We start from the raw sequence: 52,063 nt of genomic DNA on the forward strand, positions 1-52,063 counted from the left end.
TGAGCAGACGATGCCGCCCATGCCGGCGGCGCGCGCCTGTTCGGCCCGGCGCAGCACCAGCGTGTGCGGATCGTATTCATAGCCGGCATCGATCACGTCCTGCTCGTCCATCGAGGTGAGCACGGTGACGCCGAGCAGGCAGAGGTCGGAGCCTTTTGCAGCCTCGACAGCCGCCTTCATCGCCTTCGGATAGGCGTGCAGGGTCAGCATCGACATGCCCATCTTGGCGATGTTCTCGACGCCCTTGGCCACCGTGTTGTCGATGTCGAGCAGCTTCATGTCGAGGAAGACGTTCTTGCCGCTTTTGGCCAGGTCGCGCGCGAATTCCAGGCCGCCGGCAAAGACCAACTGGTAGCCGATCTTGTAGAAGGAGACATCGTTGCCGAGCGTCGACACGATCTTCTCGGCATCCGCAATCGTCGGAAGGTCGAGGCCTACGATCAGTCTGTCGCGCGCGGTTTCGGTCATCGTCTAAATCCCCTGCCAGTGTTCCATCGGGGTCCAGTCGCATGCAACAGTCCGATCCGCAAGGCGGAAAGCGAAGACATTGCCGCCGCCACCACCCTTCTGGTCGGCTGCGCGCGAGATTGGCGCGCCGGTAAGGCGGCATTTCAGAAGTGTGCCGACGCCGCCATGGCCGACGAAGGCAATCGGGATTTTCGGATCGTGATCGCCGAGGATCCGAAAGACCGCGTTCGAGATGCGGCTCTGGGCATCGATCGCGCGCTCCCAGCCCTTGAAGCTTTCGGTGGGATTGGCGAAGAACCAGTCGGCCGCCTTCTCGAATTCCGGCGGCGGCAGGAAGCCGGTGGCCGATCGATCGTTCTCGCCCATGTCGTGGTGGACCTCGACCGTCACGCCGGCCGCATCGGCCAAAAGTTGTGCCGTCTCGATCGCCTTGGTTTCGTCGCTCGAAACGATCCGTCCGAGCGAACGCACCCAGGGCAATCGGGCGGTGATGACCGCGCGTTCGCGGCCAACAGTGGAAAGTCCCCATTGCGGGACGGGCACGTCCGGATCGATCTGGACCTGCGGATGGGTGACGTAGACGCCGAACATCCCGTCAGTGCGCCCGGCGATAGACCCAGAGCTGCGCCGGCGGAATGTTGCGCACGACGAAGTCGAGATGCTGGATGCTGTAGCGGTCCGGCATGGCAACGACGGGCGACAAAGGCCCATAGGAAATCTGCACGACCGGCCGGCCGACCGGAATGCGCGACAGCAGATCGTCGATCAGTTCGACGCGGCGATGCATCGGGAAGTTCAGAAGCGGCACGGCAGAGACGACGCTGTCGAAGGTCTGGCCGTTGAGTTCGCCGAGCGTGTGTTCCAGATCGAAGGCGTCGCCGTTGATGAAGTTGACGCCGTTGAAGTTGGTCTTGAGCTGATTGTAGAAATCGGTCGAATACTCGATCGACACGAGATTGGACGGCTCAAGGCCACGTTCCAGGATCGCCTTGGTGATGACGCCGGTGCCGGGGCCGAGCTCAAGAACCGGAAGGCCTGAGGCCGGATTGATGACGCTCGCCATTCGGCGCGCTGTGACGGAGGAGGTCGGCAGGATCGCGCCGACGGCCTTGGCATTGCTCATCCATCCTTTGAAAAAGCGAATCTCTTCGTCGAACTTCCGTCCGAGCCGTTCCTTCACCTTCACGCGCAAATTCATTGAACCCCTCAAAACCGCTGTCCTCTCCTCGCACAGGCCGTCCGCGCAAAATTCCTCGCCCGGTGATTCGGGCCGGCCGCGGCGGCGGTGATCATAATGTGTCCCCATCTGCGGCAAAAACAAGTCTGTCTGCGCCTGAAAGCGTTCGCTTATCAACAGTCCGCAGATGCCGCGGCCAACAAAAAACCCGTCACGCGCGGGCGTGACGGGTTGGCATTTCGCGCCGCGTCAGGCCCGGCTACACGCGCATCGGCATGAGCACATAGAGCGCATCTTCAGCGGCCAGATCACGGACGAGCGTCGGCGAGCCCGGGTCTGCCAGCATGAAGATCGCATCGGTGCCTGTCAGCTGCGAAGTAATGTCGAGCAGGTACTTCGCGTTGAAGCCGATTTCGAGCGGATCGTGGTCGTAGCCGACGGGCAGTTCTTCCGTAGCACTGCCGGAATCGGGATTGTTGACCGTCAGCGTCATCTGGCCTTCGTTCAGCGCCAACTTGACGGCGCGGCCGCGCTCCGACGAGATCGTCGATACGCGATCGACCGCCTGAGCGAAGGACTGGCAATCGACGCGCAGTTCCTTGTCGTTGTTGGCCGGGATGACGCGCTGGTAGTCGGGGAAAGTGCCGTCGATCAGCTTCGAGGTCATGACGATCGAGCCGATCGTCAGGCGGATCTTGGCGTCCGAGACTTCGACAGTGACGACGAGTTCCGGGTTGTCGAGCAGCTTCTGCAATTCGCTGACGGTCTTGCGCGGGATGATGATGCCCGGCATGCCTTCGGAGCCGGATGGCGCCTCGACGTCGGCGCGCGCCAGGCGATGGCCGTCGGTTGCGACGGCGCGCAGTTTCAGCTCACCCTTGCTTTCGACCGTGTGTACGAAGATGCCGTTGAGGTAGTAGCGGGTTTCCTCAGTCGAGATCGCGAACTGGGTGCGATCGATCAACATCTTGAGGTCAGTCGCCTTGAGGCGGAACGAATGCGAGAAGCTGCCGGCGGTCAGATCCGGGAAGTCGGATTGCGGCAGGCACTGCAGCGAGAACTTGGAACGGCCCGAGGCGACGGTCATCGCCGTGCCCTCGGCGTTGGTGGCGAGCAGCACTTCCGAACCGTCGGGCAGCTTGCGCACGATGTCGTAGAGCAGGTGCGCTGGCACGGTGGTCGCGCCCGCCTGCTCCACCTGCGCCGGGGTCGCCTCGGTGATTTCGAGGTCGAGGTCGGTCGCCTTCATTTCGAGGCTGGCGCCGTCGGAACGCAGGAGCACGTTCGAGAGGATCGGGATCGTGTTTCGCCGCTCCACCACGCGGTGCACGTGGTTCAGCGATTTCAGGAGGTTGGATCGCTCGAGAGTAATGCGCATGGGATGCCGCTTTCAACCATTGCCCGGCGGGCGAAACGTCCGCCTGAGCGTCAACTGCGAGTGCCCCGGCCGACCGACCGGATAGATGTGGACCGGCAAAATGGCAGAAAGAGCGCCCGGAAAGCAAGGGGTTTGAGGGCTTCTGTCCCCAGATGCGGCACGTGGGCCCGTCGTCTTGCCCTTGCTCTGCCATGGTGGCTCACTCATAAAGACCGGACAGACACATCGGTAAGCACGATCAGGACGTTACAGGTGGAAAAGCAAAAGACAGCGGAACCGGCCGGCGGACAGAGGGAGCGCAGCTACCGGCTGCACAATGTGAGCGTTCCGGCCCGCCCCCTTGATGCCGCGCTCTATCTGGTGGCAACCCCGATCGGCAATCTCGGCGATATCACGCTGCGCGCGCTGGAAACATTGGCCGGCGCCGATGTGCTTGCCTGTGAGGACACGCGGGTCACCCGTGTTCTGCTTGATCGCTACGGCATCACCAATCGGCCCTACGCCTACCACGAGCACAATGCCGACGAGGCCGGTCCGCGGCTGCTGGCAGCGCTCGCCGAAGGGCGTTCGGTGGCACTAGTCTCTGATGCCGGCACGCCACTGGTCTCCGACCCCGGCTACCGCCTGGGGCAGCTTGCGATCGAGGCCGGACATCGCGTCGTGCCGATTCCCGGCGCCTCGGCGCCGCTTGCAGCCCTCGTCGGGTCCGGCCTGCCGAACGATGCTTTCCTCTTTGCCGGTTTCCTGCCGACCAAGGACAAGGCCAAACGCGATCGCCTCAGGGAACTCGCCACCGTGCCGGCAACCATCCTGTTCTTCGAATCGCCGCACCGGATCGCTGCGACGGTTGCGGCGGCGGCCGACGTTTTGGGGGAGGGCAGGCGGGCGTCCGTCTGCCGCGAATTGACCAAGACCTTCGAGGAATTTCGCCGCGGCACGCTCGGCGAGCTTGCAGCTCATTATGAACAGGCGGGGCCGGTCAAGGGCGAGATCGTGCTCGTCATAGGCCCTCCCGATGCCGCGCCCGAACCGGAAGCGGCCGACGTCGACGCGCTGCTGCAAAGCCTGGTCGCCGACATGCCGACCGGCAAGGCGGCAACCGAAGCCGCCCGCCAGACGGGCCTGCCGCGCAAGGAACTCTATGACCGGCTGCTGCAGTTGAAGGAGCGCCATGACGACTGATGGTGGCGACAAGCGGAAGCTGAAGGCGCTGAGGCGAGGGCATCTCGCCGAATACCGTGCCGCGCTTTGCCTTCTGCTCAAGGGCTACCGCATCGTCGCCATGCGCCATCGCACCAAGCTTGGCGAGATCGACATCATCGCAAGGCGCGGCGATCTCATCGCCTGCGTCGAGGTCAAGGCCCGTCGCTCGGCCGAAGACGGCGTCTTCGCCGTGACGGCGACAGCGCAGAGGCGTATCCGTGCCGCGAGCGATCTCTGGCTGGCGAAACAGCCGGATTTCAGCAGGCTTTCCGTGCGCTACGACATCGTCACCGTGACCCCTTGGGGCTGGCCGCGGCACCTGCCGGATGCGTTCTGAATCGGCGCATAATGAAGGAAAATGATTGCGTTGTTCCGCGGGTGCTCCTCGTTGGAACATATTCTCGAATTTGTAATCGTTCCGACATAAAAGCGTTACGGGCCTGTCATTGAAGGTCACTAGTCCACTGCCATCCGCAACCCGGTGGAGAGGATTAGTCATGTTCAAGAAGTTTACGCTCGCAGCCCTTACCCTTGCATTTTCCGCGACCTCGTCGCTTGCCGCGACCAACATTACCTGGTGGCACGGCATGGCCGGCCGCAATGGCGAAGTCATCAATGAAGTTTCCAAGAAGTTCAATGAAGCCCAGAGCGCCTGCGCGCTGACCCCGGTTTCCAAGGGCACCTACGAGGAAGCGCTCGCTTCCGGTATCGCCGCTTTCCGCTCGGGTGAACAGCCGAACATCCTGCAGGTCTTCGACGCCGGTGCCGCCACGATCATCAACGCCAAGGGCGCGGTCATCCCGGCCGAAGACCTGATCATCAAGGCTGGTCACAACTTCGACCGCAACGCCTTCATCGATGGCGTGCGCTACTTCTACGCCGACAGCGAAGGCAAGTTCGTCGGCATGCCGTTCAATTCCTCCGCGCCGATCATGTACATCAACGACGAGGCCCTGAAGAAGGCCGGCGTCGAAGCGCCGAAGACCTGGGAAGAGTTCGAGGCCGTCGCCCCGAAGCTGAAGGAAGCCGGTTACATCCCGCTCGTCCAGTCGCAGCTCACCTGGCAGTTCACGGAGAACTTCTTCTCCCGCAACAACATCCAGTTCGCCACCAACAACAACGGTTACGACGCCGTCGTCGACACTGAGCTGAAGGTCACCGACCCGAACCTCGTCATGATGTTCGACAAGCTGAAGGCCTGGAAGGATGAAGGCTACTTCGCCTTCTACGGCGCCGGTTGGAACGACAACCAGAAGGTCTTCGAAGAAGGCAAGGCTGCGTTCTGGATCGGTTCGTCGGGTTCGTTCGGCGGCCTGCAGAAGACGGCGCAGATGCCGTTCTCGGCAACCTTCCTGCCCTATTGGGGCTCGATCAAGGGCGCCGGCACCAACTCCTTCATCGGCGGCGCGGCACTCTTTGCCATGTCCGGCAAGACGGATGAAGAAAACAAGTGCGTTGCCGACTTCTTCCAGTTCCTGACCTCGCCTGAGATCCAGTACTTCTACCACAAGGCCACCGGCTATGTGGCCATCACCAAGGCAGCCTACGAGCTTGCCCAGAAGGATGGTTACTACAAGGAAAAGCCGGTTGCCGAAGTCGGCATCAAGCAGCTGATGCTGCCGGCCGGCGACTGGTCGAAGGGCTACCGCCTCGGCTTCTACCCGCAGATCCGTGAAATCATGGAACGCGAATACGGCCGCATCTTCTCGGGCGAAACAACCGTCAAGGACGCGTTCGACACGATCGAGAAGGAAGGCAACGAGCTGCTCGCCCGTTTCGCCAAGACGGCCGGCTGAGCTCGATGTCGACCGCGACAGATCTCCTCCCCGCAGCGCGGGGAGGGACCGGAACAAAGACCGGGGGGCGTCGCTTCGGCGCCTTCCGGATTTTCGGTGGCCAGTCGAATAGCGGAGGCGAAAGCGCTGCAAAGCGCGTGCAGTTCTCCTCGCCGTTCCTGCCATACCTCTTCCTCGCGCCGCAGCTCGCGATCATCTTCATCTTCTTCTACTGGCCGTCGGTTCAGGCGATCCAGTCGTCGTTCTATCTTGAAGACCCCTTCGGTTTCGGCTCGACCTTCGTCGGGATGACCAATTATGCCGACGTGCTGAAATCAGGCGAATATCTCGGCATTGCCCGTTTCACCGCCGTTTTCACGGCGCTGGTCACCTTCTTTGCGCTGTCGATCGGGCTGCTGCTCGCCGTCAAGGCCGATGGCGTCATCCGCGGCAACGCCGCCTATAAGACGCTGCTGATCTGGGTCTATGCCATTGCCCCGCCGGTCGCAGGCCTCATCGGCATGATGTTCTTCGACCAGCATATCGGCCCGATCGTCGAGCTTGCGCGCTGGTTCGGCTGGGACATCAAGGTTGGTCTGAACTACTTCGACACCGCCTTTTCCATGGTGGTCGTCTCGGTCTGGAAACAGATCCCCTACAATTTCATCTTCTTCCTCTCAGGGCTCCAGGGCATTCCGGTCTCGGTGCGGGAAGCTGCGGCGATCGACTGCCGCTCCGGCTTCCGCCGTTTCTGGACGGTGATCCTGCCGCTGCTCGCGCCGACCGCCTTCTTCCTTCTGATCATTAACGTCACCTATGCGCTGTTCGACACTTTCGGGGTCATCGACGTGATGGTGAAGGACAAGGCTGCCAACAACCCGATCACCCTTGTCTACAAGGTCTCCATGGACGGTTTCCGCGGCAACGATCTCGGCGGCTCCTCGGCCCAGTCAGTGATCCTGATGCTGATCGTCTTCGTGCTCACCATCTTCCAGTTCCGCTTCATCGAGCGGCGCGTGCATTACAACTGAGGTGGGGCCGATGTATCGCACCAAGATTTTCGACCACATCGTCCTGCTCTTCGGCGTCTTCATCATGGTGGCGCCCGTCGTCGTCGCCTTCATGACCTCGACGCACGAGGCGGCCGACATTCACCGCAACGGTCTCAGCCTCAGCTGGGGCGGCCATTTCGTCGAGACCTACCAGACGGTACTGACGCGCGAGGGCGGCTTCACCGGCAAGATCACCGGCTTCAACATGATGCTGAACTCAATGATCCTCGGCCTGGGTTTCGCCGTCGGCAAGATCGTGCTGTCGATGCTGGCGGCCTATGCGCTCGTCTATTTCCGCTTTCCGCTCGCGACCTTCTTCTTCTGGGTGATCTTCACCACCCTGCTTCTGCCACTCGAAGTGCGCATCCTTCCTTCCTATGAAGTGATGAACACGCTGAAGCTGACCAACACCTATACCGGCCTGATCGTGCCGCTTCTCGCCTCGGCGACGGGCACCTTCTACTTCCGGCAGTTCTTCAAGTCGGTGCCGGACGAGTTGCTGGAGGCCGCGCGCATCGACGGCGCCGGCCCCTTCAAGTTCTTCATCGACGTACTGGTGCCGCTCTCGCGCACGATGATGGCGGCGATCTTCATCATCATGTTCGTCTACGGTTGGAACCAGTATCTCTGGCCCACCCTGATGACCACCGACGAAGGCTTCTTCACCCTGGTGCGCGGCATCAAGCAGATCCTGCTCGTCTGGGTCGGCTCGAACATCCCCGACTATAACGAGGCCTTTGCGCTGGCGATTCTCGCCATGCTGCCGCCGGTCATGATCGTCGTGATCTTCCAGCGCTGGTTCATCAAGGGCCTGACGGAAAGCGACAAGTAAACGGGGTCGTGGCGGGACAAAAGTCCCGCCCGCTCCTGAAACGACATCAATCTTACGGAGGCAGCCATGGCGGCCATTACCATCGCCGAGGTCTCGAAGATCTATCACGGCAATGTCGAGGCGGTGAAATCCGTCTCGATCGATATCGAGGACGGCGAATTTATCGTGCTGGTCGGCCCGTCCGGCTGCGGCAAGTCCACGCTTCTGCGCATGGTCGCGGGGCTGGAGACGATTTCGAAGGGCACGGTGACGATCGGCTCACGCGTGATCAACGAGGTCGATCCGGCCGAGCGCGACATCGCCATGGTCTTCCAGAACTACGCGCTCTATCCGCACATGACCGTCTACGAAAACCTCGCTTACGGCCTGAAGAACCGCAAGACGCCGAAGGCCGAGATCGACGCCCGTGTCGCCGAAGCCGCTCGCATGCTGGAGATCGAGCCCTATCTTACCCGCAAGCCCCGTGCGCTCTCGGGCGGCCAGCGCCAGCGCGTCGCCATGGGCCGCGCCATCGTGCGCAAGCCGGCGGCCTTCCTCTTCGACGAGCCGCTCTCCAATCTCGACGCCAAGCTGCGCGTCTCCATGCGCGGCGAGATCAAACGCCTGCAGAAGCGCCTCGGTACGACCTCGCTCTACGTCACCCACGACCAGCTCGAGGCGATGACCCTTGCCGACCGTCTGGTGGTGCTGAATGGCGGTCGCATCGAACAGATCGGCCGTCCGCTCGACGTCTATCACCGCCCGGCCTCAACCTTCGTCGCCAGCTTCATCGGCTCGCCGGCGATGAACCTGATCAAGGGTGAGATCGAAGGCGGCAACCTGCAGATCGGTCTCTACAGGATCGCGCTTGGCGACCGTGCGCCGGTCGAAGGCCCGGTCACGGTTGGGCTTCGCGCCGAAGATCTCAAGCTCGCCGGCGTCGGCGAGGACGCCATGCTGTTCCAGGTCGACTATGTCGAGGAACTGGGCGCGCAGCGGCTCGTGCACGGCACCATCGAGAGCCAGGCGCTCACCATCGCGCTGTCTCCGGAGACGCCACTTTCGGGTGATCTTGCAGTGACGATCGCCGTCGACCGTCTGCACTTCTTCTCGACCGAGACCGGCAAGCGGCTGGAGCGCGGCACGTCGTTTGCCAATGAAGCGCCGGTTGCAGCGCCACGCCTGGAGACCGCATCGTGATCTCCAAGACCGTCGAGCAGCTTGCCGTTCCTTCGCTTGAAACCCGCGCCAGCTTTGCCGAGATCGTGCGCACCATTGCCGCCCATGACGCAGCCATGGCCGCACGGCCGGAGATGAACAGCGTGGAGGTCGGCGGCACACCGGCCTCCGATACGCCGCTCGCCTTCCCGTTCACCGTTGCTGCCTGGAACCTGGAGCGCTGCCTGTTTCCGGCCGAAAGCGCCGCCCATCTCGCCGCGACAAACGCGCCGGTCGTCCTTCTTTCAGAGATGGACAACGGCATGGCCCGCACCGGCCAGCGTCACCCGACCGCCGAAGTCGCCGAAACACTCGGCATGCACTATGCGTATGGCATCGAGTTCATCGAGATGGGGCTCGGCTCCGATACGGAGCGCGAATTCTGCGAGGACGAATTCAACGCCAAGGGGTTCCATGGCAATGCGGTGATGGCTGCGGTGCCGTTCTCCCGGCCCTTCATGTTGCGCCTATGGGGCGAACGCCTCTGGTTCACCGATGGCGAGCAGCCGCGCCTTGGCGAGCGCTGTGCGATCGGCGCCGTCATCGAGACGGAAGCCGGACCCTTCGTCGCCGTCTCCACCCATCTCGAGAGTGCGACGACTGCCGTCTACCGAGAGCGCCAGGTCAAGGAATTGATCGATGCACTCGACGAGACTTTCCCCGGCCTGCCGGTGATGATCGGTGGCGATCTCAACACCGGCAACCATGCCGGCGGCGATTTCGAGGCCGAAGGGCTGTTTGCCATGAGCGCCATCAGGGGCTTTACCCGCCATGGTGGGCCGCTCGACGTGATGACCACGCGGCCGAGCCTGATCACCCGCTGGCCAGAGCGGGCGATGAAGCTCGACTGGTTCCTGTCGCGCGGGCTGAAGATCGGCGAGACCACGATCATTCCTTCGCTTGACGAAACCGGCCGGCCGCTTTCGGATCACGATCTCATCACCTGCGTGATCGAAGGCTTCGAATAGGCTCGCCTCTCCTTGCCTAAGGCCCGCCCGCATTCTACATGTCGAGGGCTTTGCCAGTGCGGCAGAGGGCAGCGGTTTTCCCGTCCTCATTCGCTCCGGCGGTTTGAAATCGATCACGGCTATCCGTGATCCATGAGGGAATGGGTAGATGGCGAAAATCGTCAATGTCGGGGTCCAGATGGACCATGTGTCGGGCATCAACATTGCGGGTGACTCCACCTTCGCCATGAGCCTCGAGGCACAGTCGCGCGGCTATCGCCTCTTCCACTATACGCCGGAAAAGCTGTCGCTGCGCGACGGCAAGGTCTATGCGAGCGTGCAGCCGATGACGCTGCGCGACGTCAAGGGCGACCACTTCACGCTTGGCGAAGCCGAGCGCGTGGATCTTTCGACCATGGACGTCATCCTGCTGCGCCAGGATCCGCCCTTCGACATGGCCTACATTACCTCGACGCACCTTTTGGAACGCCTGCATCCGAAGACGCTCGTCGTCAATGATCCCGCCTGGGTGCGCAATTCGCCGGAGAAGATCTTCGTCACCGAATTCGCCGACCTGATGCCGAAGACGCTGATCACCCGCGACCCCGCTGAGATCGCCAGCTTCCGCCAGGAAATGGGCGACATCATCCTGAAGCCGCTCTACGGCAACGGCGGCGCCGGCGTGTTCCACTCGACCCGCGATGACCGCAACATGTCCTCTCTGCTCGAAATGTTCGGCCAGATGTTCCGCGAGCCCTTCATCGCCCAGGAATACCTGCCGGCGGTGCGCAAGGGCGACAAGCGCATCCTGCTCGTCGACGGCGAGCCGGTCGGCGCCATCAACCGCGTTCCGGCAGACCACGACGCCCGCTCCAACATGCATGCTGGCGGCCGGCCTGAGCCGACCGAACTGACGGCGCGTGAGAAGGAAATCTGCACCCGCATCGCGCCGGCGCTGAAGGAGCGCGGCTTCCTCTTCGTCGGCATCGACGTTATCGGCGACTACATGACCGAGATCAACGTGACATCGCCGACCGGCATCCGCGAAGTGAAGAAGTTCGGCGGCGCCGATGTCGCGAGCCTGCTCTGGGATGCGATCGAGCGCAAGCGCCTGATCAAGATCTCGGCCTAGGATCCATCTCGGGTCGATGGCGCTTGCCGCGGGCCTCCGCCTGCGGCCGTTTGCCGAAACGTCCCAGGTACAGGCCCGCGTCTCCTCAAATGTTCCGTTATTGTTCTTGTTTTTGTGCGCGATCCGTGCAAGGCTTCTGCCTGCAACCCTGGGCGGTTGTGGCGCCCGATAACTGGGCTGCCTGGGCGAGGGGGCAAGCATGGTCGCGCGCGTCAGCACGGTCGCATTTCAGGGTATCGAGGGTCTGCCTGTCGATGTGCAGGTGATGGTCGCGCCGGGCAAGGTCGGCATGCAGATCGTCGGCCTGCCGGACAAGGCCGTCGCCGAAAGCCGCGAGCGGGTGCAGGCCGCCCTTCATGCTTCAGGTCTGGCGCTGCCGGCCAAGCGCGTGACCGTCAATCTTGCGCCCGCTGACCTTCCCAAGGAAGGCAGCCACTTCGACCTGGCGATCGCACTCGGCCTGATGGCAGCCCTCGGCGCCATTCCCGGCGATGCGTTGGCGCCTTATGTGGTGATCGGTGAGCTCAATCTCGATGGCACCATTGCTGCCGTTGCCGGCGCGCTTCCCGCCGCGATCGGTGCCAATGCGCTCGGCAAGGGGCTGATCTGCCCGGCCGAAAGCGGACCCGAGGCGGCCTGGGCCGGGGCCGAGATCGACATTCTGGCGCCCCGCAGCCTGATCGCAATCGCCAACCATTTCCGCGGTACGCAGGTGCTTTCGCGACCCGAGGCCGCGATCCGCTCAGGCGCATCTAACCTGCCCGATCTCGCCGATATCAAGGGTCAGGAAAGCGCCAAGCGGGCGCTCGAAGTGGCGGCCGCCGGCAACCACAATCTGCTGATGGTCGGCCCGCCCGGCTCGGGCAAGTCGATGCTCGCTGCCCGCCTGCCGTCGATCCTGCCGCCGCTCAACCCGGCCGAGCTCCTCGAAGTGTCGATGATCCATTCGATCGCCGGGCAGCTTCCAGGCGGCAAGCTCTCGGACCGACGGCCGTTCCGCACGCCGCATCATTCCGCGACGATGGCCGCCATGGTCGGTGGCGGCTTGCGCGCCAAGCCTGGCGAAGCCTCGCTTGCGCACAACGGCGTACTGTTCCTCGACGAGTTTCCGGAATTCTCGCCGCAGGTGCTCGACGCGCTGCGCCAGCCGCTTGAAACCGCCGAATGCATCATCGCCCGCGCCAACCACCGCGTCAGCTATCCCGCCGCGATCCAGCTTGTCGCGGCCATGAACCCCTGCCGCTGCGGCATGGCCGGCGAACCCGGCCGCAGCTGCGCCCGTGGACCGCGCTGCATGTCCGACTATCAGGCGCGCATTTCTGGTCCGCTGATGGACCGCATCGATATCCGCATCGACGTGCCGGCCGTCAGCGCCGCCGATCTCCTGAAGCCGGCCGCAGCCGAAAGCAGTGAGGTCGTTGCCCGTCGCGTCGCCCGTGCCCGGGCGCTGCAGATCGATCGTTTCGCCGCCCTCGGACATCCAGAGCTGACAAGCAATGCCCGCGCGTCGACCTCGATGATCGAGAAGATCGCAGCACCCGATGCGGCCGGCCTGCAGCTTCTCCGGGACGCCGCCGAAAAGATGAAATTCTCCGCCCGCGGCTATCACCGGGTGCTGAAGGTGGCGCGCACTCTTGCGGACCTCGATGGTGCGTCGACGGTCGGCCGAATCCATCTCGCCGAGGCGATTTCCTATCGGATCGCCGGGGAACGCTTGCCCGTCGCCGCATAGCGGCGTGCCTGGAAAGAAAAGGGCGCCTCGTGGGCGCCCTTTCCGATCAGAAGTTATCCCAGCCTGATCAGCCGCCCAGGCCATCGAACAGCACCGTCGAGAGGTAGCGTTCGGCAAAGGAAGGGATGATGACGACGATGGTCTTGCCGGCATTTTCCTCGCGCTGGCCGACCTCGATTGCCGCGGTTAGAGCTGCACCGGCGGAGATGCCGACCGGCACGCCTTCGAGCTTGGCGACAAGGCGGGCGGCCTCGATCGCTTCCGCGCTGTTGACCGTGACGATCTCGTCATAGACCGTGGTGTCGAGGATCGCCGGCGCAAAGCCTGCGCCGATGCCCTGGATCTTGTGCGGCCCGGGATTGCCACCGGACAGAACCGGAGATTCCTCCGGCTCGACGGCGATTACCTTGATCGAAGGCTTGCGCGCCTTCAGCACCTGGCCGGCGCCGGTAATCGTGCCGCCGGTGCCGATGCCGGAGACGAAAATGTCGACAGCGCCGTCCGTGTCGTTCCAGATTTCTTCGGCCGTCGTCTTGCGGTGAATTTCCGGGTTGGCCGGGTTTTCGAACTGCTGTGGGATGATGGCGTCCGGCAGTGTCTCGACCAGTTCCTGCGCCTTGGCGATCGCGCCCTTCATGCCCTTGGCGCCCTCGGTCAGCACCAGCTCGGCGCCGAGCAGCGCCAGCATCTTGCGCCGCTCGACCGACATGGTCTCTGGCATCGTCAGGATCAGCTTGTAGCCCTTGGCGGCCGCGACGAAGGCGAGCGCGATGCCGGTATTGCCGGAGGTCGGCTCCACCAGCGTCGTGCGGCCGGGCGTAATCTTGCCCTGCGCTTCCAGGCTCTCGATCATCGCCACACCGATACGGTCCTTGACCGAGGCGATCGGGTTGAAGAATTCGAGCTTGGCGAGCAGGTTCGCCTTGACGCCCTTTTCCTTGGCAAGCTTGTCCAGCCGCACGATGGGCGTGTCGCCGATCGTTTCCGTGATCGAGGAGTAGACGCGGCCGCGGCCGGGCTTGCGTGTGTCGGACATGGGTTTCTCCCTTGGGCGTAAATTGTCGAGCTATGAGAATAGGAACAATGATCGCGCAATTCCAGAACGACAAACACCGCGCAGCGATCCGCCGAAGGAAAAACCACTGGCGAAGTCGTTGTTCGGGAAAAGTTTTTTCAGCTGGCGCGAACGGCGATATAGGCCGCCGTGCCGGCAAGCACGCTGGCCGCAACCCGGTTCAGCGCTTTCAGGGCCTTCGGTTGCTTGAGCAGCAGACGCGCACGCGAGGCGAGCACCATATAGGGTACGAGAACGCTCAAGAGCACCAGAAAGGTGGCTGTCAGGAGCAGGCCGTAGTCGCCGGGTCCGATCGCCCGAATGTCGATCAGCGTCGGCACGAGCGCCACGTAAAACAGCATCGTCTTCGGATTGCCGAGCGTGATCAGCAGGCCGGACAGAAAGGACATGGCCGCACTCGTCGACGGCTTCGCCTTGATGTCCTCCGGCAGCAGCCCTGCGCTCCACAGCTTCCACGCGATGTAGCCGAGGTAGAGGACGCCGGCAAACTTCACCACCAGGAAGGCTGTGGTGAAGGTCTGGGCAATCAGCGCCAGCCCGAGGATGACCGCGGTTAGATAGATCATGTCGCCGAGCGCGATGCCGAGGCCCATGAAGAAGGTCTCGCGGAAACCGGAGCCGAGCGCGCGCGCAACCAGCGCCGTCACGCCGGGGCCTGGAATGGCCGCGGCGATGAAGAGCGCGCCGCTATAGGCGATGAGGGCCGCGAGCGTCATGGAACGTCCTTCCGAAGATGATGCCGATTTCTACCTCAAGCGACTGAAAAAGGAAATCACCGAACTGCGACCGGCGGGCGTCCGCTGAAGAAATTGACCGGGTGACAAGTCTGGCGTTGTCCGCTGGTGCGAAATGCGTAGAGCTTGGCGAAAACGAGCGAAAGGCGCCTCTCCATGCCCGAGTTGAAGGATATGATCGGCTTTGCCCTCCTGGCCCTTGGCATGGTGCTGACGCCAGGCCCGAACATGATCTACTTGATCTCGCGCTCGATCAGCCAGGGGCCGGGCGCCGGCTTGATTTCGCTCGGCGGCGTGGCGCTCGGCTTCGTCGTCTATATGGTCTCGGCGGCATTCGGTATCACAGCGCTGCTTCTGGCCGTGCCCCTCGCCTATGATGCGCTTCGCATCGCCGGTGCAGCCTACCTTCTCTATCTCGCCTGGCAGGCGGTCAGGCCCGGTGGACGCTCGCCCTTTCAGGTCAAGAACCTGCCGAAGGATGGGCCGAAGAAGCTGTTCGTCATGGGCTTCCTGACCAGCCTGCTCAATCCCAAGGTAGCGGTGCTCTATCTCTCGTTGCTGCCGCAGTTCATCCGGCCGGAGCTCGGCAACGTGCTCGGCCAGTCGCTGGTCTTCGGCTCGATCCAGATCGCGACCAGCGTCACCGTCAACGCCATGATCGCGCTCGCCGCCAGCGGCATCGCCGCTTTTCTTGCCGGGCGGCCGTTGTTCATGGTGGTGCAGCGCTGGGCGATGGGGACGGCGCTCTTCGGCTTCGCGCTGAGCATGGCTTCGGAAGCGCGGCGCTAACGCGCGCTTGCCGACGCCGCCCTCAACTCCGGAGCTGGCTTACTCGAAAACCGGCCGCATGAAGCTGCGCTCGTAGCTGAGGATGCAGCGCGTCTTCTCGGCATAGGCGAAGGCGTCCTGGCATTCCGGATCCGCGGCCATTTCCCGGCGGTAGTTTTCATAGTGGGCAAGGGTCGGAAAGCTGAAGAGCGCCAGGGCGATGTTGTTCGCCCCTTCATGCGGCAGGAAGTAGCCGTGATGCGTGCCGCCCAGCCGATTGACGAGCGGGATCCAGAGCTTGGCGTAATGTTCGAACTCGGCCGCCTTGTAAGGGTCGATAATGTATTTCAGGTAGCAGGTGATCATGCAGTTCTCCCTTCGCGTTCCCGCTTCTTGATAGAAGAGGGAAGGCGAAGTTTCCAGCCGAGAGTCATGCCGGCGGCGGCAACGAGGATCGCGACGGAGCCGGCGATCTGGATCGGCTGCAACTGGTGCCCGAAGGCGAGGCGGTCCACCACAATGGCGGCAATCGGATAGATGAAGGAAAGCGCCCCGGTCATGTGCGTCGGCAGCCGCTGGATCGCGCCGTAGAGCATCACATACATCAGCCCGGTGTGGATGACGCCGAGGGTCAGGACGATCGACCATTGCGTTGCACCTGACGGGGCGGGTGCGGCAAGCGCCATCGGTGCCAGCATCACGGTGCCGGTGATCACCTGGATCAGCGCAATCAGATGCGGCGGCGTGCCCTTGAGCAGCTTGGTCGCAATCGCCGCGATCGCGTAGAAGAAGGCAGCGCCGATCGAAAGGGCCACGCCGATCAGATAATCTTCAGGCGCGAAGCCTTGGCCAGGCTTGGCCGAAATGATCGCGAGCATGCCGGCAAACGACACCAGGAGCCAGAAGATCTTGGTGACGGTGATCTTTTCGCCGAGGAACACGGCGCCGAGGCCCAAGAGCATGAAGGGCTGGGTGTTGTAGACCATCGTCGCGATCGAGATCGATGCGTGGGAATAGGCGGCGAAAAGCAGCAGCCAGTTGACCACGATCGCGATGCCGCCGATGACCGAAAGCAGCAGCATCCGTCGGCTGAAGTGGCGACGGTCGAGAAGTCCGAGCGCCCAGGCAATGGCAACGAGCGTTATGGCCCCGAAGACGCAGCGCCAGAACACCACGCTCGTCACCGGCTGCCCCGACATCAGCACGAACCAGCCGATGGTGCCGGATATCAGCATCGCTGCCGTCATCTCGATGCTGCCGCGTTTGAGCTCGGTATTCATGATTTCTGCTCCTATTGGTGATCGCAGAATAGCCGGTGCTCATGGCCTTTCCCATAGATTAACGAAGGCAATTGTGCTAGGTTGCCTAATTATCGAAGTTCTGTTTGTTGTTGTGACTTATGGTGTCGTGATGCTGGACGAGATTGACCGACGAATCCTCGACATACTGGCCGCCAATGCCCGGGTGTCGCTGAAGGAGCTCGCGCAGGAGGCTGGGCTCTCCTCGCCGAGCGCTGCGGATAGGCTCCGCAAGCTGGAAGAGCGCGGTGTCCTCGACGGTTTCACCATCGCCCTCAACCCCGCCAAAGTCGGCTACCCGCTGCAGGCGGTCATCCGCGTGCGGCCGATGCCGGGCATGCTGCACATCGTCGAGAGGCTGATCCAGGAAACGCCGGAATTCGTCGAATGCGACAAGGTTACAGGCGACGACTGCTTCATCGCCAAGCTCTACGTGCGTGACATGGCGCAGCTCGACACGATCCTCGACCGGATCGCCGAGAAGGCGCAGACCAACACCTCGATTGTCAAGTCGACACCGGTCAAGCGCCGCCTGCCGCCTTTGATTTAAAGCAATCCCAGGAAGAGTGCGAAGCGGTTTTCCGTCCGGAATTGCGCATGCGAGAGCAATCCCAGGAAAAGTGCATAGCGGTTTTCCGTTCGGGATTACGGCCTAAAAGCCAATTCCGGGAAAAGTGCGAAGCGGTAGCCGTCGCTCGATCAGACGCCGGTCGAGCCGAAGCCGCCGGCGCCGCGTGCCGTCTCGCTTGCGCCGTCGGCCTCGCGAACCGTGACCTGCGTGACCGGTGCGATCACCATCTGGGCGATGCGCATGCCGCGCTCGATGATGAACTCCTCGTCGCCGAGATTGACGAGCAGCACCTTCACTTCACCGCGATAGTCGCTGTCGATCGTACCGGGCGTGTTGAGGCAGGTGATGCCGTGCTTGAAGGCGAGGCCGGAGCGCGGGCGGATCTGCGCCTCGTAGCCGGCGGGCACTTCGAAAATGAAGCCGGTCGGAACGAGGGCGCGCTTGCCGGGGGTGAGCATCAGCGGTCGATCGGCGGGGACGCCCGCGCGCAAATCCATGCCGGCGGCGCCTGCGGTCTCGTAGGCCGGAAGCTCCAGGCCTTCGCCGTGCGGCAGACGAACGAGGTTGAGGGTCGGGCGGGATAGGGAAGTGTGCGTGCTCATGCCCGCATAAGCCGGGCCACGGGCGCCTCGGTCAATTGCATAATCGGGGCCGAGCCTGTAAAGGACGCGGCAACTCACAGGATTTTACGACATGGCTGAAACTCTCGCCGAGGCGGTCTCCCGCCGCCGCACATTTGCGATTATCGCCCACCCGGACGCCGGTAAGACCACGCTCACGGAAAAGTTGCTGCTGTTCGGCGGTGCCATCCAGCTCGCCGGTGAGGTCAAGGCCAAGAAGGACCGCATCCAGACCCGTTCGGACTGGATGAAGATCGAGCGCGAGCGCGGCATCTCGGTCGTCACCTCGGTGATGACCTTCGAGTATGGCGGCAACGTCTTCAACATTCTTGATACGCCCGGTCACGAAGACTTCGCCGATGACACCTATCGCACGCTGACGGCGGTGGATGCGGCCGTCATGGTCATCGACGCCGCCAAGGGTATCGAACCGCGCACGCTAAAGCTCTTCGAAGTCTGCCGCATGCGCGACATCCCGATCATCACCTTCGTCAACAAGATGGACCGCGAGAGCCGCGATCCCTTCGAGATCCTGGATGAGGTCGAGGAGAAGCTGGCGCTCGACTGCGCGCCGGTGACCTGGCCGATCGGCCGCTCGAAGACTTTCTGCGGGTCCTACAACCTCGCCGACAACACCGTGCGCGGTTCGGACACGCAGGAAATCCCGACCAAGGTCAACGGCCCGGAAATGGCCTCCCATCGCCTGCCGGAAAACGAGCGCGACGCCTTTACCGAAGAGCTGATGCTGGCGATCGAGGCCTGCAAGCCCTTCGACAAGAAGGCCTTCCTCGAAGGCCACCTGACCCCGGTCTTTTTCGGCTCGGCGCTGCGCAACTTCGGTGTGCGCGATCTCATCAATGCGCTTGGCGACATCGCCCCGCCGCCGCGCGACCAGGTCGCGGATATCCGCACGGTGCATGCGACCGACGACAAGATGACGGCCTTCGTCTTCAAGATCCAGGCCAACATGGACCCGAACCATCGCGACCGCATCGCCTTTGCCCGCGTCTGCTCCGGCAAGCTCGAGCGCGGCATGAAGGCACGCCTGTCGCGCACCGGCAAGCAGCTTGGCCTCAGCGCCCCGCAGTTCTTCTTCGCCTCGCAGCGCCAGCTCGCCGACACGGCTTACGCCGGCGACGTCGTCGGCATCCCGAACCACGGCACGCTCCGTATCGGCGACACGCTGACGGAGGGTGAGCCGCTGGTGTTCCAGGGCGTGCCGAACTTCTCGCCGGAAATCCTGCGCCGCGTGCGGCTCGAGGATGCGATGAAGGCGAAGAAGCTGAAAGAGGCGCTGCAGCAGATGGCGGAAGAAGGCGTCGTGCAGCTCTTCTCGCCGGAAGACGGCTCGCCGGCGATCGTCGGCGTCGTCGGCGCGCTGCAGCTCGACGTGTTGAAGGAGCGCCTCAGCGCCGAATACGGCCTGCCGGTCTCCTTCGAAATGTCGCGCTTTTCCGTTTGCCGCTGGATTTCGTCCGATCAGCCGGCCGAACTCGACAAGTTCGTCACCGCGCGCCGCGGCGACATCGCCCGCGATCTCGACGGCGACCCGGTGTTCCTGGCGCAGGACAGCTTCTCGCTGCGCTACGAAGCCGAGCGCTATCCGGCGATCAAGATGGTCGCGATCAAGGAATATCACGTCGCCAAGGCGGCCTGATTGTCCTGTGTCCGGCCGGTGCCTAGGCATCGGCCGGTCTCGCGGCGCCCAAGCGCCGTTTTCCGAACGAAATCCCTAAACCGAAAAATCGAAACGCGGCGACGAACGATCGAGCATGGCCATGCTCGGGCGAGCGCCCCAGGTCTGTTCGATTGCCTGCGAAAGTGCCGTGAGCAGGCGTTCGGTGTCCTCGCATGCCGTCTTGTGCAGCGCTTCCGCCACGATCAGCGCATGCGTCGTCTGCGGCCGGATGGCCGAAAGACCGCTCTGCCGGTTGGTCCAGCGCCGGGCATGCGCCCGCCCCTCGGCATCGGCGAAGATCACTTCGCCTGGTTCGGGGCTCTCCGTTTCTCCTGAGAACGTCAGATAGCGTTCGCTGCCGGCCGCCCGGCGGACGTGCAGAAAACCGCTGACGTGGGAGAGGTCGAAGACGGCGATCGGAATGGCGAAGGCGAGCGAAGCGGCGTTGCAAAGATCGATCAGCGGATGGATCGAGGGCAGGTCGCCTTCCTTGCGGAAGCGGCGGAGCAAGGCTTCGGCTGCCGAGCGGTATTGTGTCGGCTTCAATCCCATCTTGGCAAAGGTCCGGCGCCACGCCTGGATCTCGGGCAGGTCGCTTTCCGAACCCGCGCCGAGACGATCATTTGCGCTCGCCTGGAACTGGCGAACATGGTCCTCGACCGAGACGCCGCCATTTATGCCATCGATGAAAAGCGCGCCGGCGCTCAGCTCCGGGAAATCGCGCCAGATGTCGTCTGCGTGCTGGAAGTGCATGGAAGTCCTCGAATTGGATGCGTTCATTCTGGTTCAAACCTCCGCGACCGGAAAGGCGCGTGCCGTCCTTCGGCCGGCGAGGATCTGGGGTAGGGTCAGGCCGAGGACGGCGGCGAGCACGCAGCCGATCCCAAGCAATTGAGGGGCGCCGACCGGCTCGTCGAGCAGGAGAAAGGCGAAGGCGACGGCTGAAACGGGCGCCAGCGCCGTGAAGACGGAGGCCTCGGTGCCGCTTACTTTGGCCGATCCCGCATACCAGAGCAGGAAGCCGGCAACGGTCGGGATGAGGGCGTAGTAGAGAACCGCAACGATTGCGCCCCTGTCGATCTCGGCCGTCGCATGCGTCTCGAAGAGCGCAGGGATGATGGCGACCGCGAAGCCGAGGCCGGCCATCAGCGTCGAAAGAGCCAGCGGCGAGATCTCCGTCTTCACGCGCTTGTTGAGAAGGATGAACAGGCCTTCGCATATGACGGCGCCAAAGATGAGGGCGATGCCGAGCGGCGAATGGGTGCCGCCTTCGCCGGGCTTGAAGACGATGGTCAGCACGCCGGCTGCGGCAAGTGCGATCGCCGCAAGCACTTTGCGGTCCGGGCGCTCGCCGAGAAGAAGGATAGCGATGGCGGCGGAAACCACCGGCAGCGTACCGATCACCACGCCGGCATCGGTTGCCGAGGTCAGGCTGAGGCCCGCGATCAAAAGCGTCGTATAGCCGACGCTGCCAGCGCCGGCTTGGGCGATGAGGAGAAGCCAGTCGCGGCCCTTAAGTTTCGGCCATGACGTCCTGGTGAGCCACATCAACAGCAGGAAGAGCGGGAAGGCGACGGCGAAGCGCAGCGCGGTGGCCGTGAACGGTGGCAGGCCCGTCGCGATGATCTTGCTGGCGATCACCGTGCTACCGACGAGGATCATCGCCAGCGACAGATAGAGATAGCCTTGAAATTTTCCCGACATGTCCGTTCTCCGTTGCTTCGCCGCGCTTGTCGCTGTGCAGCCGATGCAGCAATGCTCCGGGGGAGGGCTCGGGTCTTGAACGGAATTGCGGGCGCTACTTTTTGGCCCCGGCATAGATGCCCGGCGAGAGGCCATATTTGCTGACGAAGACGCGGGTCATGTGGCTCTGGTCGGCGAAGCCGGCCGCGAACGCGGCCTCCGCCAGCGGCATGCCCCCACCGATCAGGCGGCGGGCGAGATCGATGCGGCGCTGGACGATATAGGCATGCGGCGTCAGGCCGACCGCACTTGCGAAATTGCGCACCAGTTGAAAGCGGCTGAGCCCGGCTTCGGCGGCGAGATCGGCGAGCGTGATCGCGGCCGTCGGATCGTCGTCGATCATCGTCTTGGCCGCCGCGACTGTTGCCGGCCGTTCACGATGGTGTCGCCTGCCGGTTGCAAGAACGCCTGCAAGCAGCGGCAGGAGCTGCTCCTCGTGCCGGATGGCGTCGCCCATGGCCGTCGGATCGGTGATGGCCGCAAACAGTGCCCGAAAGTGATCTGCGACCTCCCGGTCGTGGAACGCGGGTGCAGTGAACTCGCCGGAATGCGCGCGGCCCTGGCTGATATCCTCGGCGGCAGTCGCGATGACCGAGGGATCGAAGTAGAGCATGCGCCAGGCGCGGCCGGCATCACCGATCGGCGTTCCGTCATGCACCTCGCCGGGGTTGACGGTGATCATGTCGCCGGCGCCGGCTTCGACAATGCCGCGGCCGCTGAGCGACTTCTGCGCGCCCTCATAGATGAGACCGATGCCAAACTGATCGTGCGTGTGGCGGGCGAAGGACTGGCGCGTTTCGGCCTCGACAGCGTCTATGCCCGCGGCGGCACTGCGCAGCATCCTGATCTTGCCCTTCGCCATCCCGCGCGCCTGCTCCGTTCTCCAGCTTTGTCTTGTACACCGAGGCGCCGCATCCGGCCATCGCAATGACGCCTCATGACGCCTCCTGCTCCGGCTGACATCGGTGGGTCGCAGAAACTTTCATCTTTCCGGCGTTGCAATCACCGGCCGCATCCTTACGTTGCGGTTCCAGGCGGCTGAGACAATAGGAGATGGTCGAAATGCTGGATCTTCGTGTTCACTTTCTCGAAGCGGACGGATCTCTGGCGCCGTGGCACGAACGAATACGGGAGGCCGTGCGGGAAACCGCCGAGCGTGTCGGCGCGGCGGTTTCTGCCTCGGACAGCGCCGCCCCCATCGATGTCCTCGTCGAGTATCGTGCGGGCGAGACGATCCCCGAACTCGGTGTTGCGGGCGCCTGCTACCGCAGGGCGCTGGTCGTCTTCACGGTCGATCCCGGCAACGAGAATTTCGAGGCGAGCCTTAGTGCGGGAGAAGTGCGCAAATTGCTGACGCACGAACTGCATCATTCCTTTCGCCACGCGACCTGCGGCTATGGTTCCAAGCTCGGCGAAGCGCTGGTCAGCGAGGGGCTGGCCGATGCTTTCGATGCCGAGATCAACGGCGGCGACGGCCATGTGTGGAATCATGCGCTCAACGCCGCGGATTGGGAAAGCTTGTTGGAGCGCGCCGAACGAGAGCTTTGGGCCGAGACCTATGATCACGCAGGCTGGTTCTTTGGCACCGATCGGTCTCTGCCGCGCTGGGCCGGCTACACGATCGGCTATCATCTGGTGAAGACTTATCTTGCTGTCAATCCGCAGGCGCGCCCATCGCAGATGACGGCGACGCCGGCATCGGTCGTGATCGGCGAAGCATGGGCGCCGCTCAAGGATCGTCTGCTCGTCGCCGCATGATGGTTCAGGCCGAGATGGCTAAGCGTGAGGCGCCTCGTCGCGATCGCGGCCCGGCAGCTTCCTGACGTCGCCGATCCAGGGCAACGCCGAGGAACACCAGATCTGCGACCGCGGTCTGAGCTGCCGGCGCTGGTTGATCGTTCCCACCCGGATGCCAACCTCCAGCGCGTCCTCGTCGGTGCCGGTCGTATAGATCGGCGAGCCGCAGTTCGGGCAGAAGAACTGCAGCCGCTGCCGCCCGTTTGCGCCGATCTTCACATAGAGCTTCGGTTCGCCGCCGGTCAGCCGAAAGTTCTCCCGTTCCGTGCCGGCGGTGACGCGGTAGGCCGATCCCGTCAGTTGCTGGCAATCGGTGCAATGGCAGATCCCGACATCGGCCGGGTCGATCTCCGCCTCGTAGGTGACGAAGCCGCAGTGGCATTGCCCGTCGATATGCATGGAGCCCTCCCTGAAAGCGGGAAAGCTAGGGCGGTCCGGGCGAAAGGCTATGCCACTCTCATCCGCCCGAAGCCTCATTGGGCGATCGGGCTCAAGGATCGCAGCGTCTCGCCCCGCCGTTCGGCATGGACGGAGAGCGGTGGAGTGCCACCGTTTGGTTCGCCGCTTACACGCCGGTAAACAGCCACTCGTGTTCGCGGGCGTTGTGGAACTTCCAGATGCGCTTCGGTCCGGCCATGACGTTGAGATAATAGACGTCGTAGCCGTGCACGGCAGCGACCGGATGATAGCCCCTCGGCACCAGCGTCACGTCGCCGTCCTCGACTGCCATGGTCTCGTCGAGCGAGCGATCGTCGGTATAGACGCGTTGCATCGCAAAGCCCTGGGGCGGGTTCAGCCGGTGGTAATAGGTCTCTTCCAGATAGCTCTCGGCCGGCAGGTCGTCCTGGTCGTGCTTGTGCGGGGGGTAGGAGGAAGTATGGCCACCGGGCGTGATCACCTCGACGACGAGCAGCGACTGCGCCGAGCCGTCATCTTCCGGCATGATGTTGGTGACGTAGCGGGTGTTGGTACCCTTGCCGCGGGTCATCTGCGGATGGGTGCCCGGTGCGATCACCTTCGCCTTGAAGCCGTCGCCGCCCGGGGCCGAGCAGATGGCAAGGTCGAGGTCGGAGGTGGCCGTTGCTTGCCAGCGGCTGCCCTTCGGCACGTAGACGGCATAGGGCTGGCCCTCGAAGGGGGTCATGCGCTCGCCGAGCTCGCCGAGGCTTTCGCCGTCGACGGCGACCTTCGCCTTGCCGGACACGAGCACCAGGCAGATTTCCTTGTCGCCGGTCTCGCCCTCGGTCGTCTCGCCCGCTTTCAGCCGTTCCAGCGCGAAGCCGACATAGGTCCAGCCGGCGCTCTCCGGCGTCACGTTTTGCATGAGGCCCGATTTGGCCTTCGGTTTGACGAGTAGCTTGGACATGTCGATCTCCCTGATACTTTTTCTGGAGCCGCGCCGAATGGTTGGCCTGCCCCTCACCCTAGCCCTCTCCCCGCTTACGGGGAGAGGGGATTTTCGGAGTTTGCGTCGCGCTCCCCACCTCTACGTCGCGAGGGACCGGAGGGCGCGGCCTATCCCTTCACCCCGCCGGCGGGGAGAAGGTGGCGGCAGCCGGATGAGGGCCTCCCTCACCGCGCGGATGAGGGGCACGCCCCGTGAAGTCCGGCGACCGAAAGTGACGGCTTACTTGTCGAGCCCGGCTTCCTTGGCGAAGGCCTTCAGCGATTTCAACCCAAGTGACTGGTATTCGAAAGGGTTGCGCACGGCCGAATCCTGTTCCGCCTCGATCACCAGCCAGCCGGAATAATCGTGCTCGGCGGCGATCTTCAGTACGGGCAGGAAGTCGACGCCGCCTTCGCTGTCGCCGGGAACCGTGAAGACGCCACGGCGCACGCCTTCGAGGAAGGAGAGGCCTTCGCCCTCGACGACCTTGCGGACAGCGGGACGCACGTTCTTGCAATGGATGTGGCGCACGCGGTGCATGTATTTCTTCGCGACCTCGGCCGGATCGGAACCGCCGAACCAGGCGTGCCCGGTGTCGAGCAGCAACTTGGTCGCCGGGCCGGTGTTCTGCATCAGGAGATCGATTTCCTCGCCGGTCTGGACGATCGTGCCCATGTGGTGATGGTAGACGAGGTCGATGCCCTGGTCGGCACAATATTGCGCGATCGCTTCGAGGTCGGCGCCGAACTTCTTCCACTGGTCGGCCGGCAGCACCGGCTTGTCGTTGGCGACCGACTTTCCGTCGTCGCCATGGATGGCGTTCGAGGTTTCGCAGACGATTGCCACCTTGCAGCCATTGTGCTTCAGGAGGTCGAGATGCGGCTGGATCGCCTTCTTCTCGGCCTCGACGTCATGGGTGAGCAGGTTGGTCGAGTGCCAGCCGGAGACGAATACGAGATCGTAGGAGCCGAGCTTCTGCTTCAGTGCTTCCGGATCGGACGGCATCTTGTGGCCCTTCTCGATGCCGTCGAAGCCGATCTTCTGGCAATCGGACAGGCAGTCCTCGAGCGTCAAATGCGCGCCGATCGAATGATCGTCGTCGTTGCTCCAGGCGATCGGGTTAGTTCCGTAGCGGATCATGTCTTTCACTTTCTGATGCCATCCGCGGAAGGCGGATGTTTTGTGAGCATAAACGGGAAAAGCGCCCGCGCGAAAACGCGGGCGCCGAAAGGGCAATCTTAGCCGAAGCGCTGTGCGGCGAGCGCCTTCTCATAACCCTCGCGCGCCGCGTTGACCTGGGCGCGGCCCGAGACCTCGGGCACTGCGACATCCCACCAGTGGCCGCCGGCCTCGGTCGTGATTAGCGGATCGGTGTCGATGACGATCACGGTCGTGCGCGTCTCGCTCGCGGTCTCCTTGAGCGCTGCTTCGAGCTCGGAGATCGAGCCGACCTTGCGGGTGACGGCGCCCATCGCGCCGGCATGCGCCGCGAAGTCGATCTGCGGCAGTTCGACGTGATGGGTGTCCTTCAAGAGATTGTTGAAGTTGGCGCCACCGGTACCCATCTGCAGCCGGTTGATGCAGCCGTAGCCGGCATTGTCGAGCAGCACGATCGTGAACTTGGCGCCAAGCATGATCGAAGAGGCGATCTCCGAATTCAGCATCATGTAGCTGCCGTCACCGACCATGACGATCACGTCGCTCTCGGGCTTGGCGAGCTTGACGCCGAGACCGCCGGCAACTTCGTAACCCATGGTCGAGAAGCCGTATTCCATGTGGTAGCCGCCGGGCTCTTCCGCCTGCCAGAGCTTGTGCAACTCACCGGGTAGACCGCCGGCGGCGCAGACGAGCGTCGTGTTCTTACCGCCGCGGGCGCGCTGCACGGCGCCGATCACCTGCGCGTCGGAGGGGAGGGCGGCATTGGTCGTGGCCGTCGCCTTGTCGGCCGCCGCCAGCCATTCCGCCTTGCCGGCCTTGGCCTTCGCGGTCCAGCTCGGATCGGCCTTGTGGCCGCCAAGACCGCCGGAGATGCGGTTGAGACCGGCGCGGGCGTCTGCGATCAGCGGCAGGCCGTTGTGTTTGCCGGCGTCGAAAGGCTGAACGTTGAGGCCGATGATCTTCAGGCCCTCGTTCTTGAAGAGCGCCCAGGAGCCGGTTGTGAAGTCCTGCAGGCGCGAGCCGACGGCGAGAACCACGTCGGCATCCTCGGCAAGCGCGTTGGAGGCGGTGGTGCCGGTCACACCGACCGAGCCCATGTTGAGCGAATGCGAATGCGGCAGCGCCGACTTGCCGGCCTGCGTCTCGACCACGGGGATGCCGTGGCGTTCGGCGAAATCGCCGAGCTCCTTGCTCGCTTCGGAATAGAGCACGCCGCCGCCGGCGATGATGATCGGCTTCTTTGCTTCCTTCAGCGCCGCGATCGCCGTCGCCAGTTCGTCGAGATCCGGCTCGACGCGGCGCGGCACCCAGACCTTCTCGTCGAAGAAGTTTTCGGGGTAGTCGTAGGCTTCCGCCTGGACATCCTGGCAGAGCGACAGCGTTACCGGGCCGCAATCGGCCGGATCCGTCAGGACCTGCATGGCGCGGCGCAGCGCCGGGATGATCTGTTCGGGCCGGCTGATGCGGTCGAAGTAGCGCGAGACCGGGCGGAAGCAGTCGTTCGCCGAGATCGTGCCGTCGCCGAAGCTTTCCACCTGCTGCAGCACCGGATCGGGGCGGCGGTTGGCGAACACATCGCCGGGCAGGAAGAGGACCGGCAGGCGGTTGACATGGGCGAGTGCTGCCGAGGTCACCATGTTGAGCGCGCCGGGGCCGATCGAGGTGGTGCAGGCCATGAAGCGGCGGCGGAAGCTCGCCTTGGCAAAGGCGATCGCCGCATTCGCCATGCCCTGTTCGTTCTGGGCGCGATAGGTCGGTAGAGTGTCCTTGATCGCGTGCAGCGCTTCGCCGACGCCGGCGACGTTGCCATGGCCGAAGATGGCGAAGACGCCGCCGAAGATCGGCACCTTCTTGCCTTCGATGACGGTCATCTGGCGGGTCAGGAACCGCGCCACGGCCTGGGCCACGGTCAGGCGCACGGTCTTCTGGCTCATAATCTGTTTCCTCCTCGTGGCGGAATCGTCCCGTTCCGCCCTGTCCGGCATTATCGACTGATATCTGTCGATCCTATGCCGCCTTAGTTTCACCCAGTTGCAGCCAGAGATCGACCAGGGCCTTGAATTTTCCGGCCATGTCGGCGATCGCCTGGTCGTCGCTCATCGTGCCGCCGAGCCAGGCCCGGCCGGCATCGGCGAAAATCGTTCGGCCGACGGCAAAGCCCCGGACCGTCTTCGAAGTGCGGGCGGCTGCAAAGCCGTCCTTGAGCTGCTCATAGGGCGCTTCGAGGCCCAAGAGCACCACGCCGCGGCAGAGCGGGTCGCGTGCCTCGATGACGGCATCGATCGCTGCCCAGGCGCCGCGGCTCGCCTGCGGCTCGAGCTTCCACCAGTCCGGCTTGAGCCCGGCATCGTAGAGTTCGGTCAGTGCCCGCGGAATGGTCTGGTCGTCGAGCTTGCCGTGCTTGCCGGCAATGATCTCGATCAGGATCTCACGGCCAACCTTGCGCGCCGCTTCGAAGGCGGAGCGGAGCTTTGCCACCTGCTGGGCTTTCAACTCCGCCGGATCGTCCGGGTGGTAGAAGGAGAGCACCTTGATGCAGTGGTCGACCGGCCAGTCGATCAGGCGACTGCCGAGATCCTGGCTGAATTCGAATTGCAGCGGCCGCGAGCCCGGAAGCTCGATCGGTTTGCCGATCCAGAAATCGCGATGGGCGCCGGCGGCGTAAAGCGCGTCGCGGCCGTACTTGTCGTCGATCAGCATGCCGAAGCCGGAGCGGCCGGCCGCGACCTGTGCGGCGGCCTTCACCGCCAGCACCTTGAAGGCGGGAATGCGGTCAAGCAGAGCCTGGTCGCCGGCGGCCATGTCTTCGAGCTGGCTGCGATGATCGATCGCCAGCGCCATCAGAAGCGGGATATCGCGTCGGCGTGTGGTTGCCCAATGAACGTGGTTGATCGCCTCGTCCTTGCGCAGGGCCCGTTCTTTGCTGCCCTTTTCCAGGAAGAACTGCAGTTCCGTCCAGGTCGGGATTTCAGGCGCGCAGAGCAGGCGCGAGACGGCGAAGGCGCCGCAGGCATTGGCCCAGGTGGCAGACGTCGCGTGCGGCTCGTTTTTGAGCCAGCCGCGCAGGAAGCCGGACATGAAGGCGTCGCCGGCGCCGAGCACGTTATAGACCTCGATCGGGAAGCCCTTGCCGACGATGCCGTCTTCGAGGTCGTCGGTGATCGGACCGTCATAGACGATGCAGCCCATCGGTCCGCGCTTGAGCACAATCGTCGCCTTGGAGAGCGAGCGGATCGTCTTCAGCGCCTGGAGCAGGTCACTTTCGCCCGAGGCGATCAGCACTTCCTCTTCCGTGCCGACGATCAGGTCGCAATCGGCAAGAACCGTTTTCAGATGCGCCGAAACGCGATCCGACGCGATATAGCGGCTCTCGCCGGCGTCATGGCCGGCAAGGCCCCAGAGGTTCGGGCGGTAGTCGATGTCGAAGACGACCTTCGCGCCGTTTTCCTTGGCGATGCGGATCGCCTTGCGCTGGGCGGCGTCCGTGTTCGGCTTGGAGAAATGCGTTCCCGAGACGAGCACGGCGCGGGCGGAACGGATGAACTCCTCGGAAACGTCATCTTCGCAAAGCGCGTTGTCGGCGCAGTTGTCGCGATAGAAGAGCAGCGGGAAGGTCTTGTCGTTTTCGACGGCGAGGATCGCGAGCGCCGTCAGCCGCTCCGGATCCGTGACGATGCCGCGCGTTTCGACGCCTTCGCGGATGAGCTGCTCGCGGATGAAGCGGCCCATCTGTTCGTCGCCGACGCGGGTGAGAAGCGCTGACTTCAGGCCCAGGCGGGCGGTGCCGACAGAGATGTTGCAGGGGCAGCCGCCCACTGACTTCGCAAAGCTCGAAACATCTTCAAGCCGCGTGCCGATCTGCTGGCCATAGAGATCGACCGAGGCCCGGCCGATGGTGATCAGGTCGAGCGGCTTTGCTCCCTGTGCCGAAACGTTCTGGCTCACTGCTTCCTCCCCGCGGACACCTTGGCGGGCCCGACCATTTCCGTACTGTGGGTGATGGCCGTATGAAACATAAATTCCGACGTTTCGTCAATATGGAATTTTCATTCTATCTGTTCCGTTTTGCCTAGCCGCCCTCGGCGAGGCGCTGGCGCTTCTCGGCGATGGCGACCGTCAGCGCCATGGCAAACGCCATGCTGGCGGAAAGAGAACGGAAGCCGGCATGGTCGGCCTCGACCAGTTCGAACCAGACCTTCGAGGATTCTGCCAAGGGCGAGAAGGCCGAGTCCGTCAGCGACACGACGGGCACCTTGCGTTCGGCGAGAAGCCGCGCCTGGGCCGCACTTTCGGAGGCGTAGGGCGAGAAGCTGACGGCAAAGGCGGCATCGTTTTTCGTTGCCATCGCCAGCATGTCCTCGTCGATGCCGGCGGCCGTGCCGACGAGCTGGTATTTCACCTTCAGCTTGCCGAAGGCATAGGCCATGTAGCTGGAGATCGGATAGGAGCGGCGCTTGGCGATCAGGTAGACGGTGTCGGCCTTGGCGAGGATATCGACGGCGCGTTCGAAGGCTTCAGGATCCACCGAGGAGGCGATGTTGTCGAGCGAGCGGTGGGCGGCAGCGACGAAGCCGTTGAAGATCGAACCGCTTTCGAGCTTGCTGTGGTCGTTGGCGCTGAGCGCCTTCAGCCGGTCCTCATAGCCGGGCGTGCGCTCACGCAGCCGGGCGCGAAAGATCTGCTGCAGGCTGGAAAAGCCCTCGAAGCCGAAATGCTGGGCGAAGCGCACCAGCGTCGACGGCTGCACTTCGGCGGAAGTCGCGATGCTCGCTGCCGTGCCGAAGGCGATTTCGTCGGGATTGTCGAGCGAATAGGCGGCAACCTGGCGCAGCCGTTTCGGCAGCTCCGCCTTGCGTTCCAGAATGGCGGCTTTCAGCGCCTCGAAATCCTGCGGCACCTCTGTCGTCGTTTCCGGCATGGCCATGTCTCGCTCGTCTCCCTCGATGTCAGTCTGGCTTTCGGCCTCACCCTAATCGATTAGTCGGGAACGGGATAGAACAGGCATTCTATTTTTCTCGGAGCATGTCCAGGAAAAGTGCGAAGCGGATTTCCGTCCGGAATGCGCACCAAAACAGAGAGCATGTCCAGGAAAAGTGCGAAGCTGTTTTGCGTCCGGAAATGCGCAGCAAGACGGGCGGCATTTCCAGGAAAAGTGCGTAGCGGTTTAGCGTCCCGACGTGCGAGCAAAAATAGATGGTTTTCCTACGACACGCCGGCCGTCGAAGCCGCCTAGATCCGCACCCATTCGTTTGTCTTGGCCGATTGATAGGTCGCCGAAAGCACCTTCTGCACCTCGTAGCCTTCGCGGAAATCGGTCGAGGGAGACTTGCCGCCGGCGATGGCGTCGAGGAACTCCTTCACCTCGATGGCCTTCAGGTCGTTGAAGCCGATCTGGTGGCCCGGCGCTACGCAGAACGCGCCATAGGGCGGATGTTCCGGTCCGGCCCAGATGGTGCGGAAGCCGCGGGTGCGGATATCATCGCCCGTCTTGTAGAGGCGGATTTCGTTCAGCCGCTCCTGGGTGAAGACGATGCTGCCCTTCGAACCGTAGATCTCGAAATCGTGCTGCATCTTGCGACCGGTCGCGATCCAGCTTGCCTCGAAGCTGCCGGTGGCGCCGTTTTCGAAGCGCACGAAGGCGCGGGTGATGTCGTCGACCTCGACGGCGCGGGTTTCGCTGGAGCCAGCGGAAACCGGGCGTTCCGGGATCTGGATGATGGTTTCGGCAAGCACCTGTTTGATCGGGCCGACGAGGTGGCGCATGGAGGCGATAATGTGGCTGCCGATGTCGGCAAGCGCACCGCCGCCGCTGGCCGGGTTCAGGCGCCAGCCCCACGGAACCTGCGCGTCGGCCATGAAGTCTTCCGCATGGATGCCGCGCATCGAGCGGATCTCGCCGATCTCGCCGCTTTCGATGATGTCCTTGGCAAGGAAGATCAGTGGGTTCTTCAGATAGTTGAAGCCGACCTGGGTCACGACGCCCGCCTTCTCGGCCGCCTCAACCATCTCGCGGCATTCCGCAACGGTCGGCGCCAGCGGCTTTTCACAATAGACGTGCTTGCCATGGGCGATCGCCGCAAGCGCCATCTCCTTGTGCAAAAGGTTCGGCGTGGTGATGTCGATGATGTCGATATCCGGATCGGTCAAGAGCTCGCGCCAGTCGGCGGTCGCCTTGCGGAAGCCCAGTTGACCGCGGGCGCGTTCGGCACTCTCGACGGTCACGTCGGCGACCGAAACCAGATCGAGCTCGAAGGGCAGGTCGAAGACCCGCGCGGCAATGGTGAAGCCGAGCGCATGGGCCTTGCCCATGAAGCCCGTGCCGATCAGGCCGATGCCGAGTTTGCGCTTTCTGCCCATGCTGAATTCCTCCCTGGCGGCGCTGTCGTGTTGGTCTGAAATGAAATGAATTTTGCAAGTTTTGTCAATATGGAATGTTTGTTCGAAATACTACGGCGATACCGACGTTGTGCCGTTTGAAACAGCCAAAACTGTGCGTTCCGGTTAGCTTCACCTTGACGAAGGGGGAATGTGTTAACGCATTTTTACCATGTTCCGTTGGAACATCGCGTTTCGTCATGGTTAACGAATCGCTCCGCAGTGAACGGAGCGGAGCTGGAGTGAAATCAGCATGTGCCGCTGGGCAGCCTATCGCGGGGAGCCGCTGTATCTCGAGGAACTGGTGACCTCTCCGGCGCACTCGCTGATCGAACAGTCCCATTGCGCGACACGGGCCAAGACCGCCACCAACGGCGACGGCTTCGGCATCGCCTGGTACGGCGACCATCCCGAGCCGGGGCGCTACCGCGATATCCTGCCGGCCTGGTCCGACTGCAACTTGAAGAGCATCGCACGGCAGATCCGCTCGCCGCTCTTCCTCGCCCATGTGCGCGCCGCGACCGGCGGCGGAACCAGGCGCGACAACTGTCATCCCTTCGTCTTCGGCCGCTGGTCCTTCATGCACAACGGCCAGATCGGCGACTTCGAGCATCTGCGCCGTCCGATGGAGAGCATGCTCGACAATGACCTCTATTCGGCGCGCACCGGCACGACGGATTCGGAGCTCCTGTTTCTTCTCGCCATGCAGTTCGGGCTCGACCGCGATCCGCTCGGCGCGATCGCCGAGGCGCTCGCCTTTATCGAACAGCTTGCCGAGCATCTGGAGCGCCAGGTGCTGGTGCGCTTCACCGCAGCTTTCTCCGACGGCCAGGATCTCTACGCTGTGCGCTACGCCTCCGACTGGAAGGCGCCGACGCTCTATGCCGCACCGATGGGCCCGAGCGGTGGCTATTGCCTTGTCTCCGAACCGCTCAACGACGACGACAGTGCCTGGGTCGAAATCCCCGACGGCACCGCGGTCATCGTCGGCGAAAACGGAGTCGATGTTCGGCTGTTTTCGACCAAGGGCACGCCGGTCAGATCTCGCCAGATGGCCTGAGCCGGCGGCGCTTTCGACTTCGACGAGGACGCCGCGCCCCTCATCCGGCTGCCGCCACCTCCTCCCCGCAGGCAGGGAGAAGGGACGCGTGGCGCTCGCTCGTCCACGACTGGCTCTTCGAGAAAGCGACCGATTATCATCGTTCTCGAGGTTAGACGGGAGAGGCTAAGCCCGCAGCCAACGGGACGCGATATCGCGTGTGCCGCGTCCCCTCGCCCCGCTTGCGGGGAGAGGGCTCGGGTGAGGGGCATTTGCCATGAGATCGATTGTTTAGCGCGCCAGCTGCTCGGCAATCATCGCCGCCAGCTTTTCCGCCACCGCGTCCTTGTCCATCTCTGGCCAGTCGTCATTGCCGGCATGTGAGATCAGCTTCACCTTATTGCGGTCGCCGCCCATGATGCCGGTTGCCGGCGAGACGTCGTTGGCGAGGATGAAGTCGGCGCCCTTTCGCTCGAGCTTGGCGCGGCCGTTGTCGGCGACGTTTTCGGTCTCGGCGGCAAAGCCGATGACGAGCTTTGGCCGTTTCGCATGGTGGCCGACCGTCTTCAGGATATCGGGGTTTTCAGCAAGCTGCAGCGGCGGCGGCGCCTCGCCCGGCTTCTTCTTGATCTTGTTGCCGGCGGCCGTCGCCACCCGCCAGTCGGCAACGGCGGCGACCATGACGGCGACATCGGCGGGAAGGGCGGCAAGCACCGCATCGCGCATCTCTTCGGCCCGCTCCACATGCACGACTTTCACACCAACCGGATCCGGGATCGTCACGGGGCCGGAGACCAGCGTGACGTCGGCGCCGAGCTTTGCTAGTGCCGCGGCGATCGCATGGCCCTGCTTGCCGGAGGAGCGATTGGCAATGTAGCGCACCGGGTCGATCGGCTCATGCGTCGGCCCTGAGGTGACGACGACGCTGCGCCCGGCAAGCGGTTTTGGCGCGCCTAAGAGCAGGTCTTCAACGGCCGCGACGATTGCCAGCGGCTCACTCATGCGGCCTTCGCCGGCCTCGCCGCTTTCGGCCATTTCGCCCGCTTCCGGGCCGATGAAGCGGAGGCCGTCCCTGGCAAGCGTCGCCCGGTTGCGGCGCGTCGCCGGATGCGCCCACATTTTCGGGTTCATCGCCGGCGCAACCAGGACAGGGCGGTCCGTTGCCAACAGAATGGTCGAGGCGAGATCGTCCGCATGGCCGTTCGCCATCTTCGCCATCAGGTCGGCGGTCGCGGGTGCCACGACGATCAGATCGCATTCGCGCGCCAGCCGAATATGGCCGACGTCCTGCTCGTCCTCGCGCGAAAACAGGTCGAGATAGACATGCGAGGCCGAAAGCGCGCCGACGGCAAGCGGCGTCACGAACTGCTGTGCGCCCGATGTCATGACCGGCCGCACGCTTGCGCCGCGCTCCCTGAGGCGCCGGATGAGATCGAGGCTCTTATAGGCCGCGATGCCGCCGGAGATGATGAGGAGAATACGCTTGCCCGACAGTGTCATTTGCACCCGGCCCTTCGGCCGTCCTCTCGCCCGGCATGGGCTGCCGAGCCTACGCGATACCAGAATAGTCCAGGCGACCGGCCTCACCGACGCCTTTGATGTCGAACCTACTTGAGCGATCTGCCGGGCGCAACGTGTCCGGAGGGGCCGGCATGTCGAGGGGGCGGAACAAAAGCTGCGCCGCTTGCGTCAACCGGGGCAGTGGCTGTTGCCGAAGCCTGATAATGCGGTTAATCCGCTCTCAATCCGCGGGGGCTAAGCTTCTTCCATGCGAATAAATGCGATCACAAACTGGGCCTATGGCGTGACCGTCCTTCTGACGGGGCTTTCCGGTGCCGCCTTCATCCTGTCGACCGACAGCGCGATCAAGGAACGCCAAGCGGTTGAGCAGCATCTGGTGCTTGATACACTCGGCGAAGAGCTTGCGCTCGGGGCTGAAACGCGAAGTGACGAGGCACGTCTTTATGTGATGCGCGGCGACGAGCGCCATCTCGAAGCCTTCCACCGCGCCGAGGAAGAAGAACGCCGCCGCGAGGAGGCGACCAAGACCGCGACCAATCTTGGCGCGACGCCGGCGGAGATCGCCGCCTTGCAGGATATCGTTCGCGAGGCGGAAGCGCTCGACAAGGTCGAGGTTGCCGCCATCGATGCCTATCAGAAGGGTGACCGCGCCGGCGCGCAGGAAAAGCTCTTTGGGCCCGAGCACGAGCGTCTGCAGACCGCCCTTCTTGAGACGGTGGCGCGGTTTAGGGACCTGACCAACGTCCGCACCGGCGCGGCCCTCAACGAGGCGCAGGAGCGCAGCGATTGGTATGCGGCCGCCGCCAAGACGATGCTCGGCATCACCGCCGCCCTGTTCCTGAGCGTGCTCTATTTCATCCTCAAGCGCCGCGTCGCCATGCCGCTTACCCGCATGAGCGGTATAGTCACAAGACTTGCCGAGCAGGATTACGCCGTGGAAGTCCCGCTCGATCGCCGCAGCGACGAGATCGGCGAGATGAACAAGGCGATCCATATCTTCCGCGAAAACGGCCTGGAGCGGGACCGTCTGGACGCGGAGCGGCGGCTGGACCAGCAGACCAAGGATCTCATCCTGCAGATGATGCACCGGCTGCAGGCCTGCCAGAGCCAGGACGAACTGGCCGAGGTCGTCGCCCGTTTCGCGCCGCAGGTCTTTCCCAACCTCGCCGGCCATCTCTATGTGCTCAACGACAGCCGGACGCTCCTGTCGCGCGTCGGTACCTGGCTCGATCCGCAGCACTCGGCGCCGACGTTTCCGTCCAGCGCCTGCTGGGGGCTCCGCCGCGGCCGGCCGCATGTCAGCAACCGTGGCCACAGCGACATCGCCTGCCAGCACCTCGACGATGAAGGCGTGATCGGCCTCTGCGTGCCGCTGACGGCCCAGGGCGACACGATCGGGCTCCTCTACTTCGAGGAACGGTTTGAGGAGCAATTCGCGGTCGAGGCGTCGCGCCTCTATCTCGAACTGATCGCCGAAAACATCGGGCTTGCCGTCGCCAATCTTCAGCTGCGCGAGAAGCTTACCAATCTCGCCGTCCGCGATGCGTTGACGGGCCTGCTCAACCGGCGCTGCCTCGATGAGGCGCTGAACCGGCAGCCGCGCGGGCAGGCCGGCAAGCCGCTCAGCTGCCTCATGATCGACATCGACCACTTCAAGCGCTTCAACGATGAGTTCGGCCACGATGCCGGCGACGTCGTCATGCAGTATGTCGCGCAGATCATCGTCGACACGGTCGGCGATGCCGGCAGTGCCTACCGTTTCGGCGGCGAGGAGTTCACCGTGCTCATGCCCGACGCCGGCGAAGCCGCGGGCTTCGAGCTTGCCGAGCGGTTGAGGACGCGGATCGGCACGACGCCGCTGTCGCATCGCGGCCGGATTCTGGGCACGGTTTCGGTCTCGGTCGGCGTTGCCTCGGCGCCGGACGATGGGCCTGTAGCCACGCTCCTGACCCGGGCCGATGCCGCTCTTCTCGACTCCAAGAACCACGGCCGAAACCGGAGCGTGCGGGCCTCCGGGCTCGTCTTCGGCGACGACGAGGTGCAGCGCAGCCTCGCCTGATCCCCTGGCCCCCGCAGGTCTGTATCGAAGGGCCTGCCTTGAAACGGGCGCATTCGATGCTATCTATGACCGCGATAGAAATTTGAACAGGATACACGCATCGATGGATTTCACCCTGACCGCCAAGCCGAACCGTCTTGCCATCAGGGAAAACCGTATCCATGCCTGCTTCGATTTCACTCTCCCGTATTTCGTGGTCCGCGCCTGAGGGCCGAAGCCTCCTTTCCGATCTCGACCTGAGCTTTGGTCCCGTTCGCACCGGCCTTGTCGGTCGCAATGGCGTGGGAAAATCCACCCTGCTGCGACTGGTCGAGGGAACGCTGGCGCCGCAGGCCGGCAAGGTCAGCGTCGTCGGTAGCCTCGGCGTGCTCAGCCAGACCGTTCAGGTCGCGGCCGACGAGACCGTCGCCAATCTCTTCGGCGTCACCGACGCGCTTGCGGTTCTGCAGAAAGCAGAAGAGGGGGGCGCCACCATGGACGAGCTGGCTTCCGCCGACTGGACGCTGGAGGCCCGCATGGAGGAAGCGCTGGCGCGCGTCGGTCTGGACGCTTCGGCGGAAACGCGCCTTGCCGCCTTGTCCGGCGGGCAGATGACCCGCGTGAAGCTTGCCGCGCTCGTCTTCAAGGAGCCTGACTTCATCCTGCTCGACGAACCCACCAACAATCTCGACCGCGAGGGGCGGGCGGCCGTCGCTGCGCTGATGGCGGGCTGGCGCGGCGGCGCCATCGTCGTCAGCCATGATCGCGAACTCCTGGAAGAGATGGACGCAATCGTCGAACTGACAACGCTCGGCGCCACCACCTACGGCGGCAATTGGAGCCACTATCGTGAACGCAAGGCGATCGAGCTGGCGTCTGCTCGCCACGATCTCGCCGATGCCGAGCGGCGTCTGGCCGAGGTCGAGCGCAAGACCCAGGAGACGGCCGAACGCAAGGCGCGCAAGGATGCCGCCGGCCGCCGCAAGCGCGCCAAGGGCGACGAACCGCTGCTCTTGCTCGACGCCAGGAAGGAGCGTAGCGAAAAGACCGGCGGCGACAATGCCCGCCTTGCGGACCGGCGACGGGACCAGGCGGTCGGCGATCTCGTCGAAGCGCGCGAGCGCATCGAAATCCTGCAGCCGCTGACTGTTCGCCTGCCGCCGACCGGACTGCCTGCCGGTCGCAGTGTCCTGCAGGTCGATAACGTCGGCGTCGGCTATGAACGGGGGAAGCCGGTCGTCGACCGGCTGTCGCTCTCGATCGTCGGGCCGGAGCGCGTTGCGCTTACCGGCCGCAACGGTTCGGGCAAGACGACCCTGCTGTCGCTGCTGACGGGTGATCTACAGCCATGGTCCGGCAGCGTGCGCCTGCTGGTCGATCACGCCATGCTCGACCAAAAGGTAAGCCTGCTCGATCCCGCGCTCTCTATCCGCGACAATTTTCGGGGTCTCAATCCTGATGCCAGCGAGAACGATTGCCGGGCAGCGCTCGCCCGCTTCATGTTCCGGGCCGATGCTGCCCTGCAGGTCGTCTCGAGCCTCAGCGGCGGCCAGATGCTGCGGGCCGGTCTGGCCTGCGTGCTCGGTGGTCGCAATCCGCCGCAGCTCCTGATCCTCGACGAGCCGACCAACCATCTGGATATCGATTCCATCGAGGCGGTCGAGGCGGGGCTCAGGGCCTATGACGGCGCGCTGCTCGTCGTCAGCCACGACTGGGCCTTCCTGGAGGCGATCGGCATCACCAGGCGGATCGAACTTTCCTGACGGGACTATTCCGCCCAGCGCGCGTCGCCGGTAAAGGCGATCGTCAGCCAGCGGTCATGGCCGGGATCACCGATCTCCTCGCCGATCTCGGCGCGGATCCGGTCGAGTTCGGCGAGCGTGCCGACCTTGGTTTCGGGCGTTCCGATCAGATAGACCTCGATCGTCTTGGAGCGCCCGACCTTGGCGACATAGGTGCGGTAATCGGCAAAGCCGTGGCGTGTGACGGCGTTCGCCGCTGCCTGCCGCACGCGCTCGTCAAGCTCGGCGGGTGCGACGAGGAAGATCTCCTTCAGCGCCTGGAAGACCGTGCGGATCGGCAGCGGGATCAGGCAGAGCGTCAGCACGATCAGGATCGCCGGGTCGACATAGGGCGTGACGTACTCGTAGGCCGTTCCCTTCAAGGCGGCGGCGATCGCAAAGGCGACGAGCAGGGCGGAGGTAATCGCGCCGGACATCGCCCAGGCGCGCACGTCGAGCGCCAGGAACTCCGAGCCGATCGGCCGGTTCGCCCGGCGTACATAGAAGAACATGAAGGCGCAGATCACCACGACGACGGCGGCATAGGCGATCGCCCAATCGAAGGCGAGGTGGTTGCCGCCCGACAGAATGGAGCCGACGGCGTTCACCATCGCGTAGAAGGAAAGCAGGGTCAGAAGGCCGGCATTGAAGAGCAGCACCATCGGTTCGATGTGCCAGAAGCCCATCTGGAAGCGTTTGCTCGGCTTCGGGATAAGCTGCGTCACGCCAAGCGCAAGCAGGGTCATGGAGGCGTCGACGGCCGAGAAGACGCCGTCGAACACGATGGAAACCGAGCCCGATAGCAGACCGAAGATAACGCCCGTCACCCCGACGACCACGGTGGCCGCGATCGATTGTTTGAGGACTGTCTGTTCGCTTGGCGCACTCATGATATTGTTTTTACTCCAGTTTTGGCGCGGTGCTTAGGCGTTGGCAGTGTCGAAATGGTGGCAAGACGGGTGGATGGCGCTGCAAGCATAGCGTTTCGGCCCGCCGCAAGACAGCCGCCAGGGCCTGGTCCGGGGCGTGCAGTTGTCTTTCGCCGGTCGTGGGCTCAGAATTGACGAAAGCCCGCGGCAGGAGAATGGGCTATGGAGGGGACATGATCGTCGAGATGCTGCTCGGTGCTCTCTTCGTGTGCGGCACGGTCGCCCTGACGCTTGCTGCGTACTTCCTGATGCGGCTGATCATGGGCGGCGAGGCCGAGGGCCATGAAAAGGAGCTGGCCAGTTCGGTCATCTTCCGGATCTCGGCACTGCATGGCCTGATCCTTGCGCTCGTGTTCGCGCAGGAGATGGTCGAGTACCAGCAGCTCAAATACGAAATGGCGACCGAAGCCGGCGCTATCGCCGACATCTACTATGATGCCGCACGCTACGGCGAAGGCTTCAAGGCACCGATCCAGCAGGCGATCTCCGCCTACGTGTCCCAGGTGATCGACGGCGAGTGGCAGTCATTGGCCGACAAGGGCCGTCTTTCAAATGAGGCCTGGGCGTTCTGGGACAAGGCCTACCAGCATGTGCTGAACCTCGTGCCCGCCGACAAGCGTCAGGAGAGCCTGCGCAGCCAGATGCTGGAGCGGCTGCACGACGTTTCGCAGAGCCGAACCAAGCGGGAAAGCAACGTCGCGGACTCGATCGACAGCATCTTCTGGTTCGCGGCACTCTCCGGCGTGATCTTCATCGCGCTCGCCTACTATGCCTATCCGCCAAGGCGGCGGAACCTGCTGCTGCTCTGCCTATTCGGCGCCTATACCGGCATCATCCTGTTCCTGATCTACGCCTTCTCCAATCCATATCAGCCGCCGGCAGCACTGGCGCCGGGGCCACTCGAACGGGTACAGGAGCAGATCAACGCGTCGCCCGCGACCGGCGGATAACCGGTCTCAAGCGAACTGCCCCAGCCGCAGCAGGTCTCCCGTGGCGGCGCCATCGTCGAGCGCTGTGGTGCGCGCAGCCTCAGGACGCGGCGGCGGCATGGAATGGCCGATCGCAAACAGAAGCGCACCTGCCGCCGCAAATGCCCCGAACAGCAGGAACATGCCGGCGCCGCCGACGGCGCCAAGCGCAAGGCCGCCGGTGAGCGGCCCGAGGAAGTTTCCAAACGTCGAGAGTGAATGGGCACCGAAATAGGTGCCGCGGTTGCCGGCGTTCGAAATTCCGTCGACCAGCACATATTCCGACGGCACGACCAGCACCTCGCCTATGGTGAAAAGGATCATCGAGGCGACGAGCATTTCCATTCCGGACGAGGCGGCAAAGCCGATTTCGCCGATCAGGAACAGCAGGCTGCCAAGCGACAGCGCGTGCAGGGCGCCGATCCGTTCGATGACGAAGCGGGCCGGCGTGCTGGCGACCAGCACCGTTACCGCGTTGGTCGAAACCAGCAGCGCAAAGAGCGTGACGCCGTCCTCAAAGCCGGTATTGAGATACTGCGACAGGGTCACGGACCACTGACCGTGAACGGCGAGAAGCAGCGTGCCGCCGACGACGAAGAAGACCAGGCGCCGGTCACGCAAGGCGGCGACAAGTCCGCGCCAGCCACCGGCACTCCCTGACGTTCGTTCGGTTTCGATAGCCTGCCTGCTGCTCGCCTCCGGTACCGTGAGCAAGAGTACGAGACCGAAGGCTGCGTGGATGACGCCCGCGATGACGAAAAGCGTCACATAGGCAGCGCCGACCCATACGCCGATCAATGGCCCGATCGCCCAGCCGGCATTGATGGCGAGATAACGCCAGGAGAAAACCTTGAGGCGCAGATGTTCAGGCGCCGCATCGCTCATCAAGGCGCGCGCGACCGGTTCAAAAACGGCGGCGGCAACGGCGGAAACGATGTGGGCCAGCGCGAAGGCGGCGATCGATTGTGCCAGTCCGAGCCCGGCCAGCGCCAGTCCGGCCATGAAGAGTGCGACGGTCAACACGCCTTTTCGGCCAATCCGATCGGAGAGCGTGCCGGCGAAGGGGCTGACGATCGCGCCGAGCAGCGGCCCCACGCCGATCAACGCGCCGATGCTGGCAGGGTTGAGGCCGAAGTCACGCTGGAGGCGGATTGCAAGGAAGGTCAGGCTCATGCCCTTGGCGATCGTCACCACACCGGAGCCCGCGATGAGAAGCAGCGCGACGAAGCGGCCGGCTTTTTCGGAATAGGCAGTCATCACGGGCACCTGCTGGCTGGAATCCGCCCGGTCTCCTTAAGAGATGGGGCGGCACAAAAGGAAGAAACGCCTATGCGATTACAGCCGGCACGTGTGTTCGGCAAGGGGCGTCGATTCCCAATGGGGCCCGGAATGAACAGAAAAGCCCGAGGCGGCCGTCGGCCGCCTCGGGTCTATTCGCAACGTGATGGCCGGGCGTTGGCCCGACGACTCAAGTCTTGGCCTGGCGCTCTTGCCAGGCGGCGTAAAGCGGTGTCGTTTGGGCATCGTCGATCGGCACATGGCGGAAGCGCATGGCCTGCTCGGCGAGCGGTTTTGCCAGTTCCGCATAGATCGCTGCGGTCGAGAGGCCAAAGGGTTCGGCGTCGGCATTCGAGTTCGCATAGGCGATCTCGGTGATCCCGGCCATGCGCATGGCCGCCAGGCACATCGGGCAGGGCTGGCCGCTGGCATAGACGGCGGCGCCTTCGAGCCGCGGGGAACGAAGGTTTTGGGCGGCGGAACGCAACGCGTTCAGTTCCGCATGCGAGGTAGGGTCGCCGGATGACAACATCTCGTTGACGCCGCGACCGACGATCTCGCCATCCTTGACGACGACGGCGCCGAAGGGGCGTCCGCCTTTCTCGATGTTGCGGCGGGCAAGCGTTACTGCCTCGGCCAGATAGGTCTGTTCCTGGGTCATGAGAGTTCTTTCTAGCGTGCGCCGGCGTCGGCCAGCAGCCTCTCGATCTTGCCATAGCCGCGCTGGCGGGCATGGGTCAGCGGGCTGACACCCTCGCCATCGGCAAGGTTCACGTCTGCGCCGGCCTTGATCAGCAGGCGTACGATCTCGGTGTGCTTTTCACCGCCACTGCCGAGGATGATGGCTTCGAGCAGCGCGGTCCAGCCGAGGCGGTTGACGTGATCGACGTCGATGCCGGCTTCGATCAAGGTCTTGACGGTCTCGACATGGCCGCGCTCGGCGGCCGGGATCAGCGCCGTTCCGCCATAGCGGTTGGTGCTCTTAAGGTCGGCGCCATTGGCAAGCGTCAACTTCAGGATGTCGAGATGCCCCCGCGCGCCGGCATAGAGATAGGGGCTGTCCTGGATCTTGTCCTTGGCGTTGACGTCGGCGCCGGCCTCGATCAGGGCACGCGCCGCATCGACGCGATTTTCATGGGTGGCGGCGAGCAGCGCCGTCGCACCGCTGGCGTCGCGCGCTTCGATGCTCGCGCCTTCCTTGAGCAGCGCCTTGACCTTGTCTGGATCGCCGGTCTCGGCGGCGGAGATCAGCTGGTTTTCAAGCATCGAGGCCCCCACGGTTTGAGGTGCAAGGCTGAAGGCGGCAAGGGATGCGCCGATCAGCGAGCCGAAAAGTCTTGGTCGCATTTGTTCTTTCCGATCATGCGGGCCGGCCGAATGGGCCGGTCGATCGCAATGGTTCCGGTTAAGGGCGGACGAGGAAACCTTGAAAGGGCTCCATCCGTGCCGCTCTTGCTCATCGCAATCTCGTGCTTACTTGAGCCGATCCGTGACCTTTTCAAGGGCGCAAGACACGCGTCGCCGCCGAACCTCTCCCGCGCCCGGCGTGGCCCTCCCGTGTGCGACCATAGGCAGTGCCGCATTCATTTGGAAATTAAATGTATGAATGCTATCAAGTGGAAATATGAATGCTCAACCTTTCGATCTGGATCTGCTGAAAGCCTTCGCGGCGGTGGCCGATTGCGGCGGTTTCACCGCTGCGGCCGGCCGGCTCAATTCCACCCAGTCGACCGTCAGCCAGAAAGTCCTGCGGCTGGAAGAGCAGGCCGGCCATCGGCTGCTCGAACGCAGCCATCGCCAGGTCCGCCTGACGGAAGCGGGCGAGCAGTTGATCGGCTATGCGCGGCGCATGCTGGCGCTGGACGCGGAAGTGCGGCAGCTTCTCTCGGGCGCATCGGTTGCCGCGACGCTGCGCCTCGGCCTGCCCGAAGACTTTGCCGCCGGCCGCACGACCAGCACACTCGCGGCCTTTGCCCGCCGCCACGAGAATGTCAGGCTCGAAGTGACGAGCGGGCTCAGCCGCGAGCTGCGGTCGCTCTATGATCGCGGCGAGCTCGATATCGTCGTCGTCAAGCAGCGCCGCGGCACGGGCGATGCCGTGAAACAGTGGCAGGAAAGCCTGTGCTGGATCGACAGCGCCGCCCATCCTGTTCTGGCGCTCGATCCTCTGCCGCTCGTCGTCTTTCCGCCGCGCGGCCTCTATCGCGACGACATGGTGGCGGCACTGGATGCCTCAGGGCGACGCTGGCGCGTGAGTTATACCAGTTCCAGCCTCGCTAGCATTCAGTCGGCGGTCGCCGATGGGCTGGGCATCAGCCTGCTGCCGGCCCGCGTCGTCCACGACCGGCACCGGACGGTGGGGCCGCAGCAAGGACTGCCGATGATCGAGACGATGGAGATCGCCCTCTATTACCGGCCCGAGGCCGGCGCGCTGGTCACGCGGTTGGCCGAAGACCTCTCGGCGCTCATCGGCGATGACAGTCGGGACGAGGTATGACGTCGCCTTCGTAGCTCACCCCAATCCGTCGGCGGAAATGTCCAGAACGGTATCAGAGCATCGAGCGGCTGAGGCCGCCATCGATGGGCAGCGCCACGCCGGTGATGTAGCTCGCCTGACGGCCGGCGAGGAAGGCTGCGGCCGCCCCGAATTCCGCCGGCGTGCCGTAGCGGCCGATCGGGATGTCGCGTTGGCTGCGGGCTGCGACCGTCTCGATATCGAGCCCTTCGCTTTCGGCGTCCATCCGGTCGAAGCTGAGCGTGCGGTCTGTGGCAAGCCTTCCGGGCAGAAGCAGGTTCACGGTCACGCCGTCGGCAGCGACCTCGCCGGCGAGCGTCTTCAGCCAGCCGGCAACCGCACTTCTGAGCGCATTCGACGCGGTGAGCCCGACGATCGGTTCGCGGATACTGGTGGAGGCGACGGCGATGATGCGCCCGAACTGGCGTTCCCGCATGCCGGGCAGCAGCCGGCCGGCGATGCGCATGCCGGCCAGCACCATGGTCTCGAATTGCGCCCGCCAGAAGTCCGGTTCGATGACCGAGGCAGGTGAGGGCGGCGGCCCGCCGCCATTCAGCACCAGAATGTCGATCGCGCCGAAATCGGCTTCGAGCTGGTCCAGCAGGCCATCGAGGCTTTCGGGCTTCGAGAGGTCGAGGGCGTAGCCGCGCGCCGAAGGGCTGATGTCGCCTGCCACCTTGGCCGCCGATGTCGCGTCGCGGCCGGTCAGCGCCACGATGACGCCTTCGCCGGCGAGAGTCTCGGCAATACCGCGCCCCAGCCCCTTGCTGCCGCCAAGCACCAGCGCACGTTTTCCAGCGATACCAAGATCCATGACCGACCCTCCTCGATTGCGGAATTCAGAATGGCTTGGCATCCGAGCTACACCAGATTTTCTCGCAGCGGAATCGTTTTGACGTCAGTGGATGTCGGAATGCAAAAGCCCGGCCGCACCGCGGCCGGGCTCTCAAGCGCCCTCCCTCATTCTGTCACTTAGCGGCAGATGCGGATTTTCTTGTAGTAGCGGTTGCCGTAGCTGTCGTAGCGCTTCACCGTCTTCAGGAAGCAATAGGGTTCGTCCTCGTAGTAGTAGGGTCCGCCATAATAGCTGCCGACGTAGCCGACACGGCCGCTCCAGCCATGACCGTAGTAGCCGTTGCCGAAGCCGATCGAAATACCACCGGCCTGCGAAGGTGCTGCAAAGGAGATGGCAGCGGTGATGGCGACAGCGGCTGCGACGATGAACTTGCGCATGATGATCTCTCCTCCGGATGGGTTGGGATGAGCCTTCGTCATCCATGAGACGAAAGTCGCATGAAGCCGAGATATTCGCAGTTCCGGATGGAACAGGATGCTGCCGGCGGTTGCGCTGGATCGCAATCGGCCGGCCACAGTCCGTGCCGGTTGCCGGCCGTTGCGGCCTTCAAGCGGCCTTCGGCGCCGCAGGCTCACGAATGCGGGCCATCGCGAACACGTCGGCCAGCACACCGTTCCTCAGCGCATAGGCCCGGTGCGTACCCTCCATCTCGAAGCCGGCCTTGCGGTAGAGCGCGATCGCGGGCTCGTTGTCGGTAAAGACCGTAAGCTCGATGCGGCTGATGCCGAGCCAGTTATCGGCGGCGTCGATCAGAGCGGTCAGCAGCGACTTACCGATGCCCTCGCCGCGATGGGTGTCGTCGACGCTGATCCCAAGGGCCGCGGAATGATGCCGGCGCCCCTTGCTGCGATGCAGTCCGGCCATGCCGAGGATCCGGTCGGCGCGCTCGGCGACGATGACGACGCTGTCGTCCGAGAGGCTCTCCAACCACTTGCGTGTCTGTTCCGGGGTGGCGAACGGCTGGCGCAGCGTGCCCGAGCGGATGCCCGGCTGGCTCATCAGCGCCGCGATCGCTTCGAAATCGACGACGCGGGCCGCGCGGATGTTGATATCTGAAGGGTCGGTTGCGTCGGTCATTGTTTCCTCTCTTTGGTTCCGAGGAAACAGGTCCCAACCCTGCTCGCCTCGGCAGGGTTGGTGGGGGACATTTCGCTTAAGTCAGCGCAACAGGTCTCCCGCACACCCCTGGGGTATGCGTGCAAAGCACCATGGTGAGAATAGAGCGATTATCCATGCGGGAAGGATAGCAAGCGTGGGTAGAAAGACAAGCCCGCCGCGCCGGTTCGGGCGCGGGCGGGATCAGGTCACCTGCCAGGCGATATAGGCGAGCGTGGCGGCGATGAGCCACAGCGCGATGCGGCCGGAGCGCGTGTGTTTCGCTTCCGCCTTGCCGATCGCATGCGCGGTCTCGGCGTCGAAGCGCAGACCGTTTTCGCTCATCGCCATGATCTCGCTCGAAAACTTCTCCGTGCGGGCGGCGATTTCGGGCGCGGCTTCAGCCAGCCTGAGTGCGGCATGCAGGCCGTCGCGCAAATCGGTGACGATGCGCTTCGGTCCGAGATTGTCGCGGATCCACTTGCCGACGACCGGCTCGGAGGCCTTCCACATGTTGAAGCGCGGATTGAGCGTGCGAGCCACCCCTTCAACGACCACCATGGTCTTCTGCAGCATGACGAGCTCGGGGCGGGTCTGCATGTCGAAGAGCTCAGTGACCTCGAAGAGCAACGTCAGCAGCTTCGCCATCGAAATGGTTTCGGCCGGCTGGCCGTGGATCGGCTCGCCGATCGCGCGGATCGCCTGGGCGAAACTCGCAGCGTCGTGGTGCGAAGGCACATAGCCCGCCTCGAAATGCACGTCGGCCACGCGCTGGTAGTCGCGGGTGATGAAGCCGAAGAGGATCTCGGCCAGGAACCGGCGTTCCTTCTTGCCGAGGCGGCCGACGATGCCCATGTCGACGGCGACGATATGGCCGGCATCGTCGACGAAGAGATTGCCCTGATGCATGTCGGCATGAAAGAAGCCGTCGCGCAGGGTGTGGCGCAGGAAGGACTGGATCAGCACTTCGGCTAGAAGGTTGAGGTCGTGGCCTGCGGCCTTCAAGCCCTCGATGTCCGACATCTTGACGCCGTCGATCCACTCCATGGTGACGACGTCGCGCCCGGTCCGCTCCCAGTCGACCTTCGGCACGCGGAAGCCGGAATCGTCCTTGGTGTTCTCGCCAAGCTCGGAAAGGGCGGCCGCCTCCAGACGAAGATCCATCTCGATCTTCGTCGTCTGTTCCAGCGTCTTGGTCACCTCGACCGGCTTCAGCCGGCGGGTGTAGGGCAGGAAACGCTCCTGCATATGGCTGACGAGATACATCGCCTCGATGTCGGAGGCGAAGCGCTGCCGCACGCCGGGACGGATGACCTTGACCGCGACCTTCTCAGGGCCGCTGTCGCGCATCACGATCGCCGGGTGCACCTGAGCGATCGAGGCCGCGGCCATCGGCTCGGAAAACTCGGCATAGAGATCGTCGACCGTCCGGCCGAGTGATCCCTCGATCGCGGCCTTCGCCTCGTTCTGCGGGAAGGTCGCCATGCGGTCCTGCAACAGCGACAGGTCTGCGGCAAACTCCGCGCCAACGACGTCGGGGCGGGTTGCGAGGAACTGGCCGATCTTCACATAGGAGGGGCCGAGCCGGGCGACGGCGCGCGACAGCCGGTCGCTACGCTCCTCTCCCGGCACTCTGCGCCGCGCCAAAAGTCCGGCCGCCTTCTGGGCGAAACGGGCAAAGGGTGGCAGGTGCTCCGTCGGGACGGCCGAGACGACGCCTTCGCGCACGAGAACCCAGCCGATCCGCGCGAGGCGGATATATGCTCCAGGCGTGCTCATCGGGATCAGATTTTCCAGCCGGAATGCAGCGCTGCGATGCCGCCGGTGTAATTGGTGAAGGAGACGCGCGAGAAGCCCGCTTCCTTGATCATCGTCGCGAAGTCCTTCTGGTTCGGAAACTTGCGGATCGATTCCACCAGATACTGGTAGGGCGCTTCATCGCCGGTGATCAGCTTGCCGAACTTCGGGATCGCGTTGAACGACCAGGCATCATAGAAGCGGTCGAGCAGCGGCATCTCCACTTCGGAGAACTCCAGCACCAGCAACCGGCCGCCGCGCTTCAGCACCCGGTATGCCTCCTTCAGCGCCACGTCGATGCGCGGCACGTTGCGGATGCCGAAGGCAATCGTATAGGCGTCGAAGGTATTGGCCTCGAAAGGCAGGTCCTCGGCATTGGCCTCGACGAAATCGAGGTTGGCGGAGAGCTTCTTCTTCTCGGCCCGCTCGGCGCCGACGGCCAGCATCGAGCCGTTGATGTCTAGCACCGTCGAATGTGCCTTGCGGTCGGAGGCTTCGATGATGCGGAAGGCGATATCGCCGGTGCCGCCGGCAACGTCGAGCGTCCTGTAGCCCTCGCGGCGTGGCGGGTTGAGGGCCGCGATCATCGCATCCTTCCAGGCGCGGTGCAGGCCGGCCGACATCACGTCGTTCATGATGTCGTAACGCTTGGCCACCTTGTGGAAGACGTCGTTGACGAGCGGCTGCTTCTCGCCCGTGCCGACGTTGCGGAAACCGAAAGATGTTTCCATGCCGCCATCGGCCGATACGCGCTGATCCGTCATACGAAGAACTCCACCTGAACCAATTTTTCCGGCACCATAGCGAAAAGGCCCGTCACACGCTATCTCGTGGGCGGGACTGCGGCTGCGGCATAGCGCACCCCTATAGGATAAGAAGGCCGCCAAGGAAATGCCAACCACCGCATCCGGTGGCTGAGATCGAAGGAGTGCGTTCATGCCGGAGTTGCCCGAGGTCGAAACCGTCAAGCGCGGCCTCGCGCCGACCATGGAAGGGGCGCTGCTCGTCAATGCGGAATTGCGCCGTCCGGATCTCAGGTTTCCCTTCCCGGAGAATTTCTCCTCGACCGTTGCCGGCCAGCGCATCGTCTCGCTGTCGCGCCGCGCCAAGTATCTGATGATCGATCTGGAAGCCGGCGACGTGATCATCGCCCATCTGGGCATGTCCGGTTCCTTCCGCATCGAGGTGGGGCCGGCGGCAACAACGCCCGGCGAATTCCACCATCCACGCGGCAAGGATGAAAAGCACGATCACGTCATCTTCCATCTCGACGGTGCGCAAGGCCCGGTGCGGGTGATCTACAACGACCCGCGCCGCTTCGGCTTCATGGACCTTGCTCGCCGCGACACGGTGGCGAGCCACGCCTATTTCCGCGCGCTCGGCGAGGAGCCGACCGGAAACGTGCTCGATGCCGCCTATCTCGCCGCACGCTTTTCCGGCAAGGCGCAACCGCTGAAGGCGGCGTTGCTTGACCAGAAGAACATCGCCGGTCTCGGCAATATCTATGTCTGCGAGGCGCTCTGGCGCTCGCACCTGTCGCCGCTGAAACCGGCCGGCGCGCTCGTCGACAAGCGCGGCAAGCCGAAGGAAGGGCTCGTGCGCCTGACGGATGCGATCCGCGAGGTCATCGCCGATGCCATTGCCGCCGGCGGATCGTCGCTGAAGGACCATATCCAGGCTGACGGCTCGCTCGGCTACTTCCAGCACTCCTTCTCCGTCTATGACCGCGAAGGACAGGCTTGCCGCACGCCCGGCTGCGACGGTACGGTCGCCCGCATCGTGCAGGCGGGACGCTCAACCTTCTATTGCCCGCACTGCCAGAAATGAACGCCAGTCCGTGAGCGGTCTGGTGCATGAACCGGAGGAAACAGAAATGACCTACGAAACGCTGCTGGTCGAAACACGCGGCCGCGTCGGCCTGGTGACGCTCAATCGTCCGCAGGCGCTGAATGCGCTGAACTCGACCGTGATGCGCGAGCTTGCCGCGGCGCTGAAGGCCTTCGACGCCGACAAGGAGATCGGCGCCGTGGTCCTCGCCGGCTCGGAGAAGGCGTTTGCCGCCGGTGCCGACATCAAGGAGATGCAGACGCTCGATTTCGTCGACAGCTATCTCGGCGACTTCATCGGCGGCTGGGACCAGGTGGCGGCAGCTCGCAAGCCTTTGATCGCTGCCGTTTCCGGCTACGCGCTTGGCGGCGGCTGCGAGCTGGCGATGATGTGCGACTTCATCATTGCGTCCGAGACCGCGAAGTTCGGCCAGCCGGAAATCACCCTCGGCGTCATTCCCGGCATGGGCGGTTCCCAGCGCCTGACGCGCGCCGTCGGCAAGGCCAAGGCCATGGACCTGGTGCTGACCGGCCGGATGATGGATGCGGCCGAGGCCGAACGCGCGGGACTCGTTTCGCGTGTGGTGGCGCCGGAGAAATTGATGGAGGAAGTGCTCACCGCTGCCGAGAAGATCGCCTCCTTCTCGCTGCCCGCGGTGATGATGGCCAAGGAGGCCGTAAGCCGCTCGCTGGAGCTGACGCTTGCCGAAGGCCTGCGTTTCGAGCGTCGGCTCTTCCACTCGCTGTTTGCGACCGAAGACCAGAAGGAAGGCATGGCCGCCTTCGTCGCCAAGCGCAAACCGGAGTTCAAACATCGCTAGCCCAGAGCACGGCGCGCAGATTCTGGAAATTGCGCGTTGACGGGGCGGCGGTTTCCCGCTATACGCCGCCCTCAGTTTGGAACGCCATTCTGGGCTTTCCGGAAATACTCCCGAATTGCTTTGATGACAGGTCGCAGTGACCCGGCACGGCGAGGGGCGGAGTTCATGTCAGTTTTCGAAGAGAGGCACAAATGGCCAATACAACTTCGGCGAAAAAGGCGACCCGCAAGATCGCACGCCGCACCGCAGTGAACAAGGCCCGTCGTTCGCGCGTTCGCAACTTCATCCGCAAGGTCGAAGAAGCGATTGCAACCGGCGACCAGGCAGTTGCAGCCGCAGCGCTCAAGGCAGCTCAGCCCGAGCTGATGCGCGCAGCCACCAAGGGCGTCCTGCACGCCAACACTGCATCGCGCAAGGTTTCGCGTCTTGCACAGCGCGTAAAGTCGCTTTCGGCCTAATCCGGCTAAGAAAAATCTGTTAATCGAGAGCCCGGCCCTTGCGCCGGGCTTTTCGGATTCATACTTCTGTCATCGCGATGGTTAATCTGGCGGCTTGGGCTTATGTCAGTGCGATGACAAGATTTATATAATTATTTCAATGACTTGTGAGAGGTCCTTATCAAAAGGATGTCTCTGACTGGGGGTCCGTTCGGCCCATTCTGAGTCAAGCGAATTTTTATTTTTTTTCTTTTTCGCCAGCTAAGCAAAGAGCGAAAAATCAAAACCCTTGATTCAACAGGGATTCTTCTCGGACTCGGAATGCGGCAAGCAAATGGCGGCCGGAGAGTCAACGGCCAGCGCTTAAGGTTGCGTAAAAATCGCGATTGATCTTGCCCATCGATCCTGCCTAAATGCCCTCCACAGGGGACACGGACCACATCTGTAAAAAGAAGCAAAAGAGGCCATTTCGAAGAAATGGTTTCGATGTTTCTGTCCTTTGTATCAGGGCGGCTCCGCGTCGTTCAATCAGACAAGTCGAAGGTGAAAAAACCGGATGGTTCATACCGCTCCGGACGGGAAACTTTCGTCCTGTGATTGTGAGGCGGCCATCTGCAGCACCTGCGTCCGGTCGGACGCCTAGAGGTCGCTGCGGCGCTTTGACGGCTGCCTGTCTTGCCCTTTGATCGGCTACGACAAAGGAAAGATGCAGGAGGCCTCGATGGAGGGTGCAAGCGGCGCCCGACGCGAGGCCAAGGTCCAACGCGCGGCTCATCGCTTCGTACGAGGGTGCGACGAGCTGTTGACGAGGAGGAGGATCCGGTACGGCGCGGGAGCGCGTCGAAGGGATTGTTGACGAGAGGCGCGAGGGGACATCCTCCGGCCCAGCAGGGCAGGTGGGTGCGCGTAGCGCGCAGCGAGGCGGGAGATGAGGAGCCCGGCGTCGTCTGCGACTGTGACGTTCGGCGAAAGCGGCATGGCCCATACGGGCGCCGCGGGCGACGGACATAAGAGATGAGGCCGGCAGCGATGACGGCATCTGAACATGAATTGGAAGGCGGCAAA

General features: G+C 63.7%; 50 protein-coding genes (1 of these 50 only partly in view). 21 read left to right on the top strand and 29 right to left on the bottom strand.

The genetic code is table 11. The features are described 5' to 3' along the window. The 4 genes from pyrF to dnaN all read right to left on the bottom strand — a co-directional run. Positions 1 to 468 carry the 5' portion of an orotidine-5'-phosphate decarboxylase gene (gene pyrF / locus AC3WVQ_RS20005; RefSeq protein ID WP_034804475.1) on the bottom strand. The gene continues 237 nt to the left of window position 1, outside the view, so the window shows 468 of its 705 coding nt (coding positions 1–468); the start codon lies at positions 466 to 468; its stop codon lies beyond the left edge, outside the window. 3 nt (positions 469 to 471) lie between these two features. After that, entirely contained in the window at positions 472 to 1,059 is a 588-nt protein-coding gene (locus tag AC3WVQ_RS20010; protein ID WP_090296324.1) for a histidine phosphatase family protein, read from the bottom strand. A gap of 4 nt (positions 1,060 to 1,063) precedes the next feature. Beyond that, positions 1,064 to 1,666 (bottom strand): phospholipid N-methyltransferase PmtA, encoded by a 603-nt coding sequence (pmtA, locus tag AC3WVQ_RS20015; RefSeq protein WP_082005986.1) that lies wholly within the window; start codon positions 1,664 to 1,666, stop codon positions 1,064 to 1,066. 238 nt (positions 1,667 to 1,904) lie between these two features. Further along, positions 1,905 to 3,023 (bottom strand): DNA polymerase III subunit beta, encoded by a 1,119-nt coding sequence (gene dnaN, locus AC3WVQ_RS20020; protein WP_034804468.1) that lies wholly within the window; start codon positions 3,021 to 3,023, stop codon positions 1,905 to 1,907. 252 nt (positions 3,024 to 3,275) lie between these two features. On the opposite strand from dnaN, the gene rsmI reads away from it, so the two are divergent. From rsmI to AC3WVQ_RS20065, 9 genes are all read left to right on the top strand, one after another. After that, positions 3,276 to 4,205 carry a 16S rRNA (cytidine(1402)-2'-O)-methyltransferase gene (rsmI, locus tag AC3WVQ_RS20025; RefSeq protein ID WP_110818550.1) on the top strand — a complete coding sequence of 310 codons (930 nt, stop codon included), beginning with the start codon at positions 3,276 to 3,278 and terminating at the stop codon, positions 4,203 to 4,205. Then, positions 4,195 to 4,563: a YraN family protein gene (locus AC3WVQ_RS20030; RefSeq protein ID WP_090296329.1), complete on the top strand. Its 369-nt coding sequence runs from the start codon at positions 4,195 to 4,197 to the stop codon at positions 4,561 to 4,563. The genes rsmI and AC3WVQ_RS20030 overlap by 11 nt, the downstream gene beginning before the upstream one ends. Positions 4,564 to 4,723: 160 nt before the next feature. Continuing rightward, positions 4,724 to 6,022, top strand: a complete 1,299-nt coding sequence (locus AC3WVQ_RS20035) for an extracellular solute-binding protein (RefSeq protein ID WP_029742937.1) — start codon at positions 4,724 to 4,726, stop codon at positions 6,020 to 6,022. Between the two features lie 5 nt (positions 6,023 to 6,027). Continuing rightward, entirely contained in the window at positions 6,028 to 7,032 is a 1,005-nt protein-coding gene (locus tag AC3WVQ_RS20040) for an ABC transporter permease subunit (RefSeq protein ID WP_492382914.1), read from the top strand. Positions 7,033 to 7,042: 10 nt separating this feature from the next. After that, positions 7,043 to 7,885 carry a sn-glycerol-3-phosphate ABC transporter permease UgpE gene (gene ugpE, locus AC3WVQ_RS20045; protein ID WP_090296332.1) on the top strand — a complete coding sequence of 281 codons (843 nt, stop codon included), beginning with the start codon at positions 7,043 to 7,045 and terminating at the stop codon, positions 7,883 to 7,885. 66 nt (positions 7,886 to 7,951) lie between these two features. Further along, on the top strand, positions 7,952 to 9,064 hold the full coding sequence (locus AC3WVQ_RS20050) for a sn-glycerol-3-phosphate import ATP-binding protein UgpC (RefSeq protein ID WP_060580627.1): 1,113 nt from the start codon (positions 7,952 to 7,954) through the stop codon (positions 9,062 to 9,064). Continuing rightward, a complete protein-coding gene (locus AC3WVQ_RS20055) occupies positions 9,061 to 10,050 on the top strand; it encodes an exonuclease/endonuclease/phosphatase family protein (RefSeq protein WP_162731846.1) in 990 nt (329 codons plus the stop codon). Before AC3WVQ_RS20050 ends, AC3WVQ_RS20055 begins: the two co-directional genes overlap by 4 nt. A 148-nt stretch (positions 10,051 to 10,198) precedes the next feature. After that, positions 10,199 to 11,161 carry a glutathione synthase gene (gshB, locus tag AC3WVQ_RS20060; RefSeq protein ID WP_090296334.1) on the top strand — a complete coding sequence of 321 codons (963 nt, stop codon included), beginning with the start codon at positions 10,199 to 10,201 and terminating at the stop codon, positions 11,159 to 11,161. 199 nt (positions 11,162 to 11,360) lie between these two features. After that, positions 11,361 to 12,893, top strand: coding sequence for a YifB family Mg chelatase-like AAA ATPase (locus AC3WVQ_RS20065; protein WP_110818549.1), 1,533 nt, complete (start codon positions 11,361 to 11,363; stop codon positions 12,891 to 12,893). Positions 12,894 to 12,960: 67 nt separating this feature from the next. On the opposite strand, the gene cysK is transcribed toward AC3WVQ_RS20065, so the two are convergent. Next, the gene (gene cysK, locus AC3WVQ_RS20070) at positions 12,961 to 13,929 is read right to left on the bottom strand and encodes a cysteine synthase A (protein ID WP_034797566.1); all 969 of its coding nucleotides are present in this window, start codon (positions 13,927 to 13,929) and stop codon (positions 12,961 to 12,963) included. Between the two features lie 137 nt (positions 13,930 to 14,066). Next, positions 14,067 to 14,684 (bottom strand): LysE family translocator, encoded by a 618-nt coding sequence (locus AC3WVQ_RS20075; protein ID WP_090300995.1) that lies wholly within the window; start codon positions 14,682 to 14,684, stop codon positions 14,067 to 14,069. Positions 14,685 to 14,858: 174 nt separating this feature from the next. Between AC3WVQ_RS20075 and AC3WVQ_RS20080 the strand changes: the two genes are divergently transcribed. Further along, positions 14,859 to 15,491 (top strand): LysE family translocator, encoded by a 633-nt coding sequence (locus AC3WVQ_RS20080; RefSeq protein WP_060519681.1) that lies wholly within the window; start codon positions 14,859 to 14,861, stop codon positions 15,489 to 15,491. A 39-nt stretch (positions 15,492 to 15,530) separates the two neighbouring features. Here the strand turns inward: AC3WVQ_RS20080 and AC3WVQ_RS20085 are convergent, their stop codons facing one another. Both AC3WVQ_RS20085 and AC3WVQ_RS20090 read right to left on the bottom strand, forming a co-directional pair. After that, positions 15,531 to 15,836, bottom strand: a complete 306-nt coding sequence (locus AC3WVQ_RS20085) for an NIPSNAP family protein (protein ID WP_090300993.1) — start codon at positions 15,834 to 15,836, stop codon at positions 15,531 to 15,533. Continuing rightward, the gene (locus AC3WVQ_RS20090) at positions 15,833 to 16,750 is read right to left on the bottom strand and encodes a DMT family transporter (protein ID WP_060519685.1); all 918 of its coding nucleotides are present in this window, start codon (positions 16,748 to 16,750) and stop codon (positions 15,833 to 15,835) included. Before AC3WVQ_RS20090 ends, AC3WVQ_RS20085 begins: the two co-directional genes overlap by 4 nt. A gap of 130 nt (positions 16,751 to 16,880) precedes the next feature. Between AC3WVQ_RS20090 and AC3WVQ_RS20095 the strand changes: the two genes are divergently transcribed. Next, on the top strand, positions 16,881 to 17,318 hold the full coding sequence (locus AC3WVQ_RS20095) for an Lrp/AsnC family transcriptional regulator (RefSeq protein ID WP_060519687.1): 438 nt from the start codon (positions 16,881 to 16,883) through the stop codon (positions 17,316 to 17,318). 149 nt (positions 17,319 to 17,467) lie between these two features. Here AC3WVQ_RS20095 and dut read toward each other — a convergent pair whose 3' ends face one another. Continuing rightward, entirely contained in the window at positions 17,468 to 17,941 is a 474-nt protein-coding gene (dut, locus tag AC3WVQ_RS20100) for a dUTP diphosphatase (protein WP_034797555.1), read from the bottom strand. Between the two features lie 91 nt (positions 17,942 to 18,032). Here dut and AC3WVQ_RS20105 point away from each other — a divergent pair, with 91 nt between their 5' ends. Further along, positions 18,033 to 19,616 carry a peptide chain release factor 3 gene (locus AC3WVQ_RS20105; protein ID WP_034797554.1) on the top strand — a complete coding sequence of 528 codons (1,584 nt, stop codon included), beginning with the start codon at positions 18,033 to 18,035 and terminating at the stop codon, positions 19,614 to 19,616. 75 nt (positions 19,617 to 19,691) lie between these two features. Here AC3WVQ_RS20105 and AC3WVQ_RS20110 read toward each other — a convergent pair whose 3' ends face one another. The 3 genes from AC3WVQ_RS20110 to AC3WVQ_RS20120 all read right to left on the bottom strand — a co-directional run bounded on the left by AC3WVQ_RS20110 (position 19,692) and on the right by AC3WVQ_RS20120 (position 22,242). After that, positions 19,692 to 20,390, bottom strand: a complete 699-nt coding sequence (locus tag AC3WVQ_RS20110; protein WP_060580632.1) for a B3/B4 domain-containing protein — start codon at positions 20,388 to 20,390, stop codon at positions 19,692 to 19,694. A 33-nt stretch (positions 20,391 to 20,423) separates the two neighbouring features. Further along, positions 20,424 to 21,341 (bottom strand): DMT family transporter, encoded by a 918-nt coding sequence (locus tag AC3WVQ_RS20115; RefSeq protein ID WP_060608358.1) that lies wholly within the window; start codon positions 21,339 to 21,341, stop codon positions 20,424 to 20,426. Between the two features lie 94 nt (positions 21,342 to 21,435). Then, entirely contained in the window at positions 21,436 to 22,242 is an 807-nt protein-coding gene (locus AC3WVQ_RS20120; RefSeq protein WP_492382915.1) for an AraC family transcriptional regulator, read from the bottom strand. Between the two features lie 200 nt (positions 22,243 to 22,442). Here AC3WVQ_RS20120 and AC3WVQ_RS20125 point away from each other — a divergent pair, with 200 nt between their 5' ends. Beyond that, a complete protein-coding gene (locus tag AC3WVQ_RS20125; protein WP_162731845.1) occupies positions 22,443 to 23,138 on the top strand; it encodes a DUF2268 domain-containing putative Zn-dependent protease in 696 nt (231 codons plus the stop codon). An 18-nt stretch (positions 23,139 to 23,156) separates the two neighbouring features. On the opposite strand, the gene AC3WVQ_RS20130 is transcribed toward AC3WVQ_RS20125, so the two are convergent. From AC3WVQ_RS20130 to AC3WVQ_RS20160, 7 genes are all read right to left on the bottom strand, one after another. Then, positions 23,157 to 23,576 (bottom strand): GFA family protein, encoded by a 420-nt coding sequence (locus AC3WVQ_RS20130; RefSeq protein WP_060580636.1) that lies wholly within the window; start codon positions 23,574 to 23,576, stop codon positions 23,157 to 23,159. 166 nt (positions 23,577 to 23,742) lie between these two features. Further along, positions 23,743 to 24,543: a 5-deoxy-glucuronate isomerase gene (gene iolB, locus AC3WVQ_RS20135; protein WP_060580637.1), complete on the bottom strand. Its 801-nt coding sequence runs from the start codon at positions 24,541 to 24,543 to the stop codon at positions 23,743 to 23,745. Positions 24,544 to 24,804: 261 nt separating this feature from the next. After that, on the bottom strand, positions 24,805 to 25,704 hold the full coding sequence (iolE, locus tag AC3WVQ_RS20140) for a myo-inosose-2 dehydratase (RefSeq protein WP_034797543.1): 900 nt from the start codon (positions 25,702 to 25,704) through the stop codon (positions 24,805 to 24,807). Between the two features lie 98 nt (positions 25,705 to 25,802). Beyond that, positions 25,803 to 27,656, bottom strand: a complete 1,854-nt coding sequence (iolD, locus tag AC3WVQ_RS20145; protein WP_110818546.1) for a 3D-(3,5/4)-trihydroxycyclohexane-1,2-dione acylhydrolase (decyclizing) — start codon at positions 27,654 to 27,656, stop codon at positions 25,803 to 25,805. 73 nt (positions 27,657 to 27,729) lie between these two features. Beyond that, complete coding sequence (locus tag AC3WVQ_RS20150; RefSeq protein WP_090300985.1) at positions 27,730 to 29,667, bottom strand: bifunctional 5-dehydro-2-deoxygluconokinase/5-dehydro-2-deoxyphosphogluconate aldolase; 1,938 nt, start codon at positions 29,665 to 29,667, stop codon at positions 27,730 to 27,732. Positions 29,668 to 29,791: 124 nt separating this feature from the next. Then, entirely contained in the window at positions 29,792 to 30,646 is an 855-nt protein-coding gene (locus AC3WVQ_RS20155) for a MurR/RpiR family transcriptional regulator (protein WP_060519708.1), read from the bottom strand. Positions 30,647 to 30,951: 305 nt separating this feature from the next. Continuing rightward, positions 30,952 to 32,079 (bottom strand): Gfo/Idh/MocA family protein, encoded by a 1,128-nt coding sequence (locus tag AC3WVQ_RS20160; RefSeq protein WP_090300982.1) that lies wholly within the window; start codon positions 32,077 to 32,079, stop codon positions 30,952 to 30,954. Between the two features lie 271 nt (positions 32,080 to 32,350). Here AC3WVQ_RS20160 and AC3WVQ_RS20165 point away from each other — a divergent pair, with 271 nt between their 5' ends. After that, entirely contained in the window at positions 32,351 to 33,157 is an 807-nt protein-coding gene (locus AC3WVQ_RS20165; RefSeq protein ID WP_034797533.1) for a class II glutamine amidotransferase, read from the top strand. A 270-nt stretch (positions 33,158 to 33,427) separates the two neighbouring features. On the opposite strand, the gene coaBC is transcribed toward AC3WVQ_RS20165, so the two are convergent. Continuing rightward, on the bottom strand, positions 33,428 to 34,636 hold the full coding sequence (coaBC, locus tag AC3WVQ_RS20170; protein WP_090300980.1) for a bifunctional phosphopantothenoylcysteine decarboxylase/phosphopantothenate--cysteine ligase CoaBC: 1,209 nt from the start codon (positions 34,634 to 34,636) through the stop codon (positions 33,428 to 33,430). A 268-nt stretch (positions 34,637 to 34,904) separates the two neighbouring features. Between coaBC and AC3WVQ_RS20175 the strand changes: the two genes are divergently transcribed. Then, on the top strand, positions 34,905 to 36,716 hold the full coding sequence (locus AC3WVQ_RS20175; RefSeq protein WP_110818544.1) for a diguanylate cyclase: 1,812 nt from the start codon (positions 34,905 to 34,907) through the stop codon (positions 36,714 to 36,716). Between the two features lie 161 nt (positions 36,717 to 36,877). Further along, entirely contained in the window at positions 36,878 to 38,458 is a 1,581-nt protein-coding gene (locus AC3WVQ_RS20180; protein ID WP_090300975.1) for an ABC-F family ATP-binding cassette domain-containing protein, read from the top strand. Between the two features lie 5 nt (positions 38,459 to 38,463). Here AC3WVQ_RS20180 and AC3WVQ_RS20185 read toward each other — a convergent pair whose 3' ends face one another. After that, entirely contained in the window at positions 38,464 to 39,366 is a 903-nt protein-coding gene (locus AC3WVQ_RS20185; RefSeq protein ID WP_034797525.1) for a cation diffusion facilitator family transporter, read from the bottom strand. A gap of 212 nt (positions 39,367 to 39,578) precedes the next feature. Between AC3WVQ_RS20185 and AC3WVQ_RS20190 the strand changes: the two genes are divergently transcribed. Next, the gene (locus AC3WVQ_RS20190; RefSeq protein ID WP_060519720.1) at positions 39,579 to 40,355 is read left to right on the top strand and encodes a bestrophin-like domain; all 777 of its coding nucleotides are present in this window, start codon (positions 39,579 to 39,581) and stop codon (positions 40,353 to 40,355) included. A 6-nt stretch (positions 40,356 to 40,361) separates the two neighbouring features. On the opposite strand, the gene AC3WVQ_RS20195 is transcribed toward AC3WVQ_RS20190, so the two are convergent. From AC3WVQ_RS20195 to AC3WVQ_RS20205, 3 genes are all read right to left on the bottom strand, one after another. Next, on the bottom strand, positions 40,362 to 41,630 hold the full coding sequence (locus AC3WVQ_RS20195; RefSeq protein WP_060608338.1) for an MFS transporter: 1,269 nt from the start codon (positions 41,628 to 41,630) through the stop codon (positions 40,362 to 40,364). 211 nt (positions 41,631 to 41,841) lie between these two features. Beyond that, positions 41,842 to 42,312 (bottom strand): nucleoside deaminase, encoded by a 471-nt coding sequence (locus tag AC3WVQ_RS20200; protein WP_110818543.1) that lies wholly within the window; start codon positions 42,310 to 42,312, stop codon positions 41,842 to 41,844. Between the two features lie 11 nt (positions 42,313 to 42,323). Then, on the bottom strand, positions 42,324 to 42,917 hold the full coding sequence (locus AC3WVQ_RS20205) for an ankyrin repeat domain-containing protein (RefSeq protein WP_060608558.1): 594 nt from the start codon (positions 42,915 to 42,917) through the stop codon (positions 42,324 to 42,326). Between the two features lie 358 nt (positions 42,918 to 43,275). Between AC3WVQ_RS20205 and AC3WVQ_RS20210 the strand changes: the two genes are divergently transcribed. After that, positions 43,276 to 44,148, top strand: coding sequence for a LysR family transcriptional regulator (locus AC3WVQ_RS20210; RefSeq protein ID WP_060608333.1), 873 nt, complete (start codon positions 43,276 to 43,278; stop codon positions 44,146 to 44,148). Between the two features lie 52 nt (positions 44,149 to 44,200). Here AC3WVQ_RS20210 and AC3WVQ_RS20215 read toward each other — a convergent pair whose 3' ends face one another. From AC3WVQ_RS20215 to ubiE, 5 genes are all read right to left on the bottom strand, one after another. Beyond that, the gene (locus tag AC3WVQ_RS20215) at positions 44,201 to 44,980 is read right to left on the bottom strand and encodes an SDR family oxidoreductase (protein WP_090300971.1); all 780 of its coding nucleotides are present in this window, start codon (positions 44,978 to 44,980) and stop codon (positions 44,201 to 44,203) included. A 158-nt stretch (positions 44,981 to 45,138) separates the two neighbouring features. After that, complete coding sequence (locus AC3WVQ_RS20220) at positions 45,139 to 45,399, bottom strand: hypothetical protein (RefSeq protein WP_034797516.1); 261 nt, start codon at positions 45,397 to 45,399, stop codon at positions 45,139 to 45,141. Between the two features lie 169 nt (positions 45,400 to 45,568). Beyond that, positions 45,569 to 46,099, bottom strand: coding sequence for a GNAT family N-acetyltransferase (locus tag AC3WVQ_RS20225; protein WP_090300969.1), 531 nt, complete (start codon positions 46,097 to 46,099; stop codon positions 45,569 to 45,571). 222 nt (positions 46,100 to 46,321) lie between these two features. Then, positions 46,322 to 47,896, bottom strand: a complete 1,575-nt coding sequence (gene ubiB, locus AC3WVQ_RS20230) for a 2-polyprenylphenol 6-hydroxylase (protein WP_090300967.1) — start codon at positions 47,894 to 47,896, stop codon at positions 46,322 to 46,324. Positions 47,897 to 47,901: 5 nt separating this feature from the next. Then, positions 47,902 to 48,678 (bottom strand): bifunctional demethylmenaquinone methyltransferase/2-methoxy-6-polyprenyl-1,4-benzoquinol methylase UbiE, encoded by a 777-nt coding sequence (gene ubiE / locus AC3WVQ_RS20235; protein WP_034797505.1) that lies wholly within the window; start codon positions 48,676 to 48,678, stop codon positions 47,902 to 47,904. Between the two features lie 172 nt (positions 48,679 to 48,850). Here ubiE and mutM point away from each other — a divergent pair, with 172 nt between their 5' ends. The 3 genes from mutM (at position 48,851) to rpsT (ending at position 51,019) form a co-directional block, all read left to right on the top strand. Continuing rightward, a complete protein-coding gene (gene mutM / locus AC3WVQ_RS20240; protein WP_034797500.1) occupies positions 48,851 to 49,741 on the top strand; it encodes a bifunctional DNA-formamidopyrimidine glycosylase/DNA-(apurinic or apyrimidinic site) lyase in 891 nt (296 codons plus the stop codon). Between the two features lie 46 nt (positions 49,742 to 49,787). Further along, positions 49,788 to 50,561: an enoyl-CoA hydratase gene (locus tag AC3WVQ_RS20245; protein WP_060519737.1), complete on the top strand. Its 774-nt coding sequence runs from the start codon at positions 49,788 to 49,790 to the stop codon at positions 50,559 to 50,561. A gap of 191 nt (positions 50,562 to 50,752) precedes the next feature. After that, positions 50,753 to 51,019, top strand: a complete 267-nt coding sequence (rpsT, locus tag AC3WVQ_RS20250) for a 30S ribosomal protein S20 (RefSeq protein ID WP_034797494.1) — start codon at positions 50,753 to 50,755, stop codon at positions 51,017 to 51,019. Positions 51,020 to 52,063: the final 1,044 nt, after the last annotated feature.

Source organism: Ensifer sp. EB106-05-01-XG146 (assembly GCF_058791875.1).

What these genes read in the sequence shown, in the direction of transcription:
- AC3WVQ_RS20010 (WP_090296324.1), bottom strand. Translation starts at nt 1,059, where the DNA reads ATGTTCGGCGTCTACGTCACCCATCCGCAGGTCCAGATCGATCCGGAC.
- pmtA (WP_082005986.1), bottom strand. Translation starts at nt 1,666, where the DNA reads ATGAATTTGCGCGTGAAGGTGAAGGAACGGCTCGGACGGAAGTTCGAC.
- dnaN (WP_034804468.1), bottom strand. Translation starts at nt 3,023, where the DNA reads ATGCGCATTACTCTCGAGCGATCCAACCTCCTGAAATCGCTGAACCAC.
- AC3WVQ_RS20030 (WP_090296329.1), top strand. Translation starts at nt 4,195, where the DNA reads ATGACGACTGATGGTGGCGACAAGCGGAAGCTGAAGGCGCTGAGGCGA.
- AC3WVQ_RS20035 (WP_029742937.1), top strand. Translation starts at nt 4,724, where the DNA reads ATGTTCAAGAAGTTTACGCTCGCAGCCCTTACCCTTGCATTTTCCGCG.
- AC3WVQ_RS20040 (WP_492382914.1), top strand. Translation starts at nt 6,028, where the DNA reads ATGTCGACCGCGACAGATCTCCTCCCCGCAGCGCGGGGAGGGACCGGA.
- ugpE (WP_090296332.1), top strand. Translation starts at nt 7,043, where the DNA reads ATGTATCGCACCAAGATTTTCGACCACATCGTCCTGCTCTTCGGCGTC.
- AC3WVQ_RS20050 (WP_060580627.1), top strand. Translation starts at nt 7,952, where the DNA reads ATGGCGGCCATTACCATCGCCGAGGTCTCGAAGATCTATCACGGCAAT.
- gshB (WP_090296334.1), top strand. Translation starts at nt 10,199, where the DNA reads ATGGCGAAAATCGTCAATGTCGGGGTCCAGATGGACCATGTGTCGGGC.
- AC3WVQ_RS20065 (WP_110818549.1), top strand. Translation starts at nt 11,361, where the DNA reads ATGGTCGCGCGCGTCAGCACGGTCGCATTTCAGGGTATCGAGGGTCTG.
- cysK (WP_034797566.1), bottom strand. Translation starts at nt 13,929, where the DNA reads ATGTCCGACACACGCAAGCCCGGCCGCGGCCGCGTCTACTCCTCGATC.
- AC3WVQ_RS20075 (WP_090300995.1), bottom strand. Translation starts at nt 14,684, where the DNA reads ATGACGCTCGCGGCCCTCATCGCCTATAGCGGCGCGCTCTTCATCGCC.
- AC3WVQ_RS20080 (WP_060519681.1), top strand. Translation starts at nt 14,859, where the DNA reads ATGCCCGAGTTGAAGGATATGATCGGCTTTGCCCTCCTGGCCCTTGGC.
- AC3WVQ_RS20085 (WP_090300993.1), bottom strand. Translation starts at nt 15,836, where the DNA reads ATGATCACCTGCTACCTGAAATACATTATCGACCCTTACAAGGCGGCC.
- AC3WVQ_RS20090 (WP_060519685.1), bottom strand. Translation starts at nt 16,750, where the DNA reads ATGAATACCGAGCTCAAACGCGGCAGCATCGAGATGACGGCAGCGATG.
- AC3WVQ_RS20095 (WP_060519687.1), top strand. Translation starts at nt 16,881, where the DNA reads ATGCTGGACGAGATTGACCGACGAATCCTCGACATACTGGCCGCCAAT.
- dut (WP_034797555.1), bottom strand. Translation starts at nt 17,941, where the DNA reads ATGAGCACGCACACTTCCCTATCCCGCCCGACCCTCAACCTCGTTCGT.
- AC3WVQ_RS20105 (WP_034797554.1), top strand. Translation starts at nt 18,033, where the DNA reads ATGGCTGAAACTCTCGCCGAGGCGGTCTCCCGCCGCCGCACATTTGCG.
- AC3WVQ_RS20110 (WP_060580632.1), bottom strand. Translation starts at nt 20,390, where the DNA reads ATGCACTTCCAGCACGCAGACGACATCTGGCGCGATTTCCCGGAGCTG.
- AC3WVQ_RS20115 (WP_060608358.1), bottom strand. Translation starts at nt 21,341, where the DNA reads ATGTCGGGAAAATTTCAAGGCTATCTCTATCTGTCGCTGGCGATGATC.
- AC3WVQ_RS20120 (WP_492382915.1), bottom strand. Translation starts at nt 22,242, where the DNA reads ATGGCGAAGGGCAAGATCAGGATGCTGCGCAGTGCCGCCGCGGGCATA.
- AC3WVQ_RS20125 (WP_162731845.1), top strand. Translation starts at nt 22,443, where the DNA reads ATGCTGGATCTTCGTGTTCACTTTCTCGAAGCGGACGGATCTCTGGCG.
- AC3WVQ_RS20130 (WP_060580636.1), bottom strand. Translation starts at nt 23,576, where the DNA reads ATGCATATCGACGGGCAATGCCACTGCGGCTTCGTCACCTACGAGGCG.
- iolB (WP_060580637.1), bottom strand. Translation starts at nt 24,543, where the DNA reads ATGTCCAAGCTACTCGTCAAACCGAAGGCCAAATCGGGCCTCATGCAA.
- iolE (WP_034797543.1), bottom strand. Translation starts at nt 25,704, where the DNA reads ATGATCCGCTACGGAACTAACCCGATCGCCTGGAGCAACGACGACGAT.
- iolD (WP_110818546.1), bottom strand. Translation starts at nt 27,656, where the DNA reads ATGAGCCAGAAGACCGTGCGCCTGACCGTGGCCCAGGCCGTGGCGCGG.
- AC3WVQ_RS20155 (WP_060519708.1), bottom strand. Translation starts at nt 30,646, where the DNA reads ATGGCCATGCCGGAAACGACGACAGAGGTGCCGCAGGATTTCGAGGCG.
- AC3WVQ_RS20160 (WP_090300982.1), bottom strand. Translation starts at nt 32,079, where the DNA reads ATGGGCAGAAAGCGCAAACTCGGCATCGGCCTGATCGGCACGGGCTTC.
- AC3WVQ_RS20165 (WP_034797533.1), top strand. Translation starts at nt 32,351, where the DNA reads ATGTGCCGCTGGGCAGCCTATCGCGGGGAGCCGCTGTATCTCGAGGAA.
- coaBC (WP_090300980.1), bottom strand. Translation starts at nt 34,636, where the DNA reads ATGACACTGTCGGGCAAGCGTATTCTCCTCATCATCTCCGGCGGCATC.
- AC3WVQ_RS20175 (WP_110818544.1), top strand. Translation starts at nt 34,905, where the DNA reads ATGCGAATAAATGCGATCACAAACTGGGCCTATGGCGTGACCGTCCTT.
- AC3WVQ_RS20180 (WP_090300975.1), top strand. Translation starts at nt 36,878, where the DNA reads ATGCCTGCTTCGATTTCACTCTCCCGTATTTCGTGGTCCGCGCCTGAG.
- AC3WVQ_RS20185 (WP_034797525.1), bottom strand. Translation starts at nt 39,366, where the DNA reads ATGAGTGCGCCAAGCGAACAGACAGTCCTCAAACAATCGATCGCGGCC.
- AC3WVQ_RS20190 (WP_060519720.1), top strand. Translation starts at nt 39,579, where the DNA reads ATGATCGTCGAGATGCTGCTCGGTGCTCTCTTCGTGTGCGGCACGGTC.
- AC3WVQ_RS20195 (WP_060608338.1), bottom strand. Translation starts at nt 41,630, where the DNA reads ATGACTGCCTATTCCGAAAAAGCCGGCCGCTTCGTCGCGCTGCTTCTC.
- AC3WVQ_RS20200 (WP_110818543.1), bottom strand. Translation starts at nt 42,312, where the DNA reads ATGACCCAGGAACAGACCTATCTGGCCGAGGCAGTAACGCTTGCCCGC.
- AC3WVQ_RS20205 (WP_060608558.1), bottom strand. Translation starts at nt 42,917, where the DNA reads ATGCTTGAAAACCAGCTGATCTCCGCCGCCGAGACCGGCGATCCAGAC.
- AC3WVQ_RS20210 (WP_060608333.1), top strand. Translation starts at nt 43,276, where the DNA reads ATGAATGCTCAACCTTTCGATCTGGATCTGCTGAAAGCCTTCGCGGCG.
- AC3WVQ_RS20215 (WP_090300971.1), bottom strand. Translation starts at nt 44,980, where the DNA reads ATGGATCTTGGTATCGCTGGAAAACGTGCGCTGGTGCTTGGCGGCAGC.
- AC3WVQ_RS20220 (WP_034797516.1), bottom strand. Translation starts at nt 45,399, where the DNA reads ATGCGCAAGTTCATCGTCGCAGCCGCTGTCGCCATCACCGCTGCCATC.
- AC3WVQ_RS20225 (WP_090300969.1), bottom strand. Translation starts at nt 46,099, where the DNA reads ATGACCGACGCAACCGACCCTTCAGATATCAACATCCGCGCGGCCCGC.
- ubiB (WP_090300967.1), bottom strand. Translation starts at nt 47,896, where the DNA reads ATGAGCACGCCTGGAGCATATATCCGCCTCGCGCGGATCGGCTGGGTT.
- ubiE (WP_034797505.1), bottom strand. Translation starts at nt 48,678, where the DNA reads ATGACGGATCAGCGCGTATCGGCCGATGGCGGCATGGAAACATCTTTC.
- mutM (WP_034797500.1), top strand. Translation starts at nt 48,851, where the DNA reads ATGCCGGAGTTGCCCGAGGTCGAAACCGTCAAGCGCGGCCTCGCGCCG.
- AC3WVQ_RS20245 (WP_060519737.1), top strand. Translation starts at nt 49,788, where the DNA reads ATGACCTACGAAACGCTGCTGGTCGAAACACGCGGCCGCGTCGGCCTG.
- rpsT (WP_034797494.1), top strand. Translation starts at nt 50,753, where the DNA reads ATGGCCAATACAACTTCGGCGAAAAAGGCGACCCGCAAGATCGCACGC.